Here is a 53177-nt window from a genome sequence, read left to right as displayed (position 1 = left end):
GGGACGCGGGAGTTCACGGTGGAAGGGGTGGGTGGGCATGGATCCCACTGAACGGCCCGATGGACGGCCTGATGGACGGCCTGATGGACGGCCTGATGGACGGTATGGCACGGCGCGTGACGAGACCGTGCTCGACCTGCTGCGCGATGTCGAGCCCTCGCCGGTCGGCACCGTCGACATCGGGCGGGCGATCCGCGGGGGACGGCGGCGCGTGCGCGGACGGCGGGTCGCGGCGGTGGCGGCCGCCGCCGCGGCGACCGCGCTCGTCATCGCCCTGCCGTCGCTGCCGTGGACGCGTCCGGCGCCTCCGGTCACACCGGCGTCGCAGCTCACGAACGACAGCAAGACGTTCGACGTGAACGCTCCCGCTTTCGTGGTGGGCTCGGCCGGCGGGCTGACGCCGGACACGTACGAGACCGGCCGCTACCGCCAGATCATCACCCTGCGCCCCACCGACCCCTCGAAGCGCACCACAGCGGTCATCACCATGTACGCCCCCGGCCACCAGCCGAGCCTGCCCGCCGGCGAGCCCGCCCCGCCCGTCAACGACCGCCCCGCCCGCTGGACCCCCCGTGGCCTGGCGTGGGAGTGGGCACCGGGGGCGTGGGGCACCGTGAGTCTCGCGGCCCCGGCCGAGGACAGGGAGCGGGCGCACCGTGTGGCGCAGAGTGTGCTGCCGCGCCGCGGCGCTCCCGTCTCCGTGCCTTTCACGCTCGATCCTGGGGCGCTCGGCGCCGGTCGCCGGATGATCGGCGTCGTGACCTCGTACCCGGGTGATGGGGTCGCGACCCGGGTGTCGGTCAAGTACGGCACCCATGATCTGGCCGATGACTGGATCGAGGCCGGCGTTCAGCGGCCCCGGCCGTCTGCCGCGCCCAACACCGACCTCCACGGGACCCCTGCGGTGATCTCGGGCTCGGAGGTGGTGCTGCTGCCCACGGGGCGGGATCTCGCGATCTTCGCCAGGGGCGGGGACGAGCGGGCCCGGCGAGCGCTCGCCGCTGCGGTCACTGTCTTTTCCCAATGAAGGTCAGGCTGCGAGCGACGCCCCGAACCATCGTGACAGGGCCGTGCGGAGGGTGTCGCGGTCGTCGGGGCCGGGGCGGGGCGACGCCGAGGCCCAGGCGACATAGCAGTCCGGGCGCAGGAGCAGTGCGGTGACGGACGCGGCGGAGTCATGGGGGCGCGTCGTGACCGGCTCGTGCAGGCGGGCCGTGACGACGTCCACCCGGTCGCGCCATCCCGACGCTTCCTCGGCGAGTGATCCTTGCTCGGTCAGATCCAGCAGGAGGGGGCGGGCCTCCCCGGTCAGGCCGGCGAGCCGGACGGGGGCGGCTCCGGTGTCCAGCAGCAGGTCAGGGGTCCACCGGCCGATCAAGGGGTGGGCGTCACCTGCTCCCATTTCATAGCGGATGTCGGCACCGGCCATCATGTCCGCGATGTGCTGGACGTTGCGCCGGTCGGCGAGGAGCTCGGTGAACAGCCGGCGCAGCGCCGTGATCTCGGCGCCCGGGGTGATCAGCGCCGACTGGGACTGCGTGTGCATGACCACCCGTTCGGAGGCCGGCCGCCGTTCGGTCTCGTAGCTGTCCAGCAGCCCGAGCGGGGCCCAGCCGCGGATCTCGGCGCCGAGTTTCCAGCCCAGGTTGACCGCGTCCTGCAGCCCCAGGTTGAGCCCGGGGCCGCCGATCGCGCTGTGCACGTGCGCGGCGTCGCCGACCAGTAGGATCCGGCGCTCCCGGTACCGGTCGGCGATGCGCGTGTTGCCACCGAGCAGCGTGCGCCGCAGGAATGGGCCTTCGCCGTCAGGCTCGCCGAGCGGCACATCGGCGTCGAGCACCCGGCGGACGCTGTCGCGCATCTCGTCCAGGGACAGTGGCCGCTCGTCGCCGGGTGGGTCCTGGGGCCACTCGGTGGTGGCCACCAACGGCGTCCTGCCGGGGAACGGGGCGTACACGAACAACCCGCGTTCGGTGCGGTGGTGGATGAAAGGCGGGATGTGCCCGTGGCCGGGCACGTTCAGCCCGCCCGTGGCCGGATCGAGCATCGAATCCGGCACCGTGGCGTGCACGGTGCGGGAGACCGTGCTGTCCTTGGTCACGCCGGGGAAGCCGATGCCGGCCAGCTTGCGCGTCAGGCTGCCGCCGCCGTCCGCCCCGACCAGGTAGCGGGCGTCCATCCGGTACGCGCCTGCCGGTCCCATGACCTCGACCGTGACCGCATCGTCCTGCTGTGACAGCCCGGTGATCTCGTGTCCCCGGCGGATCTCGACGCCGAGCTCGACCGCGCGCTCCTCCAGGACCTCTTCGATGCGCGGCTGCGGTACCCCCAACAGATAGAGCGGATTGTCCTCCAGCATGCTCAGGTCCAGCGGCAGCGCGCCGAACACGTAGCCCGGAGCCGGTTGCGGCGGCTCCTTGGAACCGCTCAGACGCTCGTACAGGCCGCGCCGTTCGAGCAGCCGGACCACCTGGCCGACCAGGCCGTTGGCCCGGTTCTCGCCGGTGCGTTCCGGCAGCCGCTCCAGCACCACCGGACGCACTCCGGCGAGGCTCAGCTCGCAGGCCAGCATCAGCCCGTTCGGGCCTCCTCCGGCTATGACGACATCGGCAGACATGGTGTTCCTCCTGAAAATGGGCATGACGGGGCGACCGGCGGCGTGCCGGTTGCTCAGAGTGGGGTTCGCCGGGGTTCGCGTCAGGGGACGGGCAGCCCCGCCGACACCTGCCGGAGGGCGTCGATCAGCAGGTCCGTGATGGGGGCGGGGGAGCGGGCGTGCATCCAGTGGCCCATGACCGTCCTGAGGGCGGCCCCGACGGAGGCGGCGACCAGGCGGGGATACAGGTCGCCGATGAGGTCGGTCCCGGTGCGCTCGGCGACGGCGGCGGCCAGCTCGGCCTCGGCCTGGGCGTCCGCCTTGAGTGTCTCGCCCTGCAGCGCCGGCTCGGCCAGCATCAGGCGGAGCGCGGAGGCCCACTGCTGGACGTCGGTGTCCTCCATGTGGGCTTCCTGTCCAAGCCCGAACCGTGTCAGCACCGCATGGGTGATCGCCTCCCAGAGCGGCTCGGACGCCGGGCGGGCGCGCAGCTCCTCCGTGATCTGCCGGGCGCGCTCCAGATGCCGGAAGGCGATCGCCTCGCCCTTGCTGGAGAAGTAGTTGTTGAACGTGCGAGGAGACACGCCGACCTCGGCGGCGATGTCCTCCACGCGGACGTTGTCCAGCCCCCGCTCCGCGCAGAGGCGGATGGCCGCCCAGCTCAACGCGATGCGGGTCGCCCGCTTCTTGCGCTCGCGCAGCCCTTCGCCGACGCCTTCGATGCTCACGCGACCACAGTACTCAATTTGCGCGACTCGAAAAGATGCGTGATGCGCAATTTTTTGGCTGCTCATGTATACAAACGATCGGTCGTTAATATAGTTTGGGCCCATGACACAAGACGGCCGGCGGCTGCGCGGGTTGCGCAGCCGGGAGGCGATCCTGGAGCAGGCGGTGGGCCTGGCCTCGGTCGAAGGGCTGGACGGGCTCTCCCTGGGGCGGCTGGCGGCGGCGACCGGCACCAGCAAGTCCGGCTTCTTCGCCCACTGGCGTGACAAGGAGCAGCTGCAGCTCGACGCCGTGGAGTGGGCCGCGCGCCAGTGGACCGAGCACGTGGTGGCACCGGCCATGCAGGCCCCCGCCGGCGTGCGGCGGCTGTTCGCGCTGCACGAGGCGCGGCTGAGGTTCTACGACGACGGCGTGCTGCCCGGCGGGTGCTTCTTCTTCACCGTGCAGGCCGAGTTCGACGACCGTCCAGGGGCCGTGCACGACCGCGTCGCGCGGTCCATGTGCGAATGGCAGGAGTTCCTCCGGCGGCAGGTGGAGGAGGCCGTCGCGCTGGGCGAACTGGCCGAGGGCGTGGACCCGGCGCAGCTCGCGTACGAGATCGACGCCCTCGGCGAGATGGTCATCATCCACTCCCGCCTGCACGACGGGCCGGACTCGCTCCTCCACGCCCGCCGCGCCGTCCTGCAACGCCTGCGCGCGCTCTGCCCCCACCCAGCACTTCTCCCGGAGAACTGATCATGACTGACGACGGTGTCTACGAGCCCGTGCAGGTGCATTTCGACGATCTCGACGCCATGGGCCTGCTGCACAACTCCCGGTACGCCCTGCTGGTCGAGCGGGCGATCGGCGCGTACTGGCAGCGCCTCGGCTGGGCGCCCGATCCGGCGCGGTCGGCGTTCAAGGACGTGTTCCTCGCCGTACGCGAGTTCAAGGTGACCTATCACGCGCCCATCGCCGGGGCGGGTGAGCCGCTGGTGCACTTCTGGCTCGAGCGCATGGGCCGCACCAGCGGCGTGTACGGCTTCCGCGTGCTGTCGGCCGACCAGGCGGTGGTGCACGCGGACGGCTACCGGGTCAACGTCAACCTGGACCCGGCCACGTTGCGGCCGGCGCCGTTCAGCGACGAACTGCGTACCGCCGCCGGACCTCTCCTCCGGACGGTGGCGGCATGCTGACCGACACCCTGGATCGAGCAAGCTTGTGGCAGAAAGTCGCATTTCGCCACGTCCCGTAGCCCTATGATCATCGGTACCTGGAAGCCCGGAGCCGCGAGAAGGGACAGTCCGGTGGGGGACAGCTTGGACGCATGGAAGGCCGGCATCGACACGACCAGGCCCAGCATCGCCAGGGCTTATGACGTTGTCCTGAACGGGAAGGACAACTTCGAGGTCGACCGCGCCTTCGTCGCCGAGATCGTGAAGGTCGTCCCCGAGATCTACGACGTGGCCACCTACAACCGGCAGATCCTCGGCCGGGGCGTCCGGTTCATGTGCGCCGAGGGCGTCACCCAGTTCATCGACCTCGGCTCGGGCCTGCCGACCGTGGAGAACACCCACCACGTCGCGCAGCGGGCGAACCCGGAGGCGCGGGTGGTGTACGTCGACAACGACCCGATGGTGCTGGCACACGGGCGGGCGCTGCTGGCGGAGAACGAGAACACCGCGGTCGTCACCTCCGACCTGCGCGACCCGGCGTCGATCCTCGCCGACCCGGCCGTTCGCGAGCTCGTCGACTTCGACCGGCCCGTGGGCGTGATGCTGGTCGGCATCCTGCACCACCTGCACGACGACGAGGACCCCAAGGGGATCGTCGAGGCGTACATGGCGGCGGTGCCGCCGGGCAGCCACCTGTTCATCACGCACTTCTGCGACTCCAGCCAGGAGGCCCGGGACGCGGAGAAGAAGTTCCTCGCGCTGCTCGGCACCGGCCGGTTCCGGACCCCGGAGGAGATCACCGCGTTCTTCGACGGCTTCGAACTGCTGGAGCCGGGCCTCGTCCCGCTGCCGCTGTGGCGACCGGACGAGCCGGCGCCGGCGAACCTGACCGTGGGGCAGCGGCTCATGTACGGCGGCATCGCCCGCAAGGGTTAGCGGAGCATCCGGATGGGACACCTTTGAGCAGGTCGCCCGTGCCTCAGGGTCCGACCGGTTCCGCGAGTGGTTCCGGGCGGCCCACGCCCGCCTGGGGTCGCTGGTCTCGGCCGCGTACGAGGCCGGGGTGACGGTGCTGGCCGGGACCGACAGCTACGGGACGCCAGAGCTCCCGCACGGACGGGTGGCCGGCGAGGTGCGCCACCTGGCGGCGGCCCCCATGCCCGCCGCGGCGGCGATCGGCGCGGCCTCCTGGACCGCGCGGTCCTTCCTCGGCTTCCCCGGGCTCGGCCACGACGCTCCCGCCGACCTGGTCGCCTACGACGTGGATCCGCGCTCCGACCTCGCCGTCCTGCACACCCCGGTCCGCGTCATCCACCGCGGCCGGATCGTCCGCTGAGCTCCCGTACGGCTACGCCTGGCCCTCGTCCGGCAGGCCGTTGTCGAACTGCTGCGGCTGCACGGGCTTGTGCGGCTTGCCCCGCTCGCCCTTCACCAGGGCGGCGGCGTCGGGGTAGTCGGTGACGAAGGCGTCCACGCCCAGGTCCAGGTGCGCGCGGTACTCCGCCGGCGCGTCCCCGTGGTCGATCGGGTTCTGGCCGCGGCGCAGCTGGAGGGGGAGGTACTGGTTCTCGCTGCGGAAGGTGTACACGCCGATCTTCAGCCCTGCCTTGTGCGCGTCGGACACCAGCGTCGTCGGGGTGCCCGAGCTGCCGTCCGGGTTGACCGGGATCGCCGACGACTTGTCCGGCCCGATCCACTGCGCGTACTCCGCGATCTTCGCCAGCCCTGCGGGCTTCATCATGTCCGCGTAGGTCGTCGGGTCCCCGGCCGCCGTCAGGTCGTACGGACGGCCGGTGGTGCCCAGCGCCTGCCAGAGCGGTACGCGCAGGTCCTTGGCCACCCGCTTGAGGCTGGACGGCTCGAACGACTGGACCACCACGGGGCTGTTCGGTCGGTTGAGCCCGTTGCGCTTGACGGTCTCGATCAGCGGCTCCTCCAGCGGCAGCCCGATCGACCTGAAGTAGGTCGGGTGCTTGGTCTCGGGGAAGACGCCGACCTGCCTGCCGTACTGATGCGAGAGCCGCTTGGCCAGGTCGAGCACCTCCTGGAAGGTGAGCACCTGGTAGTAGCCGTTGTACACGGTGTTGCGCTGGCGGATGGCGGGCAGCCGCTCGACCGCGCGCAGCGTCTTCAGCTCGGCCAGTGTGAAGTCCTCGGTGAACCACCCGGTCACGTTGCGCCCGTCGACGACCTTGGTGGTCTTGCGCGCGGCGAACTCGGGGTGCAGGGACACGTCGGTGGTGCCGGAGATCTCGTTCTCGTGCCTGACGACCAGCACGTGGTCCTTGGTCGGCACGAGATCGGGCTCGATCCAGTCGGCGCCCAGGGCCACGCCCAGCTCGTACGCGCCCTGCGTGTGCTCGGGGCGGTGGCCCGCCGAGCCGCGGTGGCCGATGATGACGACCTGCGACCGGTCGGGGGCGGCCTCTGCCCTGGCCGGAGCCGCGCCGGCCGCGGCCAGGGGGGTGAGGACGGCGAGGGTGGTGGCTGCGATCTTACGCACGTGGGACTCCCTGCGGTGTCCGCACCGGAGACTCTCACCGGTGATCACCGCGGCCATTATGGTAAGGACCGAAATGCCGTTATGGACCAATAATGGCGAAATTTCCGGTGACAAACTCGAGCCAACCTCGGCTAGACGGTCGAAGGCTCGGCCGCCTCGGCGGGGTGGGCCGCCTGCTTGGCAGGGATGCGCTTGCCCAGGGTGACGAACAGCAGGATCAGGCCCACGGTCAGGAGGATGTGGCCCAGTCCGGCGGCCAGCGCGATGGCTTCGTTGCTGCCGTGGCCCAGGACCGTCAGGGTCCCGTGGAGGGTCATCATGGCCACGGTCAGCGCCAGGCCCGCGTTGTAGATCCAGAAGAACCAGCCGAACAGGCGGCTGGAGGTCAACGCGAACAGCTTCTCCAGGGCGAGGACGAGGAGGAAGAAGAGCATCCCGAGCGCGAGCAGGTGCGTGTGCACGACGCTGAGCTGCGTGTCGCCGGTGAAGTCGTTCAGCTTGGTGATCTCGCGGTAGTAAAAGCCGCTGACCACACCGAGGATCATGTAGAAGTGGGCAAAGTTGAGGATCTTCCTCATGTGTGCTGACCTTCACTCTCATGCAGGGCCGGACCATGGTCCGGTCTCATCTTGAGGCAGTATCGGGATTGCGTTTCAGGGTGTCGCCGGGTCCTGGTCGCTCACGATTGAGTGGCATGGGGTCAGGCTCCGGCGTGACGGAGTGCCGCTGCGGGATATGGCCCAGCCTGTGGGCCGGAATCCGCACCGTTGGGTTGGCTGTCAGGCGACGGGTTGCGGTGACCCGGTTCGGGGACCGCTGAGCACGAGGCCGCCGGCAAGGACGACTGCCGCGGCAGTGGCGCCGTGGACGCCGAAGGCGGTTGCGGGGTCTCCGCCGGAGAGCAGCACGATGAACATGTCGCCGATCGGGGTGAGCGCCGTAGCCAGCATGACCCACCCCAGGACGCGGCGGTTGCCTGTCATCAGGACCGTGAGAATCACCAGGCCGGACGCCAGGTCCCGGGCTCCCTTGACGGCAAGGAATCCCGCACCCTCGCCGTGCGGCCAGCTCGGTAGGCCGAAGTTGGGCGCCATGGATTGGGGAGCCAGCAGGTAACTCACCCCGACATAGCCGATGAACAGGGCGCCGACGAAAGCGAGAACAGTACCGATCGTGGTACGAGATGGCAGTTTTGCGGACATCAAGCATCTCCCTCAATGCTGGTGGGGTGACGCCTGGCGGTCGCGTGTCCAGGCAGGGCTGTCGAGGAAGTGGTTGTCGTACAAGTCCTGGGAGGCCAGCAGTTCCTCAAGGGTGGCCTCGCCCCTGCGCAGGCGGTCGAGCACATGTCACGATCTCCTCGCCCGTCAGGACGCGGGCCTTGCCCTCCAAGATGTAGAACAGCTCGGTCGAGGTGGTGTGGTGGTGAGGCACGGCGCCGTCCGCGCCTTCGGCGAGCGTCATCCTGATGGTGCTCAGCGCGCCGCCGGTGTCGCTGGAGTCGAGCAGCAGTCGTCCGGTGGCTGCGGGCGAGATGATGGTCTCGGCGTCGATCTCGCGGACGATCGCCGTTTCTACGATCATTGACATGTCAGGCTCCCTTCGAGCGCGGAGGACACGAGCCGTTCTGCGTAGGCTCTGTCGACCGGCGCTCCTGTGATCAGTACTCGGTAGTAGAGAGCGCCGGACAGCTGGTCGAACAGCACCTCGGCGTCCAGGTCGGCGCGCAGCTCGCCGCGCACGCGTGCCCGCTCGATCAGGGCGATCCCGAGGGCGTTGCGCTCGGCGTACTGCTGGCGGGCCAGCTTGCCGATGTCCTCGTGCCTGGCTGCGGCCGCCACGAGCTCGCCGGCGACCCCCGCGGATGGGCCTTCGCGGCCGCCTGCCGCGCGCATGCGGTTGAGCGCGGTGGCGACCTTGTCGAGATTGTCGACGAGGTCGGCTCGGATGTCGCCGGTCTCGACGATCTCGTGGTCGGCCTGCAGCCGTGCCACCACCGCGACGGCCAAGTGGTCCTTGGTCGGCCAGCGGCGGTACAGCGTGGTCTTGGCCACGCCCGCCTGCTCGGCCACCTCATCGATGGACAGGCCTGCGTAGCCGCGCTCGAAGATCAAGGCGGCGGCGATTCGCAGCACACGCTCGTCCACCTGCGTGTCACGCGGGCGTCCGCGAGCTGCCATCATGCCCTCCTATTCCGGTACCGAGGTAGCGAAATAGAGGCTACAGCCGCCCCAGGCAATTACGCAACACAAGTTTCGTATTCGGAAAGGAAGATCCCGATGGACGTAGTCCGGGTGCCAAGGCAGGTCCGGGACGATCTCGGGGACGAACCGGCACCCCAGCTCAGCGCCACCCCGCGCGCAAGAAGCCAGCCTGCTCGCCTTGAACCGCAAGTCGGGTTAAAGATCCGATGTCGCAATTTCGGTCAGCTGATCGAGCAGGTGCCGGCGGAGGAACGACAGCTCGGCTTCGACGGCCTGCTCGTGCATCTCGACGAAAGGCGCGTAATGCCTGCCGGGCAGGCGGACCAGCTCCGCGCTGGGCGCTCGCCGCGCCGCGTCGATCGCGGGTCCCGGGGGAGCGGTCTGGTCCTGATCGCAGGTGAGGACGAGCAGTGGGCTCCGTACGCGGGACGCGTCGCGGCCGGGCTGGTAGAACGCGAGGCGGAGCGCGGAGCGGGCCGCGACCTTCTGCTGCCAGTCCGGGTGCCTGTTGTCGGGGTCGAGCGCGCCCGGGCCGTCCAGGACGTCCGGCGTGACCAGCATGGCGACAGCTCCCGGCTCGCCGGCGAGCGGCACCAGCAGCGGCCGCCGTCCGACGAGGGCGCCGACGGCGTCGGCGACGGCCCTGCCGGTGAAGCGGAGCATCGCGAGCGGTTTCTGGTGGCTCGTCACGCTGCGCATGGCGGCCGGGCCGCCGACGTTCGGCGTCTGGGCGATCACCGCCGCGAGTCGCGGATGGCGTGCCGCCACACGGATGACGTGACCGCCGGAAGCGGAGAATCCCCACAGCGCGAGCCTGCCGGGGTCCACACCAGGCAGGCTCGCGGCGAACGCGATCGCGGCCTCCCAGTCGGCCAGCTGGTTCTTGACGGGAAGAACCAGACGCGGTTGTCCGCCGCTCTCCCCGACGCCGCGGTAGTCGAAGGCGAGAACGCTGAAACCGGCATCGTGAAATCGCCTGGCGAACAGGTCGGTGGCCGGCTCCTTGGGCACCGCGAACCCGCCGGCCATGATCACACATGCGCCGTTCGTTCCGGGATAGTGCCAGGCGGCGCATTCGGTGTCGCCGCTGACGAAGCGAACCGGCTGCCGCGCGCCGGCCTCTGCTGATGTCATGGCTAAAGTGAACCATCTGGTTCGCAAATTGTCCATCAAGCCGACGCCGCGGCCTCCTCTCGCTCCAGCGCACGGACCAAGGCCTCGAACCCGGCGGCGATCCCCTCGGCATCCCGGCTGGTCCGCCACTCCACCAGGAAGCCTCGGAGCGTCCCGAGGACCATCTCGGCGACCTCGAACTTGCGCTGCTCGGACCAGCTCACCGGACAGAGCGACACCAATGAGGGCAGATAGAGCCGCGACGCCTCCCGGCCGAGCCAGCCGTAGCGGCCGGGGTCGTACATCGCCAGGCCGATGGCCTGGTCGAGCAGGCGCAGGCCCGGATCGTCCCCGCTGAGCATGGGCCACATGGCGCGTACCCGAGCGGCCAGCGTCCGGTCGGGGGGTCCCGCGGTGGCGGCGGCCATGGCGTTGACGGTGCGCCTGTCACGCAGCTTGAGTACGGCCTGCTTGAGCAGGTCGTCGACCCCGTCGAAGTGGTAGAGCAGCACCTTGTGCGTGGTGCCGGCCGCACGCGCGGCCCGCCGGAGCGAGAAGTCCACCAGCCCGTTGACCGCGAGATCGTCGGTGACCCGGTCGAGGAGTTCGCGGCGCCTGGCCTCGCCGCGCGGCGACCTCGCCGAGCGCCGGTAGCCTGCCTGTCCTGGTGAGCCGTCGTCGGCGGAGGTGTTCATCTCAGAAGCTTCCACGAACACGGATCCTCACACAGCCGGGCGGGGCCGTCCGCCGCTCGCCGACCCCTCCGTCAGTGAGTGGGGCCGGCCGGGCCGGGGACGCGGAACGGGTCGCCGGCCGGCAGCCAGGCCGTGCCGGCGTCCAGGCCGAGCGTGCCGACGTCACGGGTCAGCGCCTCGACGGTGGCCCGTACGGCCTTGCGGGTCTCACCGCGCCGGGTGACGAGGGCCCAGGTCCAGTACGGCGTCGGGTCGACCACCGGCCGTCTGCGGAGGTCGGGCGGGACCGGTACGGCCTGACCCTTCGGTGAGTTGACGACCGGGCGGCGGAGCCTGCGTACGTGGTCGAAGAAGGCCGCGCCGGTGACGCCCCCGTCGGAGATGCGCACGGCGCGGGCTCCCGTGCCACGGGAGAACTCCTCGGCATAGCGGTTCCACGAGTCCCAGGTGGCGGTGTCGTCGTCCAGCAGCACCAGCGTGTCCCTGGCCTGGACCGGGGACGCGTCCGGGCCGGTGGAGATCGCGAAGAGCGGGTCCGCGCCGATCAGCCGGGCCTCGAGGTCATGGGCGGCCAGATCGTCGGTACGCACCCAGCAGATGGCCAGGTCGATGCTGCCGTCGGCGACCCGGGCGGCCTGGGTGTGCGACGGCATGACCCAGGCGTCGACGTGCAGCTGCGCGACGCCGGACACGCGGGCGGCCAGGTCGGGCGGCCGCCAGTTGACGTAGCCGAGCCGGACCGGTTCGCTGGCGGCCATGCCGGACGCGGAGCGACGCAGCTCGTCGGCCTGGCCGAGCAGCGCCCGGACCTGGGGCAGGAGTGCCTGCCCCGAGGTGGTCAGCGTGACGGAGCGGCGGTCCCGGTCGAACAGGCGTACGCCGAGGTCCCGCTCCAGCGCCTTGATCTGCTGGGAGAGCGACGGGCCGGCGATGCGCAGCCGGGCCGCGGCCCGGCCGAAGTTCAGCTCCTCGGCCACTGCGACGAAGTAACGCAGCTGGCGTAGCTCCATCCGCCCATCGTAGTTTGGTAAGAGGATGCGCCTCCCAGCAGGGAGAATGCCGGTCGTGGCGAGATCGCCGCCGGTTGACGCACTATCTGAGTACTGAATCCCGAGAGCCGCCCCTCGCCCGCAGCCGGAGGCCGGCCATGCCATAGCAGCCGGAAGAGAAACCCATGAGCACACCCAAAGTCGCCGTGATCACCGGCGCGTCCCAAGGCATCGGCGCGGCACTGGTGGCCGCGTACCGCAAGCTCGGCTACGCGGTCGTCGCGAACGCTCGAACGATCACACCCTCCGATGACCCCATGGTCCGGACCGCCGCCGGCGACATCGCCGCCCCGTCCGTCGGCGCGGGCGTCATCGGGGAGGCACTCGACGCGTTCGGCCGCGTCGACACGTTGATCAACAACGCCGGCGTGTTCGTGTCCAAGCCGTTCACCGAGTACACCGACGAGGACTACGAGCTGGTGACGGGGGTCAACCTGCGGGGGTTCTTCGAGATCTCGCAGCAGGCCCTCGACGTGATGCTCTCCCAGGGCGGCGGACACGTGGTCAACATCACCACCACCTTGGCCGAGTACGCCGACAGCAACGTGCCGGCCGCGCTGGCGGCGCTGACCAAGGGCGGACTCAACTCGGTCACCAAATCGCTGGCCATCGAGTACGCCTCGCGAGGCATCCGGGTCAACGCGGTCGCACCCGGCGTGATCCGCACCCCGATGCACCCGGCCGAGACCCACGAGTTCCTTGCTCGCCTGCACCCGGTCGGCCGGATGGGTGAGATCCAGGACATCGTGGACGCGATCGTCTACATCGAGACGGCGTCGTTCGTCACGGGCGAGATCCTGCACGTCGACGGCGGCCAGATCGCCGGTCACTGAGTCCGCTCAGCAAGAAAGGCACACGTTGACCTCCGTAGCGGAGCACGCCACGGGAGGGGGCGCGGACGTGGTGGTGACCCCGCTCCTGCACCAGGGCTACCGTCCGGCGCTGCTCGTCGGCGCCGCCCTGGTCGCGCTGGCCGTGGCCGCCGCGGGCGCGCTGCGCCATCGCTTCCCGCACCACCTCGGCCCTCTGCCCCGCCGCGTCCATGCGGCCCGGCGTGCCGCAGCCGAGGGCTGACGCCCGTCACACCTCGCCGAACAGGAGAAAGCAGCATGGCCGACACCGAGACCCAGATTCTTCACCACGTCCTGGACCGGTGGGAGGCCGCGGTCAACGCACACGACTCCAAGCGCGTGGCCTCGTACTTCACCGACGACGCGATCTTCCAGGGCCTGCACCCGTACAGCGTCGGTCCCGGTGGTGTCGCCGAGTACTACGAGGCGCAGCCGATCGGCCTGACCGCCGCGTACTCCATCCTGGAAACGCGGCGGCCGGCCGATGACCTCGTCCTCGGCTACATGAGCGTGGACTTCGCCTTCAGGGACCGGCCGACCCTGACCGTCAACCTCTGCGTGATGGCGCGGCGGGTGGGCGACGACTGGCTCATCAGCCACTACCAGGTCTCGCGCCTTCCTTGAGGTCTCGGTCAGCGTCGCTGACCCGCAGGCCGGGCGCGGTGGCGATCTGACGGCGAGGGTTCACTGAATTGCCCGGATTCGTTCACGAACATTCCCCGACGCCGCCCGCATCCAAGAAGGGTGCAAGGTCAACAGCGACAGACAGCAGAAGGGGTAGTCGTGAAAACACCCTCAAGGGCAACATCATCTGGTACAACCGCACCGTGCAGATCGGCGCCTCGCTGAAGGCGACCGAGGACAACTGCGCCAAGGCGCGTTACAAGTTCTGGCACGGGCACAAGCTCGTCGCACAGGCCGAGCGGGTGGCCTGCTCCGGGACGAGGGGCCACGGCTTCAGCCGCCAGTTCGACCAGCGCGGCGGCATCACCGAGGTCACCGTGGATCTCCTGCAGCAGAACGGCCGCCGGGCCTGGACGTACCTCACCGGCACCAGTTGCACGCGGAGCGGCTGCCGGTGACCCCCGCCTGATCCCACGCCGGCCCTCTCGGAAAGGCGGTCCGCATACCGACAGTGACCGGCCTTGTCGTCCGCGTCGAGGTGGGCGATAGACTTTTGTGCAGAGGCTTGGGCCGGGCAGGGGGAGTAGGCCCAGGTCGGCACACAGACCGGGGGCTGGCGTGGGTAGCGGCCTGACCCAGCGCGCGGTGGCCGCGGGGATCGTGCTCGCGCTGGTCGTCGGGGCCACCTTCGTGATGCTGCTGTACTCGATGGCCGGCATGCGCCGTTCACAGCTCCGGGCCGGGCATTCCACCCAGGTCCTGGTCGTGGCCAACCGGCTGGAACGCCGGATCATGGACATGGAGACGGGCCTGCGCGGATACGCGTTCACGGGTCAGGAGCGGTTCCTTCAGCCGTGGCGGGAGGCCGTCGCCGTATATCCCAAAGAGACCGGCGAGCTGGAGAGGCTGGTCGCCGACAATCCCGCGCAGCGGGGCCGCGTGCACCGGATCGTGACCGCGGGCACCTCGTACATCGACCACTACACGAAGCCGCTCGTGCAGGCCGCCCGCCGCGGCCCCGGCGCGGTCACGGTCACGGCGGTGGCCGAGGGGGAGCGGCGCGTGGACGCGATCCGCGCCGACTTCACCGCGCTGGTGGCGGCCGAGCAGTCGCTGCTCGAGGCCCAGCAGCGAAGCTCCTACGAGGCCGCGCGCCGCGCCGGGGCCGTCGGCGCGGCGGGTCTGATCGCCTCCATCGCGCTCATCGCCGCGTACACGGCCTACCTCACGCGCGCGGTGGTCGCACCGGTACGCCGCGTGGCCGCGACCGCCGGGCGGCTGGCGGGCGGCGACCTCGCGGCGCGCGTGCCGGGCCGCGGTGTCGGTGAGATCGGCATCCTGCAGCGCAGCTTCAACACGATGGCGGCCACCCTCGCCCGCAACCGGGAGGAGCTGGCCGCCTCGCGGTCGCGTATCGTGACCGCCGCCGACCAGGCCCGCCGGCGCATCGAACGCGACCTGCACGACGGCATCCAGCAGCGGCTGGTCTCGCTCGCGCTCGAGGTCCGCACCGCCCAGACCGCGCTCACGACCGGGCCCCCGGAAGATCGGGCAGAGCTCGGCGAGCGGCTGGACCGGCTGGCCGACGGGCTGGGGGAGGCGGTGGACGAGCTGCGCGAGATCTCCCGCGGCATCCACCCGGCGATCCTGAGCCGCGCCGGCCTGGGCCCGGCGCTGAAGGTGCTCGCCCGCCGCAGTCCGGTCCCGGTCGAGCTCGATGTGAACGTGCCCGCCCGGCTGCCGGAACCGGTCGAAGTGGCCGCGTACTACGTGGTCTGCGAAGCGCTGGCGAACACCGCCAAACACGCCCGAGCGACGGTCGCGAAGGTGCGGGCGGAGGCCAGGGACGGGGTCCTGCACCTCGAGGTACACGACGACGGCGCGGGCGGCGCGGCGGCCGGCGGAGGGTCGGGCCTGGTCGGAGTGACCGACCGGGTCGAGGCGCTGGGCGGGAGCATGACCATCACCAGCCCGCCCGCCCGGGGCACGACGCTTGTCGTCGATCTCCCTGTCGCCGGCGTGTAGGCAGTTCAGCATCCGTTGAATCCTCGCAGCTCAGGCGGGCAGAGAAGGTTTGTGGACGCAAGTGCGACGCGGGTGGCGCTGGCGGACGACGACGTCCTGCTGCGTGAGGGGCTCGCGAGCCTGCTGACGAGCTCGGGGTTCGAGGTCGTCGGCCAGGCGGGGGACGCGCCCGGGCTCCTCGCTCTGGTCCGCGAGCGGAAACCGGACCTCGTCGTCGTGGACATCCGGATGCCTCCAGGACACGCGACGGAGGGCCTGGAGGCGGCCCGGGTCATCCGGGAGGAGTCGCCAGGGACGGGCATCCTGCTGCTGTCGGCGCATGTCGAGGTCGAGCAGGCGATGGAGCTGATCGCCGCGGGGCGCCGGGTGGGCTACCTGCTCAAGAGCAGGGTGATCGACGTCGGCGACTTCGTCGAGACGCTGCGGCGCATCGCCCAGGGCGGCTCGGTCGTCGACCCGAGCCTGGTCCAGGAGCTCATCGCGGCCCGCCGCAGGGACGACCCGCTGGAAACCCTCACCGAGCGGGAACGCGAGGTCCTCTCGCTGATGGCAGAGGGCCGTTCGAACGCCGGGATCGCCCACCGGCTGTGGATCACCGAGGGCACGGTCGAGAAGCATGTACGCAGCATCATGGCCAGGATGCGGCTGCCTGAGACTGAGGACGACCACAGGCGCGTGCTCGCCGTGCTCACCTTCCTCGAGTCCCGCTAGGCGACGCCGATGATCCTTTGGATGGTCCGCGCCGAGAGCTCGGACTTGGGCAGGAACGCGATCGCGGGGCTCTCGGAGATCAGGTCGGCGAAATCGCTCTCGTCGTACGCCGAGATGAGGATGACGTTCGCACGATGGCCGTTCTGTGCCTCCAGCAACCGCTGCGCCACGTCGAAACCGCTCTCTCCACCGAGGTCGATGTCGACCAGCGCGATGTCCGGGCGCAGTTCCTTGAACCGCGCCAGCGCATCGGCGCCCGTAGACGCCACACCGACGACATCGATCCCCTCATGCTCCAGGAGCTGCCTCGCCGCCTGGAGAAAGTGATCGTTGTCGTCGACGATCAGACAGCACAGACCCACACGTTCAGAATCGCAGCAGGGTACCTCTCCGCGCATTGCAGCTAGCTGGAATCTCCGAACATGACCGACTTCTAAGGGTCCGGATCGATTAGCCATACGGCGGAGCGGGAAGTCCGATTCGTGTCCCCCCGGCAGCCGTCGGAGGGAACACGTCGTGACCAAGATCGAGCCGCAGCCGGAGCCCACGATCCCCACCCCGGCCGGCCGCCGGGCCAGAACCGGGCGGTTGATCGCCTCGGTGGCGTCCACCACGGACCACAAGGTGATCGGATATCTCTACCTCTCGACCAGCTTCCTGTTCTTCCTCCTGGCCGGGGTCATGGCGATGGTGATCCGGGCCGAGCTGGTCGCCCCGGGGCTGCAGTTCGTCACGGCAGAGCAGTTCAACCAGCTCTTCACCATCCACGGCACGGTCATGCTGCTGTTGTTCGCGACCCCGCTCTTCGCCGGGTTCGCCAACTTCATCATGCCCCTGCAGATCGGCGCCCCCGACGTCGCCTTCCCCCGGCTCAACATGGTGGGCTACTGGCTGTTCCTGTTCGGCGGGCTGATCGTGGTGAGCGGCTTCTGCACGCCCGGCGGCGCCGCCCCCTTCGGCTGGTTCGCCTACACACCGCTGTCCACCGTGGACTTCAGCCCCAACGTCGGCGGCGATCTGTGGCTGATGGGGCTGGCGCTCAGCGGTCTCGGCACCATTCTCACCTCGGTGAACTTCGTCACCACCATCATCTCCATGCGGGCGCCGGGCATGACCATGTTCCGGATGCCGATCTTCACCTGGAACACCCTGCTGACCAGCATGATGGTGCTGATGGCGTTCCCGGTGCTGGCCGGGGCGCTGCTCGTGCTGGAGTCGGACCGCAAGCTCGGCACCCACGTCTTCGAGGCGGCCAGCGGCGGCGCGATGCTCTGGCAGCACCTGTTCTGGTTCTTCGGCCACCCCGAGGTGTACATCATCGCGCTGCCCTTCTTCGGCATCGTGACCGAGGTGATCCCGGTGTTCAGCCGCAAACCGCTCTTCGGCTACATCGGCATGATCGGGGCCACCATCGCCATCGCCGGGCTGTCGATGACCGTGTGGGCCCACCACATGTTCGTCACCGGACAGGTGCTGCTGCCGTTCTTCTCGTTCATGACGTTCCTCATCGCCGTCCCGACCGGGGTGAAGTTCTTCAACTGGACCGGAACGATGTGGCGCGGTCACCTGTCCTTCGAGTCGCCGATGCTCTTCGCGGTCGGCTTCCTGGTGACGTTCCTGCTGGGCGGGCTCACCGGGGTCATCCTCGCCTCGCCGCCCCTGGACTTCCACATCAGCGACACCTACTTCGTGGTGGCCCACTTCCACTACGTGGTCTTCGGCACCGTGGTCTTCGCGATGTTCTCCGGCTTCTACTTCTGGTGGCCGAAGATGACCGGCAGGATGCTCAACGACAGGCTGGGCAGGCTGCACTTCTGGCTGCTGTTCATCGGCTTCCACACGACGTTCCTCATCCAGCACTGGCTCGGCGTGCTCGGCTTCCCGCGCCGGTACGCCGACTACAGCCCGGCCGACGGGTTCACGACGCTCAACGAGATCTCCTCGGTCGGCGGGTTCCTGCTGGGGGCCTCGACCCTCGTGTTCATCTACAACGTCTACTGGACCTACCGCCACTCGCCAAAGGTGGCCGTGGACGACCCATGGGGCTTCGGCAACTCGCTGGAGTGGGCCACCTCCTGCCCACCGCCGCGGCACAACTTCACCTTTCTGCCCCGCATCCGCTCCGAACGCCCGGCCTTCGACCTGCACGTACCGCACACCGGCAGACCGCCGCTGCCCGCCGAGCCGCAGGCGGAGCTCCCGCCGTCGTAAACCTCTGCCGTCGTAGATCGCCGCATCGTCCGCCGCCATGCTGCGCCGAGGGGTCCGGCAGGCTGACTGGAAGGCGCACGATGGGAACGATCAAGGTGCACGAGTTCACCACCATCGACGGCGTGATCGACACGCCCACCTGGACCTTCGACTACGGGTTCACGCCCGCGCTGGGCGAGGCCATCGGCGCGATCACGGGCTCATGCTCGGTGGCGCTGGGCGCCGGCGCGCGGCTCTTCCCCGAGGGGCGCCGAGGACGACGCTGGCCCTCGCCGGATGCCAGGGCTTCGACAACGGAGTGGCGCATCTGACCTACACCCGGCCGACCGGCTGAAACGGGGAAGGGGCGCCGGCAAGCGCCGACGCCCCACAGAGCCGCCGGAACGCGCCGACGCCCCACAGAGCCGCCGGAACGCGCCGACGCCCCACAGAGCCGCCCTACGGGAAGACTGCGTTGAGCGCGCCGTAGTCGAGGCCGTTCGCGAGCGCCGCGTACGTGCCGCCGGCGAGCAGCTCGGCGGCCGCTCGCGCGGCCAGCCCGTAGGCGGACTGGGCGATCGCCGAGCCGACGCTCACCCGCGCGACGCCTGCCGCCGCCAGCTCGTCCACCGGCGGGGCGCCGGGCCCGGCCATCACGTTCAGCGGCAACGGCCCGCCGGCCAGGCGGGCGACGGCGTCCAGGTCCAGCAGGCCCGGCACGAACAGCCCGTCGGCGCCCGCGTCGGCGTAGACCCGCGCCCGCGACTCCACGTCGGCGAGCCGGTCCCCGGGCGCGCCCACCCCGGCCAGGTGGACGTCGGTACGGGCGTTGACGAAAAGGTCGACCCCGGCGGCCTCCGCCGCCGCCCGCGCCGTGGCGATCCGCCGGGCCTGGTCCTGCGGTGTCAGCACGGGCGCGCCGCCGGGACCGGGGGAGTCCTCGAGGTTGACGCCCACCGCGCCGGCCTCGATCACCGCCCGGACGGTGGCCGCCCGCGTCTTCGTGGTCGGCGTCATGCTAGATGCTGACCAGGAGTTCGTGGTCGATCTCGACGAACTCCACGATCAGCTCCGCGAACCGGCCGGCGATGAGCTCCTGGTAGGCGGGGGAGCCGGTGTGGGCGTCGTAGGCGGCCTGGTCGGCGAAGTGCTCCACGAAGAGCAGGTAGTCGACGTTGGCCGGGTCGCGGTAGACGCGGAACGACAGCGTGCCGTCCTCCTGCTCGGGGCCCTTCGGCGCGAACTCGCGGACGATGGCCTCCGCCTCGGCCTGCTTGCCGGGCTTGAGGTTGATGGGGAACACCTTGGCGAGCATGAGAGCTCCTTCTCGATCGGGGCGCGGCGGCACCGCACGTCAACGAGAAGAAAGGATGTTCCGTGGCGCCGGGGCGCGTCCGGCCGGATCCGGACATGTACGGCCGGTTCCGCACAGACGAGGCGGGCCTTGTAGGCGGCGCTGACCAGATGGACGCGGCTGCGGGCGTCGAGCTTGGTCAGCAGGCTGCTGACGTGGGTCTTCACCGTGCTGAGGCTGACGTACAGGGTGCGGGTGATCTCCGCGTTGGACAGGCCCCGGGCCACCAGGACGAGGACCTCACGCTCGCGCTCGGTTATGGCAAGGCCGCGGGGCGGTGGTGCCGGATCGACGAACCGCTGGATCCGCTGGATGCGCGGCCTGCTCAAGTCGCTCGCCGCCGAGGGCCGGACCGTCCTCGTGTCGAGCCATCTGATGAACGAGATGGCGGTCACGGCCGACCACCTGATCGTCATCGCGCGGGGCAGGCTGCTCGCCGACGCGAAGATCACGGAGTTGGTACGGCCCGGCCTGTCGCTGGAGGACGTGTTCATGGACGTCGTCGGGAGGAACGAGCCGTGAGCGCGGTCGCCGCAGAGTGGATCAAGCTGCGCACGCTCCGTTCGACCTGGTGGGCGCTGGGCATCGGGGTGCTGGTGTCGCTCGCGCTCACCGCGCTGGGCGCCGCCACCGTCATCTCGCGCTGGAACCACGGCCACACGCCCGACCAGGCCGCCATGGGCATCATCGTGGCCGTCTACGTGGGGGTGATCCTGGCCCAGCTGCCGCTCGGCATGCTGTGCGCGATGACGATCACCGGCGAGCACGCGTCCGGCATGATCGACACGACCCTCGTCGCCATGCCGTCCAGAGCGCGAGTGCTGCTGGCCAAGGCAGTGGTGCTGGGCGGGGCCGCGATCGCCGGCTCGCTGCTCATCGCGGTCCCGGGCTATCTCTACGGGCGGCTCGTGGCGGCGGAGTTCCACCCGTCGCTGCTGCCCGCCGGGGGCCTGGAAGGTGATCGGCGGCGGAACGCTCATGATCGTGGTGACCACGCTGCTCGGGCTGGCCCTCGGCGCGATCCTGCGCAACGGGGTCGTGGCGAGCGCGGCGCTGGTGGCCGTGGTTCTCCTGCTGCCGTTCGTCGCCACCGTGCTGCCCTGGGGCAAGGAGATCAACAGGTTCCTGCCCACGTATCCGGCGCTCCAGCTGATCGAGCAGCTGCCCGACACCATGCCGACCTGGGCGGCGTTCACCGTGCTCGCCGGGTGGGCGGTGGTCCCGCTGCTGATCGGTGTGATCGTCCAACGGCTACTGGCGAATCGGGGCGGGGCCGACTGACTGGCCCGGGACCAGAGTGCAGGGGATGAGGACGTGAGGAGGCGCGTCCTGGGCCCCTTCGAGCTGGTCGATCAGGGCGTTCACGCCGAGGCGTCCCAACTGGCCGGCCGGGGCCGCCATGACGGTGAGGGACGGCTCGATCATCTCGCCGAGCTCGGCGCTGGTCGCCGCGGAGATGACCGACAGGTCGTCCGGTACGGTGCGGCCGAGCGCTCGTGATCCCTTGATCAGCCCCGCCGAGGCGCGCTCGTTCACCAGGATGACGGCCGTCGCCTCCGGGAAGTCCTCGCTGAGCAGGCGGGCCGCCTCCCGCCCTCCGGCCGAGGAGCCCTCCACGGTGATGACGGTGGCCGGCTCGCCGAGGGCCGCCATCGCGTCGAGGTAGGCGGATTTCACCCGCGTGATCCAGCCCGGCTCGTTCCCGGCCGGGTCCTTCATGCGCAGGGTGACGAGCGCCATGCGCCGGTGGCCGAACGAGCGGAGATGCTCGACCGCCTGGTCGATCGTGGTGGCGAAGTCCATGTCGACGTACGGCAGCTCCTCGTCCTCGGTCCGCCCGATCAGCGCGAAGGGGAGCCCGGAGGCGATGAGCCGGTCGACGCGGGGGTCGCGGAGCTGGACCTCCATGAGCAGCACGCCGTCGACGAGACCGCCGGCGAGCAGGTGGGACATCTGCTCGTCGTCGTTCAGGGGCCACAGGACGAAGTCGTAGCCGCGCTCGCGAGCGCCGTTGGCGGCGCTCATGACGAACCGGTTGCCGGTGGCGTTCGGCCAGGCCTCGCGGCAGGGGTGCAGCAGCGCGAGGATGCGCGTGTGCGAGCTGGCCAGGGCGCGGGCGACGACGTTCCGCTTGTAGTCGAGCTCCTCGATGGCCGCCTCGATGCGGGCGCGCGTCTCCGGCGCGACCCGCTTGGTCCCGTTGAGGACGAAGGAGACCGTGGCGATGGAGACATTGGCGCGTTCCGCGACGTCGCGCATCGTGACCATGGATGCTGCCTCCCGGCTCGTGAGGGCGCGCGAAGAGCAGGGTAACCCTATCGTGGCTGCCTCGGTAAATCGCTTAACTAGTTATTGACATCACAGAGCGACAGGCGCACCATGCATCACGAACGAGCTCGGTTAAGCGCTTTACATCCCTATTGTCCATCCCTTGAGAGCGATGCGTCCCCCTCCATCCCGGCGGGCACCATCAACGGCGCGATCAAATGAGAAAGGAATGCGCGTGCAGCTGAACGTCACCGTATGGGGCGAGAACCGCCACGAGCAGGTCGAACCCCGTGTGGCCGAGATCTACCCGGACGGCATGCACAACGCCATCCGGCGGGGCATCGAGGGCTGGCTGGGCGAGAAGGCGACCGTCGCCACGGCCACGCTGGACGATCCCGAGCACGGCCTGACCGAGGAGGTGCTCGAGAACACCGACGTGCTCATCTGGTGGGGGCATGCCGCTCACGCGGAGGTGGCCGACGAGGTGGTCGAGCGGGTGCACCGGCACGTCCTGTCAGGCATGGGGCTGATCGTGCTGCACTCCGGCCACTGGTCGAAGATCTTCGTCAAGCTCATGGGCACCACGTGCACCCTGCGCTGGCGTAGCGAGAACGACCGCGAGCTGGTCTGGACGGTGAACCCGACCCATCCCATCGCCCGCGGCATCCCGCACCCCATCGAGATCCCCGCCCAGGAGATGTACGGCGAGCAGTTCGACATCCCGACACCCGACGAGCTGATCTTCATCAGCTCCTTCACCGGCGGCGAGGTCTTCCGCAGCGGCTGCACCTTCCGGCGCGGCAACGGCAGGATCTTCTACTTCAGCCCCGGCGACCAGGACTACCCGGTGTACCACCACCCGGACGTCCTGCACGTCATCGCCAACGGCGTCGAGTGGGCGGCCGGTGACCGGTCACAGCGGGAGCTGCCCATCCTGCTCCGCTACGACATGGGCGACTTCTTCAACGGTCACGGTTACCGCGGCGCCATGAACAACAAGGAGCGCGCCGAGTGAGTGCCTTCGCCCGTGCCGCCGACCCGGCGCGCCCGCTCCGTGTCGTCCAGGTCGGGGCCGGCTCGATGGGGCGCGCCTGGATACGGACCCTGACCGACTCCGACGACGTCGAGCTCGTCGGGGTGGTCGACCTCGACACGGAGCTGGCACAGGAGGCCGTACGGGCCGTCGGCGGCGACGCCAAGGTGGGCGCATCACTCGGCGAGATCCTCGCGCCCACCGCGCCGGACGCGGTCGTAAACGTCACCGTTCCGGCCGCGCACGGCGCGGTCAACACCGAGGCGTTGTTCGCCGGGCTGCCGGTCCTGTGCGAGAAACCGGCGGCCCCGACGCTCGCGGAGGCGCTCGTCCAGGCCGCGGCCGCCGAGGCGTCCGGGCAGCTGCTGATGATCAGCCAGTCGCGCCGGTACTTCGCCGCCCTGGCGGAGTACCGGAGCCGGGTCGCCGAGCTCGGCACGGTCGGGCTGCTCACCACCGATTTCTTCCGCGGACCGAGGTTCGGCGGCTTCCGCGACGAGATGGAGCAGCCGCTGCTGGTCGACATGGCCATCCACGCCTTCGACGCCGCCCGGTACCTGCTCGGCGCGGAGCCGGTCTCCGTCGTCTGCGAGAGCTGGAACCCGGCCTGGAGCTGGTATCGGGGCGACGCGGCGGCGACGGCGAACTTCCGTTTCGACGACGGCGCCCGCTACGTGTTCACCGGGAGCTGGTGCGCGGACGGTCTGGAGACGTCCTGGAACGGCGAGTGGCGAGCCTCCGGCTCCGAGGGCACGGCCACCTGGGACGGCGAGGACCAGGTCGCCTCCAGCGTCAGCGGCGCGGTCGCCGTGCCGCCGGGCCGCAACGAGCAGATCGCCGGAGCGCTCGTGGAATTCGTCGCGGCGCTGCGTACGGGCGTGGAGCCGTCAGGGACGATCGCCGGCAACATCCGCAGTCTCGCCATGGTGGCGGCGGCCGTCCGCTCCGCGGAGTCGGGCAGGCGCGTCGAGATCGACGCGCTGCTGGACGAGGCCTATCGCGACGCGCTGACCCACGCCGTGCCCGAGGAGATCCGTACGAGACTCGAGTTCTGGGGGACGCCGACGGCCGCGCTCACGGAGGAACGCGCCGGCAGGGGTTAGGGGTTCAGCAGGCCGCGCACGATCGCCCGTACGCCCTTCTCGTAGGTGTCGCGGGCGGTCAGCTCCTCCCAGCGTTCGCCCAGCGCGGCCAGGCGCGGCAGCTCGGCCGCGTCGAGGTCGGCGAACAGCCGGCCGCGGTACGTCGGCCTGCCGCCCTCGCGCCGGCGGCCGGCGGCCGCCCGCGCGGTGATCTCGCCCGCGGTGTAGTGCCAGATGATCCGGTAGAGGTCCACGGCCGCCTCCGGGGTGAGCCCGGCGCGTACGGCCGCGTCGATGATGCTCTCCGGATACCACAGCGCGTGGACGGACATCAGGTCGTCGGCCCTGAGCACCTCGACGGTCCACGGCACGCCGGTCAGCGCCTGCCGCATGGCGACGGCGGCGGCCACGATGCGCTCGTCCTCAGGCTCGTCGGGCAGCTCCGGCCGGGGCATGCCGCTCGCGTAGTCGTCGAGGAGGAGCAGGAGCAGCTCGTCCTTGTCCTGGACGTGGTGGTAGAGCGCCATCGGCGTGGTGCCCACCTCGCGGGCGAGCCTGCGCATGGTCAGGCCCGGTACGCCCTCCTCGCCGATGATGCGGTGGGCCGCGGACACGATGTCCGCTCTGGAGATCTTGGGGGGCCGCCCCGTACGCGCCGGCATCCTGTCATGTTACTTTCTATACATGTATAAAAAGTCCCCCTGGGCGGCTGTCGGCGTGCTCGCGTTCGCCGTGGCCGTGGGAACCCTGCAGATGACCGCGGTGGTGCCCCTGCTTCCCCTGCTGCAACGTCAGCTCGACGTGCCGCTCACCTCCGCTTCCTGGATCGTGAGCTCCGCGCTGCTGTCCGGAGCGGTCTCCATCCCGCTGCTGTCGCGCCTCGGCGACCTGTACGGCAGGCGGCGCGTGGCCATGGCCGCCCTCGGCCTGCTGATCATCGGGGCGCTGGTGAGCGCCGTGGCCACCACGCTCGCCCTCGTCATCGCCGGACGGGTGCTGCAAGGCGTGGTCGCGCCCCTGCTGCCGCTGGCCATGGGCATGGCCAGGCAGCAGGTGGCCCGCGACCGGCTCCCCACGGCCATCGGCGTGCTGAGCGCCATGATGGGGGTCGGCAGCGGCGCGGGCATGATCCTCGCGGGCCTGGTCGGCGGCACGTACCAGGCGCTGTTCTGGATCCTGGCGGGGCTCGGCGCCGCGGGGTTGGTGCTCGTCGCCCTCTTCGTCCCCGAACCGCCCCCGCCCGCGCCCGACGGGCGTCCCGATCTCGCGGGCGCCGCGCTGGTGGCCGCCTGGCTGGTCTGCCTGCTGCTGGCCATCACGAAGGGCGCGGCCTGGGGCTGGACGTCCCCGCCCACCTTGGGGCTGCTCGGAGCGGCCGTGGCGGTGTTCGCCCTGTGGATCGCGGCGGCCCGGCGGACCGCGTCGCCGCTGATCGAGATCCCCATGCTGACGCACCGGGGGACGGTGGGCGCGACGGTGGCGTCGCTGCTGCTCGGGTTCGCGCTGTTCGGGGCCATCACCACGCTGTCGTCCGTGGCGCAGACGGCGCTGGGCGCCTCGGTGCTCCAGGTCGGCCTGTACCTGCTGCCGGCGGCTCTGCTGATGCTGGTGGTCTCGCTGTTCGCGGGCCGTCTCATGCGGCGCTTCCCGGCCTCGTCGCTGGTCGGCAGCGGCTCCTCGCTGGTGGCCGTGGCCACCCTGTGGCTGAGCCTGGCCCACCACCGGCCGTTCGACCTCTACGGGGCGGCGACAGTCCTCGGCGTGGGCCTCGGCCTCGGGTACGCGGCGCTCGGCACGATGGCCGTCGAGCACGTCGAACCCGCCAAGACCGCGGCGGCCGGAGGCGTGAACGCCCTGGTGAGGCTCGTCGGAAGCAGCCTGGCCGGCGCGGTGACCGCGGCCGTGATGTCCGGCTCAGGAGCGGGATGGAGCTTCGGCGCCTCGGCGCTCGCGGCCCTGGTCTCCGCGATCTTCGGTTACGCGCATGGTGCTCTGGCCCGGGTTCCGGGCCTGGCGAAGGGGGAATGGGCATGACCCACGACGGCAGCGCCGCCGAGCAGCGACTGATCGCATGGGGTGACGAACTGGTGAAGCTGCACGACGGTTTCCGCCGCGACCTCGCGGAACTGCGGCGTACGGCCGGCTGGAGCCCTGGCATCCGAGAGCACTGCCTGACCTTCTGCCAGGCCCTGCACGCCCACCATGCCGGCGAGGACGACGTCCTCTTCCCGCACCTGGACGGCCTGCACCCAGAACTGGCCGCGGTGCTGACCCGGCTGCGCGGCGAGCACCAGGTGGTGGCGCGCATCCTGGCCCAGATCCGGACCCTGCTTGACACCGGCGATCCCGCCGAACTTGCGACCGAGCTCGACCGGCTCGGCGCGGAGCTGGAGGCGCACCTGGATTACGAGGAAGAGCAGCTCGTGCCGCTGCTCAACAAGATGATCGACGTTCCCGAGGACCTGTAGGTCCAGGCCCGGCGGCGGCTGTCAGCTTGCTTCGAACCACACGGCCTTGCCTGTGTGAGTGAGATCGACTCCCCAGCGCTTGGCCAGCAGATGGACCATGAAGAGCCCACGCCCGCCCTCGTCGTTGGGGCCGTGCCGCCGGGTGCACGGGAGCCGCGGGTCCTCGTCCCAGACCTCGCAGCGAAGAGTGTCGCCGCGGGACGAGAGGGTGAGGACCGGGTCCCCACGGGCATGTTCCACGGCGTTGGTGAGCAGCTCGCTGGCGAGCAGCTGCATGGTGTCCATGATCTCACTGCGCCGGTGGATCCCCCATTCGCTGAGCTTGTTGCTGATGAGGTGACGCCCGGCCGGGATCGAGGCCGGATCCTGTGGCAGCTCCCACGACGCGTGGCGGTCCTCGAGAACCGCTCTCGCCCTGCGCACGAGGCCTTGCAGCCGGCGGGCTGTGGCTTCCAGGCCACGCGGGCGGTCCCCATTCGGGCTCGGGATGAGTTGTCTGTTATGGCCGAGCGTGTCGGTGTTGCTCGGCGGGCGTGGCCCGGAACAGCGCAAGACGGCACGACCCATGATCGACAGATCGTGGATGTCGATGGTCATCGCCTCCCTTCGTCGGCTGCGAACGTTGCTCGTACTCCCTTACGATTCCGGCTGCCGTGGGTCGCCGTCTTCACCACCAGCACCCATCTTCGATCCCGGGAAACGGCACTTCGGCGTGCTAGCTAGCTGGAATGAGGGCTCACCTGGCCGCTAGTTTGGGGCATCAGGTGATCACGAACGGAGGCCGTGTCATGACGGAGCAGGGCGGTGGCGTGTCGGCGGCGATCGACGTCACCAGGCCGAGCGTCGCCCGGATGTACGACTACTACCTGGGGGGAAAGGACAACTTCGAGATCGACCGCGACGCCGTGCGGCGGGTGGAGAAGGCGATGCCCGAGGTCCGCCGGCTGGCTCAGGAGAACCGCGCCTTCCTGCGCCGCGCCGTGCGGCACATGGCCCGGCAGGGGATCCGGCAGTTCATCGACATCGGCTCCGGCCTGCCCACCGCGGGCAACACGCACGAGATCGCCCAGCAGATCGTCCCGGACGCCCGCGTGGTCTACGTCGACAACGACCCGGTCGTGCTGCAGCACGGCCGCGCGCTCCTGGCGACCGACGAGCACACCGCCGTGGCCTCCGCCGACATGCGGCAGCCGGCCGCGGTTATCGGACATCCGGAAACGGCCAAGCTGATCGACTTCAGCGAGCCGGTCGGCGTCCTGATGATCGCCATGGTCCACTTCCTCACCATGGACGAGCAGAGCCGGATCATGGGCGAGCTGCGTGACGTCCTGTCGTCCGGGAGCCACTTCGCGGCCACCCACGTCACCCGTGACGGCCACTCGGCGGACTCGGTCGCCCAGATCGAGGCCGTGTACGCGGCCACCCCGACGCCCATCTACTTCCGTGAGCACGCGGAGGTCGCCCGCTTCTTCGACGGGTTCGATCTGGTCGATCCCGGTCTGGTCACCATCGACATGTGGCATCCCGACCCGGACGACCCGGCCCCCGAGGCGACGAGGTGGCTGTACGGAGGCGTCGGCCGCAAGCCCTGAGCGTCACCCGCGCGGCCTCCCGGTCTGACCGGCCGTAATTCCGAGTCCGATTCTGGTAACTCAGCGTGAGATGCCAACTGTTACGGTCACGAACCGTGTGCTGACAAAGAGTCAACCCGCCATTCGTGTTGATTCTTCGCATCTGTACCTTGAAGTACTTCTGCCCCATCGGCATAGTGGACGGACCACAATGCCAGTCGTGGCAGAGGTTCTCGGGGGCGGTGCCGGTTCACGACTGCCCAGAAGCGCATCGCCATGCGCGGAATTGGACATGAAGGATGAGTTCGCCCCCGCCGATCCGTACCAAGCTGCTCAGGATCCTCCTGCTTCCGCTGGTCTCCATGATCGCCTTGTGGGGCTTCATCGCCTACTCGAGCGTGGACGAGATCGTCACGGTCTCCCAGGCACAGGACCGCTGGGAGGCCATCGGTTCGCCGGTGCACCAGCTGATCGTGGAGTTACAGAGGGAGCGGCAGCTCTCGGCCGAGGCGCCACGCGGCACGGCGAGGTACGCGCCGCTGAGCGCGCAGCGGCGGGCCACCGATGCCAAGGCCGAACGCCTGCGCCAGATCGTCGGATCCGTTGACGGGCAGGCGGGTGGAACCCCGGCCCAGGTGCACGCGCTGCTGCAGGCGCTCGACGGACTGCAGGCGCTGCGCGAGTCCGCCGACGGCGGCGTGCTCGCTCCGCCGGTGACGATGATCGACGCGTACAACAACCTGATCAGCGTCGCCAACAAGCAGTTCAACGACCGCGACGCGCTGAGCGACGTCTCGTCCTTCCGGTCGGTGCGCGGCATGGCGGCCTACAGCGCCACGGCCGAGTACCTGGGCCGCGAGCACGCCGTGCTCACCGCCACGTTGGTGCACCGGAGGATGACGCCGACCGACCGGGCTGCGTTCGTCGCCGCGTTCACCAGCCGCAGGCTCATCTTCGCCAACGCCGAGCGCGACATCGGCCCCGAACTGCGGGTGAACTACGACAAGCTGGTTGACGGCGGCCCATACCGGAGGCTGCTGGAGACAGAGGACCTGCTGTTCACGTGGGACACCAGCGGTGGCGCGCCGCCGGTGAACCCCTCCCAGTGGCGGAGCGACATCGACTCCCTCCTCGGTGCGATCAACCGCGACACCGAGACGGAGCTGGCCCGCACCACGGCGGAGTCCGACGCGCTGAAGACGGGCGCGTACTGGCGGATCGGGCTCGTCCTCGTCCTGGGCCTGGTGGCGGTGCTGGCGTCGGTGGCGCTGTCGTACCGGTTCGGCCGCTCGCTGATCGCCGAGCTCAGCCGTCTGCAGGGATCGGCGGTGGAACTGGCCGAGAAGCGGCTGCCCTGGCTGGTCGAGCGGCTGCGCCGCGGCGAGGACGTGGACCCGGCCACCGAGGCCCCCGACCTCGACTCCGCCGACACGGCCGAGGTCGACCGGGTGGTGCACGCGTTCTCCGCCGTACGCCGCACGGCGGTCGAGGCCGCGGTCGGCCAGGCGACCCTGCGCAAGGGCGTCGGCCAGGTCTTCCTCAACCTGGCCCGGCGCAACCAGGCGCTGCTCCACCGCCAGCTCGCGATGCTCGACACCATGGAGCGCCGGGTCGACGAGCCGGAGGTCCTGGAGGACCTGTTCAAGCTCGACCACCTGACCACCCGCATGCGGCGGCACGCCGAGAACCTGATCATCCTGTCCGGCTCCGTCCCCGCCCGCCGCTGGCGCGACCCGGTGCCGCTGTTCGACGTCGTACGCGCGGCAGTGCTGGAGGTCGAGGACTACACCCGCGTCACGGTCGTGCCGATGCCGAACGCCCCGCTCCTCGTCGGCGGCGCCGTCACCGACGTGATCCACCTGGTGGCCGAGCTGGTGGAGAACGCCACCGCCTTCTCCCCGCCCGACACGACCGTGCACGTCCGCAGCATGACGGCGGCCAACGGCTTCGCACTCGAGGTGGAGGACCGCGGCCTCGGCCTGACCCACGCCACCCTCCACGAGATCAACGCCAGGCTGGCCGACCCGCCGGAGTTCGACCTGGCCGACAGCGACCGGCTCGGCCTCTTCGTGGTGTCCAGGCTCGCGGCCCGGCACGGGATCAAGGTCTCGCTGCGCCCCTCGCCGTACGACGGGACCACCGCGATCGTGCTGCTGCCCGCCTCCCTGCTGGCCAACGTCCAGCCCTCGGCCGTGGCCCCGGCGGAGCACGTCGTCACCCGCACGAGCAGGCCCATGCGCGCGCTCGGCACGGCACCCGCCGAGGCCCGGGCCAACGGGACGGCCGTCACCGATTTCGAGCGCGGGACCTGGTTCGAGGCCCCCGCGCAGAGAACGGAGCCCATGACCGAGACCGCACCCCAGCCCGAGCCCGCTCACGAATCGGGGGGCGCCCCTGCGAACGGGTCGGGACATGGCCCTGCGAACGGGTGCGGCCCTGCGAACGGGTCGGGGTACGGCCCTGCGAACGGGTCAGGACATGGCCTTGCGAACGGGTCGGGGCCCGGGCCGGCGGCCGAGCCCGGCACCGGGCCGATCCCGACGCCGATGCCCGGCTCCGCCACGCCTTCCGACCAGCCAGGGGAGTGGAGCATCACGGACCTGGCACCGGCGGCGGACGAGGACCTCGACGGGCTGCCGATGCGGGTGCCGCAGACCAACATGGCTCCCCAGCTCCGTGCCGCCGCAAGGCGCGCGGACCAGCGCGCCACCTCGGCGCGCTCACCGGAGGAGCTCGCCCAGATCATGTCGTCCATGCAACGCGGCTGGCAGCAAGGTCGCCGCCAGGCCGAGCAGGGACGAGATTTGCGGAACCGAAAGGACGACCATCCCGATGCCTGACTCCAGAAGTGAACTGAGCTGGCTGCTCGACGACCTCACCCAGCGTGTTCCCGGTATCAGGCACGCCATCGTGCTGTCCGCGGACGGGCTGGCCATGGGCGGCTCCCGGGGCCTGACCAGGGAGGACGCCGAGCACCTGTCCGCCATCTCCGCCGGCAGCCACAGCCTCGCCATGGGCGCCGGACGGCATTTCGCCCTGGGCGGCGTGCGGCAGACGATCATCGAGATGGAGGGGGGCTTCCTGTTCGTCACCGCGGCCGGACAGGGCGCCCGGCTGGCCGTGCTCGCGTCGGGCGACGCCGAGCTGGGCATGGTCACGTACGAGATGGCCCTCCTGGTCAAGCGGGTCGGCGAGCACCTTTCCTCGCAGCCGAGGGGAGCGGCGCCGGCACCCGCCTGGAACGGCGCGAGACTGTGACCGGAGAGGATCCAGGGCCGCTGATCCGGCTCTTCGGGCTGACCGGGGGCCGGGCGCGTCCGCAGGGAGAGACGTTCGACCTGGTGGCCATCGTCTCGACAGTCGCCGGCGCCTACGAGCCCGCGGAACTGATCCCCGAGCACCGCGCCGTGCTGTCGGTGTGCCAGAAGCCCACACCCGTCGCGGATGTCGCGGCGCACCTCGGGCTGCCGCTCAACATCACCCGGGTGATCCTGGGCGATCTGCGGCGGGAGGGGCTTGTCACCATCGATCGTCCGCGCCCCGTGGCGCAGACGATCGACGAACGGATTTACAGGGAAGTTCTGCATGGACTACGCAGCCTCTGAGCCGGGGGCGACGGCGGTCGCCTCCGCCTTGGCCATCAAGATCCTCATCGCCGGTGGCTTCGGTGTCGGCAAGACGACCATGGTCGGCACGATCAGCGAGATCCGGCCCCTGCACACCGAGGAGTTGCTGAGCGAGCGGGGCATCGGGGTGGACGACACCTCAGGAGTGGAGTCCAAGACCACGACCACCGTCGCGCTGGACTTCGGCCGCATCACCATCCGCGAGGGGCTGTGGCTGTACCTGTTCGGCACCCCCGGGCAGGACCGCTTCTGGTTCATGTGGGACGAACTGGCCCTGGGCGCGCTCGGCGCCGTCGTGCTCGCCGACACCCGCCGCCTGGAGGACTGCTTCCCCGCGGTGGACTACTTCGAGCAGCGCGGCGTCCCGTTCGTGGTGGGCGTGAACTGCTTCGAGGGCGCCCGCCGCTACGACCCGGCCAAGGTGCGCCGGGCGCTCGCGCTCAACGAGCACATCCCGATCGTGCTGTGCGACGTGCGCGAGCGCGAGTCGGTCAAGGAAGTGCTCACGACGCTGGTCACGTACGCGGTGAAGGGCGTCTGACCGGGTCGCCGGTATTGCAAGAGGGGTCCAAGTGACTCCAAGACGTGCCGTGAAGCATGGTCCCCGCTCGATGAAGAGAAAGGGACCCCCGATCGGGGATGCCGGGCGTGGACCCCTGGCTTCAGCCATGGGGGTAAGCCCGGTGCGGGAGTGCCCGTCAGGGCGCGAGCGTGCATTGACGGGAACAGGCTGCGGCGGCCCATCCAGTGTGGGTATGGTGGGTCGTGGTCGAACACGCGTGTGATAACCAAGCTCGCGAGGGAGGCCAAGGCAGGATCTACTCACCGCCGGGAGGGCGGAGTCCGCGCAGCCCAGGCCGGGTGTGCGGGCTGGGGCGTGGAAACCCGTGCATGCGGGGCCGGAAGGTGAATCGTCAAGCAACAGCGTCGCGACCATGCGCGTAGCCGCACGGTTGGGACGGCTGGAATCCCCCGGATTCTTCCGTGGGGAGCGCTTCAAGAGAAGGACAGCTCTGCTGCTGGGCGCCGCGCTGCTCGGCAGCCTGCTGGCCGCCCCTCCTGCGCTCGCCGCTCCCGCCGCTCCCCGCCAAGCAGTCCGGCGCCTGCCCGGCGACGGTGACGTTCACGGGCACTATCCAGGTGTCGCGCACGCCCGCCAGGGTCGACTACCAGTGGATCGACAGCGGCGCGGGGGAGGGGCGGCCCGAGTCGCTCTTCTTCGCGGCGGGCGGGCCCCGCAGTCGGCAGGTCACGCTGCCGCTGGCCGTGGGCAGCTCCGGCGGCGGCTGGAAGGCCATCCGCATCCTCAACGCCGGCGGCCACGACTCGAGACGTGCCGCATACCAGGTGACCTGCGGGACCGAGCCGCAGCCCACCCCCACCCGCACGCCCACGCCCACTCCCACGCCGACGACGAGCCCGACGACGGAGCCGCCCGCGCAGAAGCCGGTGCCGCAGATCGTCGACGTCATCCCGGGCGACTACGAGGGCGCCTGCACGGAGCCCATCGCGTACCAGGCGACCGGTCGCATCTCGCTTCCGGCCGGTCCGGCGCGGAAGGTCACGTACTGGTGGATCCTCGACGGGTCCAAGTGGAAGGAGCAGGCCGTCGACTTCCCCGCCGGCGACCAGCCCCGCACGCGTGAGGTCTCCGCCGCCTGGAGCCTCGACTCCAGCAGGAACGGCACCCACACCCTCGGTCTCATGGCCGGAGGGGGCCCCGCCGAGCCGGCGGAGCGCACGTTCACCCTCGCCTGCGCCGACGAGGGCGGCGACGCCAAGCTGACCGTCGAGTACATGCTGACGTCCCACTTCCACGGCCGGTGCGACGGCCCGTTCAGCCTGCGGGCCGACGCGATGGTCACGACGGATCGCGAGGCGGAGGTCAAGTACCGGCTCGTCGTCGACGGCAAGCCGGGCACGCTCAGGACCGCCCAGCTCAAGCCGGGTGTCCGGAGCAGGATCGGCGATTTCTGGTACAGCAACGCCAAGTCGGGTGGCACCGGCGTGGTCCGCCTGGAGATCCTGAACCAGAACAGGCCCGCCAAGCAGGAGCCCTACAGCTGGGCGTGCGTGCCGGCCGAGCCCTCCCCGGGCACGGTGCAGATCACCCAGATCGAGCCCATGGGTTACTACGGGGACTGCGTGGCCGACCCGTACATGACCGCCTTCGGGGAGTTCAGGGCGGCGCCGGGGACGGAGGTCACCTACAAGTGGGTGATCGACGGCCAGGATCGGGAGACCTTCACCCACAAGATCCCGGAGAGCGGCGTCCTCGGCATCCAGGCGTGGAGCTGGAGCCGGTCGGCCAGGACCGACGGGACGGTCAGGATCGAGGTCCTGAACCACAACAAGCCCACGGCCCAGGCCGGCTATCCGGTGCGCTGCGAGCGCTGACCGGCCGCCCTGGGAGCGCTTCAGCCGGTACGCCAGCCGCCCGAGTCGAGCGCGCCGGCGGCCTGCGGCCCCATCAGCCCCAGGCCGCCGTCGACGAACACGGTCGTCCCGGTGACATAGGACGAGGACGGGCTCGCGAGGAAGGCCACGACCGCGGCCACCTCGCGGGCGTCCCCGGGCCGGGGGACGGGATAGCCGGGCCTGGTGCCGGGCTGCGGCGGCAGGTCCTCCTGCCCGGTCATCGGGGTGGCGATCTCGCCGGGCGCCACGGAGTTCACGGTGATGCCGTGCTCCGCCAGCTCCAGCGCCAGGACCCGGCTGAGCATGCGCAGTCCGCCCTTGGCCGCGCAGTACGGCCCCGCCCCCACCCTCGGGTACTCCTCGTGCACGCTGGTGACGTTGACGATGCGGCCGCCCCTGCCCGACGCGACCATGCGCCTGGCGGCCCGCTGCGCGCACAGGAACGCCCCGTCGAGGTCCACCGCCAGGACGGAGCGCCAGCGTTCGTAGCCCATCTCCAGCAGCGGCTCGCTTGTGCCGGTGCCGGCGTTGTTGACCAGCACGCCGACCCCGCCCAGCTCCTCGGCCAGCTCGTCGACGACCGCCGACGCCCGTTCGGGATCGGTCAGGTCGTGCCTGCGCACCGCCGGCACCTGGCCGAGACCGCGTACCTGGGCCGCCGTGTCCTCCGCGCCCTCGCGATCCCTGTGGTACGTGATGCCGACGTCGAAGCCCTGCTCGGCGAGGGCCACGGCGGTGGCCTTGCCGATGCCGGAGTCCGCCCCGGTGACGATCGCCACCTGGTCGTACGCGTCACTCATGATCTTCCCTCCGGGAAGGCCGATCCGGCGAAACCATGCCATTCGGTCACCACCACGGTGGCGTCGTCGTACAGCTTGCCGTCGTGGTAGTCGAGGATGCTCTTGACCAGCCGGCGCAGCGTCTCGGGGACGGGCAGGCTGGAGGTGCTGTGGCGGATGATGAAGTCCACGAACCGCGCGAGCCCGAACTCGTGACCCTGGGCGGCGCCGGCCTCGACGATGCCGTCGGTGTACAGCAGCAGCCGATCGCCCGGCTCCAGCTGCTCCTGGCAGACGGTGACGGGGAGGCCGAGGTCCAGGCCGAGAGGGTGGGCGGGCGGGCACGTCAACGTGGTGATCCAGCGGCCGCCGCGGATCAGCACCGGCAGCGGGTGGCCGCGGTTGATCCAGGTGAGCAGGCCGGTGCGCAGGTTCAGGTCGGCCATGACGGCGGTCACGAAACGGGTGCCGCGGCCGAACTCGCTGATCAGCACGCGTTCGATGGCGTGGCTGTTTTCGGTGAGGTCCATGTCCTGGCGGCGGTGGTTGCGGCTGGCGGCCATGGCCAGGTTGGCCGTCAGGCCCGCCGATACGTCGTGGCCCATCGCGTCGAAGACGGCGAGATGAAGGGTGTCGCCGTACAGGGCGTAGTCGAACACGTCGCCGCCCACCTCGTAGGCGGGCTCGATCACGGCGCCCAGGGTCACTTCCGGGGTGGCGAAGGTCAGTGCCGGAAGCAGTTGCCACTGCATCTCCGCGGCCACGTTCATGGGCCGCGAACGCACCAGGCGTTGGTACTCGTCGCTCTGCGAGCGCTGGCTGACGACCAGAAGCGCGACCAGACTGGCCAGGTGGACGGCGGCCGGTGGGACGTCGTCCGCGTCGCTGCGGACCCGCAGCAGTCCCAGCCGTTCGGTGCCGTCCAGCAGCGGGACCCACCAGTGGCGCTCGCCGTGCTCCCCGCTCTGCGGCAGGAAGCGTACCTCCTGGAAGGCCCGTCCCCCCAGGCTGCCGTCCACGCGCAGCTCCTCGGCGGGCTGGTCACGCGCGTCGGGGGAGCGCAGCCGGCGTAGCGTCATCTGCTGCAGGTCGGCGAGATAGATCGCCACCTCGCCGAGGCCGGCGTACGCACCGTACTCGGCGGCCAGCGCAGGCAGGCGCTCCAGCGTGCTCGTGTGGCTGGCCTCTAGCAGGGCGACCAGCATGCGCTCCGTTCCGCTGGATTCGGTCATTTCTGTCGAGCGATCTGCGGGTCAGGAGCGTCCCCGGCCGGTGATGGCGTCGCGGATGCGGTCCACGAGCCCGGTTCCCGGCGCCAGCAGCTTGTCGGCGGGCGGGGTGTCGGGCGCCAGGGGGTGCGGGCGGGTCGGCGCCAGCTTCTTGGCCGCCTCGACCTTGCCGCCCAGCTCGGTCAGCTGCTCAGGCGGGCAGGCCTGGCGCAGCCGGGGGAACAGGTCGTTCTCCTCCTCCCGGACGTGGTTCCTGATCTGGCTCATCAGGAGCTCCATGGTGGGCCAGAACTCCCTTTCGCCGGGCTCCAGCCCTTCCAGCCGCTTCATCGTCCGCTCGGCGTCGGCGTGCTCGGAGATCTCCTGGTCGGCCAGTTTGTCACCGCCGGGCACGTGCTCGCGCACGGCTGGATACAGGTACTGCTCCTCGGCGATCGAGTGCCTGACCAGCTCGATGACCACCTTTTCCGCCAGGGTCTTGGCCTGCTCGCCGATGCTGCCGATCATCTGCTCGAGTTCGCCGAACAACTGCTCGACCTCGCGATGATCGGTGACCAGGACCTCGATCACGTCCTCTTGCGTGGCCATGGCGGGCTCCCTCCGTCGGGCGGCCGTGCCGGTGTACGCCGGCGGGCCTCTCCTGCCCCGTGCCCGGTGACGGCCGCCGAAACGTGCTGGAGGGACGGTGCGCGCCAACTTCCCGTCAAGCCGTGGCCACCCATGGCAGGTCGCGGACCGACGGGTGCTGGCGGGTGGCCGGGCCGGACGCGCCGGCCTCGGCGGGCTCCCGGGGGCCGCGCTCACGGGACGGGTGGCGGTGGCCGTTGGCGCTCAGGAGCTGTTGCAGGTCCTCGTGCTGGACCGGGTGAACGGTGACGAGCAGATCGGCCAGGGCCGCGTTGACGTAGGCGATGGCCTGCGTCAGTTCCTCACGTTCGGCCGCGACCGCCGGGGCGTGGCCGAGCCGTCGGGTCAGCGTCCGCAGCCGCGTGCCGAACCGCGTGCACTCGCCGATGACGTACGTGGTCACTTCGGCGATGTCAGCCCTGTCCGGTGTCTCCATCCAGTCACGTTAGGCGGATCCCTGCGACGGGCTCACAAGGCGCGCAGGGCGGCGGTGAGAACTTGACCATCAGCCGTAAATCGTTTGAAACCGGGCGGGCAGCCCGCCACGATCAAGTATGACGGTGACACGGGAACTGCACGCCTACTACGAGCAGGACAGAGAGCACGCCCGGCTTCGCGAAGGGCGCAACCGGCTGGAGTTCTGGCGCACGCAGGACGTGCTGCGCCGCACGCTGCCGCCGCCACCCGCCCGGGTGCTGGACGTGGGCGGCGGCCCCGGTGCACACGCCGAGTGGCTGAGCGCCGACGGCTACGAGGTCGAGTTGCTGGACCCGATCCCGCTCCACGTGGCGCGCGCCGGGGAGCTGACCGGGGTGAGCGCGCGGCTGGGCGACGCGCGGCGGCTGCCGGTGCCAGACGCGAGCGTGGACGCGGTCCTGCTGCTCGGCCCGCTCTACCATCTGCAGGAGCGGGCCGACCGGGTGCGGGCCCTGGCGGAGGCCCGTCGTGCCGTACGGCCCGGCGGCCTGGTGGCGGCCGCGACCATCAGCCGCTACGCGGCCGTGCACGACACGATCTACACGGGTGCTTACCTGGACGAACGGCAGCGGCAGGCCGCACAGGCGTCCATGGCGGACGGCATCATGCTCTCTCCCGCGCGGGGTTTCACCGGCTACTTCCACGACCCGGAGGAGGTTCCCGGGGAGTTCGCCGACGCCGGATTCGCCGAGGTCGAGCGGTACGGGCTGCAGGGGGCGTTCGGGCTGTACGGCGACGTCGACGACTGGCTCGACGACCCGGAACGCCGGGCGCTCCTGCTCGAGGCCCAGCGCTCGATGGAATCCGTGCCGTCGCTTCTCGGAGTCAGCAACCACATGCTCACCGTCTCGCGGCGGGACCGGTGACCAGGGGCCTGCCTCGTCAGTCGACGGAGCCGTACGAGGGCTTGCCGGCCCACTCGTAGGTGACTTGACGTGCTCCTCCACATGGATGTGGAGGGTTCCTGCGCTGCTTATGCAGCAGCTCGCAGCGCGGGTGCGGGCGAGACTGTGGGACAGGATGCTTGACGCTTCACAGGCCCCGGTATCCCGGAGTCTCCACGTCCTGTGACCGCCCGTCCGGCGGCAGAGTTGTACCGATGAAGCTGGTTTCGGGCGGCGTTGGTATCGGCGTTGCCGGTCCATCCGCACGCCAGGTTCTTGCACGCGAACCGGGACTGCGTTTCGCGTGATCCTGCAGTGGTGGTGTGGCAGCGGTGGCACTCTTGGCTGGTGCCGTACGGGCTGACCTTGGCGACCAGACCGCCACGGTCAGCGCTCTTGTAGGTCAGGAACTCGACCGTTCGGCCCCACGCCTCGCTCGCGATCGAGCGGTTCAGGCCCCGTTTCTGGGCGACGTTGACGCCCGGCTCCTGCACGGTCCCGCACGCCGAGGCCGTCATGGCGGTGATGTTCAGGTCTTCGACCACGATCGCGCTGAATCGCCGCGCGAGATCGGTCGTGCTCTGATGCTGCCAGTCGACGGCTCGGCGCTTGGCTGTCGCGCGGAGCCGGGCGATCTGGTCGTTGGTGCGGCGTTCCCGGTTGGATCCCGGGTCGCCCTTCTTACGGGTGGCACGCTGACGGGCGCTTTTGCGCTCCAGACGCAACAGCCGCTCATTCTCCCCGCTGGTGAGCCACGGACCGTGCCGAAGGTGTTGACCGTTGGACAGGGCCAGGGGGACTGTGATGCCCCGGTCCATGCCGACCTTCGGCCCGGTGTGCGGGACGGGGGCGGATACGAGCAGCTCGGTACGGAAGACGATGTGCCACCCGTAGGCGTCTTTCACCAGGCGAGCACCGGTGACCCTCCCGGAGGGTCCGCCTTTGGTGAGGCCGGGCAGGTCTTTTGTCCAACGAAACTTCACCCGCCCGACCTTGGGCAGGTTCACCGCGCCCCACCTGCGGTTGATTCGGCTGATCTGCAAGTCGCGGGCCTGAGGGATGTCCACGGCCATCCGGGACCGCAGGCGTGCCTTGAACGTCGGGCGCCCGGCGGGGTGGTCGGGGTTGAAGAAGTTCGCCCACGCCTGCCGGTAGGTCTTCAGTACGGCCTGCGCGGCCTGGGCGGGCAGCTGCCCCATCCAGTCGATCTCGCGGCGGGCTTGGCGAATCGCCGCGTCGCATTCCTTCAGTGACGGCAACCGGCCCTGGTGGAAGGTCGTGAACTCGTGGAGCAGGTTCCACAAGGCGCGCGCGGTGTGGGCTTGACCGTCCACAACGGCCGCCTGGGCCGGACTGAGGTCGAGTCGCGCCGTGTGCGCACGAGTTCGCTTCACCTTCTCCACGCACGGATCATATCGTTTGGTTTATGTCACCGCGTTGTAATTCGAACCCTCGATGCGAAAGGTAATGATATGTCGTCTATATCCGTCATGCCCATTTGGTGTTTGTGACAAAGTACCGGCGTGGAGCGTTCACCGACGAAATGCTGATCCGCTGCGAAGAACTGCGCGGTATGCGCCGACTTCGAGGTCGAACTGCGCGAGTTCAAGGGCGAGCACGACCACGTCCGCCTGCTGGTTCACTACCCGCCCAAGGTCGCCCTGTCCAAACTCGTCAGCTCGCTGAAGGGAGTCTCGGCCCGTATGCTGCGCAAGGAATACAGCGCACGCGTCGGCACATTCCTGTGGGGCGGACATTTCTGGTCTGGTTCCTACTTCGCGGGTTCGTGGGCGGGGCCCCACTCACCGTGCTCAGTCGGCCCGCCCTCGCGCCATGCGGCACGAGGGCGGATCCATACCCTGAGCGACCGTCACTTCTTGAAGGCGCCCTTGACCTTCTTGCCGGCGTCCTTGATCTTCTCGCCGGCCTGCTTCATGCTGCCCTTGGTCTGCTCGGCGCGCCCCCTGGACTGCATCCGTTCGTCGTCGGTGGCGTCCCCGACGTTCTTCTTCGCCCGACCCTTGAGCTCCTCCGCCTTGTGGCGGAGCTTGTCCTTGGCGCTCATGTCCATGCCTTTCTGGTCGTATCCCCCCGGAAGCTCCGGACGCACTCCCACTTTCCGAACAGAAGGGACAGAAACCCCGCTTCACGAGGGACGCCGTCATCGCCGGGCGTGCAGGGCGTCCAGGAGAAGTTCGGTCATCCGGCCCGCCGGGCGGTCGCTGTCGCGGGCGTGGCGCTCCATGGCGAGCGCGCCCGACAGCAGGGCCCGCAGATCGGAGAGGCCGATGTCGGTGCGGACGGTGCCGTCGCGCTGGGCGGCGGCCAGGAGAGTGCCGAAGGCGGCCCAGATGTCCTGCCGGCTGCTTTCGTCGGGCGGCTTGACGGGCGACCCCGCGGCCTCCAGCGCGTCGCACAGCGCCTTGTTGAGCATGGCCTGATCGACCAGGCGGGTCAGGAACGCGGTGAACGCCTCTCCGGGTCGCTCGGCCGCCGACAGCGCGCGGGCCTCCTCGGCGAACTGCTCGATCCGCTCGTGGATCACGGCCTCGAACAGCGCCTCCTTCGTGGGGAAGTGCCGGTAGACCGTTCCGGCGCCGACGCCCGCGCGCCGGGCGATCTCGTCCAGCGGCACCGCCATGCCCTCGGCCGAGAACACGGCCTCGGCGGCTTGCAGCACGCGGGCGCGGTTGCGGCGGGCGTCCGCGCGCAGCGGTCTGTCCGGCGTCATCGGGGGAGTCCTCCATTCAGGTAGACAAGCGGGGCGTGCGTTCCGTATTGTCGGCCACACAACCGGGGCGCTCGTTCCGATTCTATTCCGGTTCCTTTCTCAGAGGAGATTCGCCTTGTCCGAGAACCTCCATGCCGTTATCGAGCATCTGCGTCAAGCCCTGGCGCGAAGGGACGCCGACGCCTTCGCCGCCGTGTTCGCCGACGACGCCGTCTACGAGCTGCGGTTCGGCATGCCCGGGCAGCCGCGCCGGTTCGAAGGCGCGCAGGTCATCCGTGAGCACATGAAGCAGGGTGCCTCCCGTGGCATCGCGCAGATGCTGCGTTTCGACGACGTCCGTGCCACCGTCTACGAGAGCACCGACCCGGAGGTGGCCGTCGTCGAGTTCGAGCCCACCGGGAGCGTGCGCGACAGCGGCGCGCCGTTCCGGTTCGTCTCCTCCCTCGGGGTGATCCGCGTCCGCGACGGCGCCGTGGTCTCCTACCTCGACTATCCCAACGCCGTGGGCGCCGCAGAAGCCGTCGGCCTGCTGCCCGAACTGGCGGCGATGCTCGCCGCCGGCGCTCCCGCCGCTTCCGTCCCTTCCGGGGCGCCCACCGCCAAGGAGGTCGTCGCGCGGCTGATCGAGGCCTCGGTGGCCAACGACCACGCCGCGCTGGTGGCCCTGTACGCGCCGGACGTCGTCATCGAGATCCCGTTCGCGCCGCCCGGCGTGCCTACCCGCTCGGCAGGCAGCGATCGCCTGCGCGACAGGCTCGAGGCGGTGGCCGGTCTCCGGCGCTTCGAGCGCGCGGAAGCGGTCAACCTGCTGGAGACCGCCGACCCGGACGTGGTGGTGGCCGAGTACACCCTGCACGGGTCCATCACTGCCACGGGCAAGCCGTTCTCCAGCACGTACGTCATGATCATCACAGTCCGGGACGGGCTCATCGTGCACTCGCGCGACTACGGCAACCCCTTGTCGTCCCTCAGTTCACCGGCGTGAGCGGGGCGCCCCCGGTGAGCACGGCGGCCGCGTTGGCCACCGACAGGCCGCACATGCGCTCGCGCGTCGCCGTCCCCGCGCTGCCGATGTGCGGCGTGAGCACGGTGTTGGGGAGCTTGGCCAGCTCGGGATCGACCCGCGGCTCGCCCTCGAACACGTCCAGCCCGGCTGCGGCGAGCGCCCCCGACCGCAGCGCCTCGATCAGGGCCTGCTCGTCGACGATGCCGCCCCTCGCGGTGTTGACCAGGACCGCGGTGGGCTTCATGCGGCGCAGCGCGGCCGCGTCGATGAGGTGGCGGGTCTCGGGCGTCAGCGGGCAGTGCAGGGTCACCACGTCGCTGCGCTCGAGGAGCTCCGGCAGCGCGACGAACTCGACGCCGCGGCGGTCCTCGTCCGTGAGCGGCGAGGACGTGGGCGTGGCCAGCACGGACATGTCGAACGCCCGCGCGCGACGGGCCACCGCCCGCCCGATCCGGCCGTACCCGACCACGCCGAGGGTCGCGCCCGCGCTGAGGTCGGTGCCGAGCATCATCCGCGGCCCCCAGATCCAGGGAGTCCCTTCGCGGATCAGCCGGTCGCCGTCGAGCACGCGGCGGGAGGCGGCGAGGATCAGCGCGAAGGTCAGGTCGGCCGTCGCGCCGTCCAGGACCCCGGGGGTGTTGGTCACCCGGACGCCCCGCGCGGTGGCCGCGGCCACGTCGATGTTGTCGTAGCCGACGGCCGTGTTGGCGACGACGCGCAGGCCGGGCCCCGCGGCGTCGAGCACCTCCGCGTCGATCCGCTCGGTCAGCGTGCACACCACCGCTCCCGCGCCTGCCACGTCGCGCAGCAGCGTGGCCCGGTCGGGCGGCTCCTCCCCGCCGACGACCACGGGACGGTTGAGCTCGCGGACCTTCGCCATGGCGGCGTCGGTCAGCGTGCGGGTGACGTAGATGTGGTTGTCCATCTGCCCTTCTCCGTCGATGGGATGCCGCCGGCCCCCACTACTATGCCGCGACCGTCCGCGGCGGGAGGCGGCGGGATCGGGTCGGAGCCCCGTCTCACCGGGCCGGCACCCGCTCCTGATCGTCCGTGACGCCGTAGGCGGTCGCGCGGAACAGGAAGGAGGCCCAGGAGCGGTAGGGCCGCCAGGCGTCGGCCAGCTTCCGGTACGCGGCCGGGGGCGCGTCCTCGGGCAGGCCGTACGCCTCGCGCAGGATGGCGAACAGCCGCGGTTCGTCGCCGGGGAACGCGTCAGGGGCGCCCGCGCCGCGGATCAGGATCAGGCCCGCGGAGAACGGCCCGACGCCCGGCAGGGCGCGCAGCTCGGCGAGGGCGTCCTGCGGGTCGAGCGCGCGCAGGTGCTCGGAGGTGAGCACGCCGTCGAGCGCGGCCTGGGCGAGACCCCGCAGCCACTCCTCCTTCTGCGCGGGCAGGCCGAGGCCGCCGGCCTCCAGCAGCGTCACGGGCGGGGGGAAGGCCGCGTACGTCCGCCCGTCCAGGGTGACCTGCGCGCCGTAGCGGTCGGCGATGCGCTGCTTGATCCGGGAGGCGATGAGCATCGAGGAGCGCTGCACGATCACGGCCCAGCACGCGGCCTCCCACGGGCTCCAGAAGCAGACCGGGCGCAGGCCGGGGGAGCGCCGCTGCACGTCGCCGAGGACCGGGTCGGTCTCGCCGAGCGCGGCGAAGCCCGTGCCGTCGACGTCGAGGGAGAGGATGCGTGCCACCTCACCCCGAATGCCCGGACCGGCCGGACGGGTGGTGGCGACGTCCACGCCACCCGGCGCGGCGCTCACCCGCGCGCCGATCGGCAGCCAGTCGGACTCGGCGCAGTAGGCGAAGCGCAGCGCCCGCCCGTCGGACGGCAGCGCGCTGGTGGCCGGCCAGTCCTCGACGAAGCGGAGCGAGGCGCCGAAGTCGAACGGGCCCTCGGCGGTGAGAGTGAAGCCGTGCGTGGTCATGCGCGGCATGCTACGGGGCCGCGCCGACAGATCGCCTCCGCCGCTGCCGTGGTGAATGTGCTGGATGCGGGGGTAGGGGGCGAACGATCGCACTCGGGAAGACCGGAAGGAAGGGGAAGACCATGAGCCGCATCGGGGAGTGGCTGAAGAAGGCCGAGAACCTGGCCAGAGGACACTCCAAGCAGGCGGACCAGCTGCTCGACCGGGCCGAGCAGATCGCCAAGGAGCGCACCGGCCACAAGTACGACGAGCAGATCTCGAAGGGCGCCGACGCGGTGCAGCGCCGCTACGGCGGCGGCCAGGGCGAGAGCGGCGGCCAGGGCGAGAGCGGCGTCCGTGGCGAGCATGGCGTTCGTGGCGAGAGCGGCGGTCAGGAAGGGGGGAGGCGCGAGGGCGGGTACTGAGCCCCGCTCACCTGCCCTCGGCGAAGGTCAGGTAGCGCTCGGCCGAGCGGCGGACGGCCTCCGTGCCGTCCGTGTACACGACGCGCTTCCACCAGCCCCCGTAAACCCTCTCGAACTCGTACGGCTCCAGCAGGTCCAGGGCACGGCGCACGACGTGCGGACGTTCGGGGATGAAGTTGGGGTAGCTGTACATGAAGCTCACCCAGCGCCGGTCCTGGACGACCGTGAGGATGTCTCCCGAGAACAGCGCGTTCTTGGCCGACGAGTGCAGCACCTGGCCGCCCTCGAAGTGCACACCCGCGTTGATCAAGGTGAGGTCCTCGGACAGCCGGTGCGTGTCGCCCTCCCAGAAGACCACCGCGTCGTCCGGCCTGGCCACCCACTGCCTGTCGGAGGCATGGATGTACACGGGGGCGTCGAAGGCCCGGGCCCACTCGATCATGGAGCCGTAGAAGTGCGGGTGGCTGATGGCGATGGCTGTCAGCCCGCCCAGCTCCTTGACCTGCGCGACCAGGTCGTCGTCCACGTACGAGACCATGTCCCAGAGCACGTTGCCCTCGGGTGTGCGGACGAGCAGGGCACGCTGGCCGATCGCCGTGGGCGGGGAGGTGCCGATGCCGATCACGTCCGGGCCCTCCTCCTCGACCCGGCCCCGATGACCCTCGGCTGCCAGGCCCGCCATGGTGGTCCACTGCTGGCCGTCCCAGCCGACGTACTGGCGTTCGTCCTCGCAGATCGGGCAGTCGGGGCGCGGCTCACCGTACTGGACGCCGCAGGTGCGGCAGATGGGCAGATCCGAGGCGGGCATGCGGGCAGCATATGACCTTGAACGCTCCGATACGGTGATCGCATGGTCAGAGGCGGGTTGCTGGTCGCGGGGACCACGTCCGACGCGGGCAAGAGTGTGGTGACCGCCGGCATCTGCCGGTGGCTGGCCCGCAGGGGTGTGCGCGTCGCGCCCTTCAAGGCCCAGAACATGTCGCTCAACTCGTACGTCACCGCGGAGGGCGCCGAGATCGGCCGCGCGCAGGCGATGCAGGCGCAGGCCGCCTACCTGGAGCCGGCGGCCGACATGAACCCCGTCCTCCTCAAACCGGGCAGCGACCGCCGCAGCCAGGTCGTCCTCATGGGCAGCCCGGTGGCGGACGTGGACGCGATGGAGTACGGCGCGCTCAAGGACCTCCTCCGCACCACCGCCCTGGAGGCGCTGGAGCGGCTCAGGAAGCGGTACGACGTGGTGGTCTGCGAGGGCGCGGGCAGCCCCGCCGAGATCAACCTGCGTCGCGGCGACCTCGCCAACATGGGCCTGGCCAGGGCCGCGAACCTGCCCGTGATCGTGGTCGGCGACATCGACAGGGGAGGGGTGTTCGCCGCGTTCTACGGCACGGTGGGTCTGCTGGACGCCGATGACCAATCCCACATTTCCGGATTTGTCGTCAACAAGTTCCGCGGTGCCCGCGAGCTCCTCGAGCCCGGGCTCGACATGCTCAGGCGGCTGACGGGCCGCGAGGTCTACGGTGTCCTGCCCTGGCTCGACGGGCTCTGGCTGGACGTCGAGGACTCGCTGGCCCTGGACGGGCGCAGGGTCGCGGTGCGCGAGCCGTACGGCAGGCAGACCCTCCGGGTGGCGGTCGTGCGGCTGCCGCGGATCTCGAACTTCACCGACGTGGACGCCCTGGCCGCCGAGCCGGGGGTCGTGGTGCGCTTCGTGACCGACCCGGTCGAGCTGGACGACGCCGACCTGGTGGTGCTGCCGGGCTCCCGGGCCACGGTCAGCGACCTGGCGTGGCTGCGCGAGCGGGGCCTGGCGGCGGCGATCACGGCCCGTGTGGGGCCCGTGCTGGGGATCTGCGGCGGGTTCCAGATGCTCGGGCGGGAGATCGTGGACGAGGTGGAGTCGGGGGAGGGGAAGGTCGAGGGGCTGGGCAGGCTGCCGGTACGCGTCGAGTTCGCGAAGGAGAAGCGGCTCGGGCGGCCGGAAGGCACGGCATACGGGGAGCCGGTGCGCGCGTACGAGATCCACCACGGGGTGGCCTCGGTGGACGGGGGCGAGCCGTTCCTCGACGGCTGCCGTGACGGGAACGTCTGGGGCACCACCTGGCACGGCGCCCTGGAGAACGACGGCTTCCGCCGGGCCTTCCTGGCCGACGTGGCCGCGCGGGCCGGGCGCGACTTCGTGCCGGCTCCGGACACGGACTTCGCGGGGCTCAGGGAGGAGCGGCTCGACGCGCTCGGCGACCTGGTGGAGCGGCACCTCGACACGGACGCGCTGCTCCGCCTCATCGAGCACGGCCCGCAGGACGTCCCGTTCCTGCCCCCGGGAGCGCGGGCCGCTTTGGACGCCTGACAAAGTGATCGCCGAAGGCACGGCATTCCGCCGGCGGTGTCGCTGACCGGCGGGAACCGTGACGACGTCACCCAGCTCATACCTCTGATCGAGGCCATCCCGACGGTACGTGGCTCGTTCCCCCTCCAAGGGGCCCTCACCGACGAGCGGAGCGCACCGGGTCGCTAGCCCGGGCCGGGTGCCGGGTGGTCGGCAGGGGCGCGGGCCCGGCGCTGGGCGTCGATCCAGGCGTCGATCTGCTCCCAGTGGTCGTACAGCCACCGCACCCGCTCATCCCGCTCACGCGGCACCTCGGCAGCCGGCACCCGCCACCATTTGGCGGTGATGTGAGCGCTGACGGGCAGCTTGCGCCAGACGTCCCCCAACGTGATGAGGTCGTCGAGCCCGGTGTGCGCGACGAAGATGACGTCCGCCGTCGGGCACGCCTCGAGGGCCGTGATGGCGCCCTTCGGCCGGGGCGGCAGCAGGTGGTCCATGCCGCGCGCCCGCTCCGCCTCCTCGGCCAGCCCCTTCTCCTCCAGACGCCGGATGGCCAGCCGGCGGCGGCGCGGGGTGAAGTTGCCGCCCTCGGGGAAGATCACCAGGGCGTCCTGGTCTCCCATCGTGGCGGCGAGGCGGCGGATCTCCTCGACGACCCGCTGCTGTCCTGACTCGCGGGGGACGAACGCGTTCGGCAGCCGGTTGATCACCACGTCCAGCGAGGGGTCGTACTGGAGTGCGGCCTTCATGACGATGCGCGGCCGCCGCCCATAGATCGCTAGAAGGTGATAAATCAGCAAAAAAGAGTCGCCGGGCCCCGCGTGCCGCGCCAGCACGATCACCGGCCGAGTCAGCCGGGCGGCCCGCTCCTCGGCGGTCGGCTCGGGCTCCTGGATCTCCAGGGTCAGCTGGAAGATCCGCACCGCCGCCGCGTACACCTCGGACAGGAACCACCTGATCAGCGCGTAGTGCCGCTCCTGGCGCCGGGCCCCGCCCGCCACCCACAGCCACAGGCAGGCGATCAGCACGGCCGACTCCAGCGTCAGCCACGCCGTGCCGAACCAGACGAACCTCAGCCCCCTGCGCTGCGGCGGCGGCAGGCGCAGCGAGGCGGCCGCCGTGACGACGAGCCAGAACGGCAGCGTCACCAGCATGAACACGGTCATGACGATGACGAGAGGTGCCAGCACGAGCCGGCGCAGGATACGCGGTGGGAGCACTGTGGCCTCCCCGGAACGGTCTACCCTTCATCCTCCTCTGTTCCGCAGATAGTGCGAAGAGGCGAGGTAGGCCCGCTCGATGCAGGCGGAGATCTGCGAGACGTCGCGGTAGCGCAGCGTGGACAGCGGCTCGGTCACGCCGGCGGGGAGCACGTGCACCTCCACCCCCGGCGGCAGGCTGGACATGTCCTCGGCGAACCGGTGCCTGCGCGCGATCTCGAACGCCACCATGCCCACCTCCCAGAACCGTCTGGGCGGCGCCAGCGGCCGTTCGATCCGGCCGACGTGCAGGACGAAGACGCGCTTGGCTCCGAGGCGTACGGCCCGCCCGACGGGGATGCTGTGCACCAGCCCTCCGTCGTAGAAGTGCTCGCCGCCGATCACGACGGGCGGCAGCAGCCCGGGCACCGCGCACGACGCCAGCACCGCGTCCACCAGCGGCCCCTCCGCGAACCAGTGGGCCGCGGCCCGCTCGACCGAGGCCGCCACGCACTGGAAGGGCACCTCCAGCTCCTCGATCCGGGAAACCGGCACGGTCTCGCTCAGGACCTCGCGCAACGGCCCGATCGAGTGCAGATGGGTGCCGGTCTTGGCCAGCGTGGACAGCCGGGCCACCCAGGAGCCGGTGAACGCCGTACGTACGACGTCGGAGCGCCACAGCGACACCAGCCGGGCGACCGCCTCGGAAGGGGCGGCGGCGATGACCGCCCCGTTCAGCGCGCCGACCGAGGTGCCCACCACGAGGTCGGGGCCGATGCCGGCCTCGTCGAGGGCCTGCAGCATGCCCACCTCGTGCGCGCCGAGCACACCCCCGCCACCGAGCACGTACGCCGTCTCCACGCACTCCACCCTCTCGTTGCCGCGTCCCGGAAGCAAAGCCATCCGCACGCCGCCTTTCACCGGAGAGCGGCGTGGGACCGGCGGGGCTTCAGTCCGGAACGGCGGGCTTCAGTCCGGCACGGCGGGCTTCAGTCCGTCCGGGCTTCAGTCCGTCACGGCGAGGCGGATGCCGAAGCCGACGATGACCACGCCGGTCAGGCGGTCGAGGACGCGCCGCACGGTGGGCGTGCGCAGGAAGCCGCTCATCAACGACGCGAACCCGATCAGCACCGCGCTCCACAGCAGCCCCTCGGCCACGTGCACGCCGGCCAGCAGCAGCCCCATGGCCGCGTGCGGCGCCCCCTCCGGGATGAACTGCGGCAGCACGGCCACGTAGAACGCCCCGACCTTGGGGTTGAGCAGGTTCGTGACCAGCCCCCGGGTGAACCCGCCCATGAACCGCACCGCCTGCTCCGGCTCGTCGTGCGCCGCCTGCCTGGCCAGGATCATGCGCAGGCCCATCCACACCAGGTACGCCACCCCGGCCCAGCGCAGGATCTCATAGCCGAGCCGGGAGGCGGACAGGAGCGCCGACAGCCCCGCCGCGGTGACCACGCCCCAGGTGAGCGTGCCGACCTGGATGCCCAGTGTCACGCCCCAGGCCGGCCGCCTGCCCGCCAGCACCGACGTACGCAGGATGAGCGCCGTGTCGAGGCCGGGGGTGAGCGTGAGCAGGGCCACTACGGCGGCGAACGACCAGACTGATCCTGCGATGTCCATGCGGTCAGGGTATGAGGAGGAGTTTCCCGGTCGTACGGCGGGCTGCCAGGTCCTCGTGCGCCTGCCGCGCCTCGGCCAGCGGGTAGCGGTGGGAGACGTTGATGGTGAGCCGGCCGGCCGCGATCCACCCGAACAGGTCGGAGGCGCGCTGGAGCAGCTCGGCGCGCTCGACTATGTAGTGGACGAGCGAGGGCCTGGTGAGGAAGACCGAGCCGTGCTTGTTGAGGAGCTGGGGATCGAACGGGGGTACGGGGCCGCTCGCGGCGCCGTACAGGGCCATGAGGCCGCGCGGCCGCAGCGCCTCCAGCCCGCCTTCGAACGTGGCCTTCCCGACGCCGTCGTACACGACGTCGATCGTGTTGCGCAGCGTCGCCGCGAAGTCGTCGTACCGCAGCACCTCGTCGGCCCCGGCCTCCCGGGCCAGCTTCTCCTTCTCGGCGGTGGAGACGGTGGTGTAGACCTTGGCGCCCTTGAGCTTGGCGAGCTGGATGAGCAGCTGCCCCATGCCGCCGGCTCCGGCGTGGACGAGCACATTCTCCCCGGCCCGCACCTCGTGGGTGGAGTGGGTGAGGTAGTGGGCCGTCATCCCCTGGAGCATCGCCGCCGCCGCCACGTCCGCCGGGACGCCGTCGGGCACGGGCACCGCCCGATCGGCGGGGATGACGGCCTTCTCGGCGTAGCTGCCCAGGATGTTGACCCAGGCCACGGTGTCGCCCACGGCCACCCCTTCCACCCCGGGGCCGACCGCGGAGACCGTGCCCGCGCCTTCGGAGCCGATAGGAGTGGGCACATCGAGCGGGTACGTGCCGGAGCGGTGGTAGATGTCGATGAAGTTGACACCGCTGGCCGCGACGTCGACCACGATTTCCCCTGCGCCGGGGACCGGGTCCGGCCGCTCGACGTATTCGAGAACCTCTGGGCCGCCCTGGGCGGAGACGATGATGGCATGCATACCTTTAGTCAACTCCCCGCCCCCCGGTTCATTCCCACCCCGGGTAACCTCGCCTCGCATCACCCGTGCCGGGCCAGGGCGCCCGCCTCCAGGGCGACCCAGATCGCCCCGTCGGGCCCGATCGTCAGCCCATGAGGCTCGGCCTTCCTTTCTTCCCCGAGCTCGGCCGGCAGAGGCTGGAGCGGGTGCTCTTCGATGGCGCCGTCGGTGGTGATGCGGCCGAGGCGGTCGACGGCCCATTCGGTGAACCAGAGGGCGCCGTCGGGGCCGGTGATGATCGCGTGCGGTCGCGCGGCCCGGTCGGGAAGCGGGTATTCGGTGATTTTTCCGGAAACGTCGATCCGGCCCACCTGGCCCGCGCCGATCTCCACGAACCAGAGCGCCCCGTCCGGCCCCAGCGTGATCCCCACCGGGGCGGCGCCCTCTGTCGGGAGCGGATGAACGGTGACCTGCCCCGTCAGGGAGACGCGCCCGATGGCGTTGCCCTGGTTGATCGTGAACCAGAGCGCGTCGTCCGGCCCGGCGGTGATGAAGGCGGGCATCCCGCCCTCCACCGGCACCTCGAACTCCGCCCGCTCCCCACCGGGCCCGATGCGCCCGATCCTGCCGCTCTGCATCTGGGTGAACCACATGGCCCCGTCCGGCCCCGCGGCGATGCCGTACGGCGAGTCGGCCTCGTAGGAGGTCACCTCCCCGTCGGCGGTGATCCGGCAGACCCGGCCGCCCTTCCCCTCCGTGAACCACATCGCCCCGTCGGCTCCCGGCGTGATCACGCTCGGCTGCCCGTCCGCCGGATCGAGCTGATGGATCACGGGCTCCTGGCCGGGCGACACCCTGCCGACACGCCCCTCGTGGGCGAGCGTGAACCAGAGCGCCCCGTCCGGGCCGGCGGCGATGCCGTACGGCGAGCCCCCGTCGATCAGGGTGAACCTGTGCGGCCCTTCGCCGGCCGGTCTGGTGCGACTCATATCATGGACCTCCAATCGCAACTGTTGTAGCTTTAGCCTCCCACGGGGATGGACGTTAACGCAACTGGAGTAGTTTTTGGAATCGAACAAGCGACCTGGAGGACGGAGCGCGCGGGTGCGCGACGCCGTGCGCCAGGCCACGCTCGCCGAGCTGGCCGAGCACGGATACCGGGGCCTGACCGTGGAGAACGTGGCCGAGCGCTCAGGCGTGCACAAGACGACCGTCTACCGGCGCTGGGGCAGCGTCGCGGGGCTGATCTCCGACGCGCTCGAGCTGGCCAGGGACGAGCCGTGGCCCGTTCCCGACACCGGCTCGATCGAGGGCGACCTGCGGGGCATCGTCCAGCTCGTACGGAGCGGGTTCGACGATCCGGAGCTGGGGCCGGTCTCGTCGGCGTTCGTGTCGGCGGCCGTGCAGGACCCCGACGCGGCACGGGCGCTGCACGACTTCTTCGTGGCCCGCCACGAGCAGTCGGCCGAGGTCGTGCGGCGCGCGATCGGGCGCGGCGAGCTCCCCGACATCGTCGACGTCAGGGAGGTGATCAGGGTCGCGGTCGCACCCGTCTACTACCGGTTGTTCGTGGCGCACGAGCCGGTGACCGAGCGCGACGCCGACCGCGCCGCGGACGCGGCCCTGGCCGCCGCCCGTGCGGGGGTCCTCTAGGGCTCCTTCCGGCCGCGCAGCTCGAAGTCGTCGAACGCCGTCTTCAGCATGGAGGTCCCGTCCTTGGGCGTACGGGCGAACAGCCCCACGTACCCGTTGCCGAGCCCGTTCGGGTCGTCCACCTGGTGGACCCGCCGGTCGTTCACCCACATCGTCAGCCGCACGGCGGACCCGGCCTGCTCGCACGACGCCACCAGCCTGGCCTTGCCGGGCAGCCCGTCGACCTGCACGGGCTGGGCCAGCGTGCCGCCCGCCCCGTCCACGATCCGCCGGATCCTGGCCTTCCCCGTCGTGTCGAGGGCGAACTCGTAGTACGTGTCGTCATCGTCGGCGTTGTGGCAGTACACGCCGTACTCGCCGGTGCCGGCGTGCTTCTTGACCTCGGCGGTGACGGCGACGACGACGGATGAGGGCAGCATCGGCGTGGGCGTGGCCGAGGGGTCGGGCGTGCCGGTCGGCTTGGCGATGAGGAATGGTATGGGGGCCTTCGCCCACCGCTCCTCGGAGCCATCCTCCACATCCAGCCCGTACGTCCCGTCCGTCCGGTATCCGTAGCTGGAGGACGCGTCAGGGTCGTAGGTGCCGTTCCAGCCGCCGGAGGTCTGCGTGAAGTCCTCGCGGTAGAGCACGCCCAGGTCGTCGGGCGGCCCGCCGGGCGCGAACACCGCCCACGCGGCCACGGACCCGGCCACGAGCACCGCCGCGGCCGCCGCGAGCCCGGCGATCAGCTTGGCGCGGCCGCCCTTGGACGGCTGCTGGACGGACGTGTACGCCGCCGTGGCCTGCTGCCAGGTCACCTGCGCGGTCTGCGCCGCCTGCTCGGGCGCGGCCGACCGCCCGACGAGGTGGTCGAGCAGCTGCTGCGCGGTGGGCCGCATGGCCGGGTCCTTGCGCAGCGCCGCCCTGACCAGCTCGCGCAGGCCTGGCTCGACCTCGTCGAGGGTCGGCTCGGTGTTGAGCACCTGGTAGACGATCGCGGGCAGCGTGTCGCCGCCGAACGGCGCCCGCCCGCTCGCGGCGAACGCGACCAGGCATCCCCACGAGAACACGTCGCAGGCCGGGGAGACCGGCTCGCCCCGCAGCACCTCGGGAGCCATGTAGCGGGGCGTTCCGACCAGCTCGCCG

Annotated in this window: 62 protein-coding genes and 5 pseudogenes (2 of these 67 cut by a window edge); 34 read left to right on the top strand and 33 right to left on the bottom strand. The window is 70.6% G+C overall.

Going from position 1 to position 53177, the window contains the following annotated elements:
- Both ABD830_RS21520 and ABD830_RS21515 read left to right on the top strand, forming a co-directional pair.
- Positions 1-51, top strand: the 3' portion of a protein-coding gene (locus ABD830_RS21520) for a SigE family RNA polymerase sigma factor (RefSeq protein WP_344990024.1). 474 nt of this gene lie to the left of the window's left edge; the window shows 51 of its 525 coding nt (coding positions 475-525); the start codon falls outside the window, past its left edge; it ends in the stop codon at positions 49-51.
- 76 nt (positions 52-127) lie between these two features.
- Complete coding sequence (locus ABD830_RS21515; protein ID WP_344990021.1) at positions 128-1027, top strand: hypothetical protein; 900 nt, start codon at positions 128-130, stop codon at positions 1025-1027.
- A 3-nt stretch (positions 1028-1030) separates the two neighbouring features.
- Here ABD830_RS21515 and ABD830_RS21510 read toward each other — a convergent pair whose 3' ends face one another.
- Positions 1031-2617 carry an FAD-dependent monooxygenase gene (locus tag ABD830_RS21510; protein ID WP_344990019.1) on the bottom strand — a complete coding sequence of 529 codons (1587 nt, stop codon included), beginning with the start codon at positions 2615-2617 and terminating at the stop codon, positions 1031-1033.
- A gap of 80 nt (positions 2618-2697) precedes the next feature.
- Complete coding sequence (locus tag ABD830_RS21505) at positions 2698-3324, bottom strand: TetR/AcrR family transcriptional regulator (protein ID WP_344990016.1); 627 nt, start codon at positions 3322-3324, stop codon at positions 2698-2700.
- A 103-nt stretch (positions 3325-3427) separates the two neighbouring features.
- Here ABD830_RS21505 and ABD830_RS21500 point away from each other — a divergent pair, with 103 nt between their 5' ends.
- The 4 genes from ABD830_RS21500 (at position 3428) to ABD830_RS21485 (ending at position 5815) form a co-directional block, all read left to right on the top strand.
- Entirely contained in the window at positions 3428-4060 is a 633-nt protein-coding gene (locus ABD830_RS21500) for a TetR/AcrR family transcriptional regulator (RefSeq protein ID WP_344990013.1), read from the top strand.
- Positions 4061-4062: 2 nt separating this feature from the next.
- Positions 4063-4500 (top strand): acyl-CoA thioesterase, encoded by a 438-nt coding sequence (locus tag ABD830_RS21495; RefSeq protein WP_344990011.1) that lies wholly within the window; start codon positions 4063-4065, stop codon positions 4498-4500.
- A gap of 123 nt (positions 4501-4623) precedes the next feature.
- Complete coding sequence (locus ABD830_RS21490; protein WP_344990008.1) at positions 4624-5415, top strand: SAM-dependent methyltransferase; 792 nt, start codon at positions 4624-4626, stop codon at positions 5413-5415.
- Positions 5416-5542: 127 nt separating this feature from the next.
- Positions 5543-5815, top strand: coding sequence for an amidohydrolase family protein (locus tag ABD830_RS21485; RefSeq protein WP_344990005.1), 273 nt, complete (start codon positions 5543-5545; stop codon positions 5813-5815).
- Positions 5816-5827: 12 nt separating this feature from the next.
- On the opposite strand, the gene ABD830_RS21480 is transcribed toward ABD830_RS21485, so the two are convergent.
- The 8 genes from ABD830_RS21480 to ABD830_RS21445 all read right to left on the bottom strand — a co-directional run bounded on the left by ABD830_RS21480 (position 5828) and on the right by ABD830_RS21445 (position 12004).
- On the bottom strand, positions 5828-6982 hold the full coding sequence (locus ABD830_RS21480; protein ID WP_344990002.1) for a glycerophosphodiester phosphodiesterase: 1155 nt from the start codon (positions 6980-6982) through the stop codon (positions 5828-5830).
- A 131-nt stretch (positions 6983-7113) separates the two neighbouring features.
- Entirely contained in the window at positions 7114-7560 is a 447-nt protein-coding gene (locus ABD830_RS21475; RefSeq protein ID WP_344989999.1) for a DUF2871 domain-containing protein, read from the bottom strand.
- Positions 7561-7761: 201 nt separating this feature from the next.
- On the bottom strand, positions 7762-8184 hold the full coding sequence (locus tag ABD830_RS21470; protein ID WP_344989996.1) for a DUF4267 domain-containing protein: 423 nt from the start codon (positions 8182-8184) through the stop codon (positions 7762-7764).
- A 106-nt stretch (positions 8185-8290) separates the two neighbouring features.
- Positions 8291-8572 carry a hypothetical protein gene (locus tag ABD830_RS21465; protein WP_344989993.1) on the bottom strand — a complete coding sequence of 94 codons (282 nt, stop codon included), beginning with the start codon at positions 8570-8572 and terminating at the stop codon, positions 8291-8293.
- Complete coding sequence (locus tag ABD830_RS21460) at positions 8563-9165, bottom strand: TetR/AcrR family transcriptional regulator (RefSeq protein WP_344989990.1); 603 nt, start codon at positions 9163-9165, stop codon at positions 8563-8565. Before ABD830_RS21460 ends, ABD830_RS21465 begins: the two co-directional genes overlap by 10 nt.
- Before the next feature lie 216 nt (positions 9166-9381).
- Positions 9382-10320 (bottom strand): alpha/beta hydrolase, encoded by a 939-nt coding sequence (locus ABD830_RS21455; protein WP_344989987.1) that lies wholly within the window; start codon positions 10318-10320, stop codon positions 9382-9384.
- Between the two features lie 35 nt (positions 10321-10355).
- Positions 10356-11009, bottom strand: coding sequence for a TetR/AcrR family transcriptional regulator (locus ABD830_RS21450; RefSeq protein WP_344989984.1), 654 nt, complete (start codon positions 11007-11009; stop codon positions 10356-10358).
- Between the two features lie 56 nt (positions 11010-11065).
- Positions 11066-12004, bottom strand: a complete 939-nt coding sequence (locus ABD830_RS21445; protein ID WP_344989981.1) for a LysR family transcriptional regulator — start codon at positions 12002-12004, stop codon at positions 11066-11068.
- 164 nt (positions 12005-12168) lie between these two features.
- Between ABD830_RS21445 and ABD830_RS21440 the strand changes: the two genes are divergently transcribed.
- From ABD830_RS21440 to ABD830_RS21415, 6 genes are all read left to right on the top strand, one after another.
- The gene (locus ABD830_RS21440) at positions 12169-12876 is read left to right on the top strand and encodes an SDR family NAD(P)-dependent oxidoreductase (RefSeq protein WP_344989978.1); all 708 of its coding nucleotides are present in this window, start codon (positions 12169-12171) and stop codon (positions 12874-12876) included.
- Positions 12877-12901: 25 nt separating this feature from the next.
- A complete protein-coding gene (locus ABD830_RS21435) occupies positions 12902-13117 on the top strand; it encodes a hypothetical protein (protein ID WP_344989975.1) in 216 nt (71 codons plus the stop codon).
- Positions 13118-13152: 35 nt separating this feature from the next.
- A complete protein-coding gene (locus tag ABD830_RS21430) occupies positions 13153-13518 on the top strand; it encodes a YybH family protein (RefSeq protein WP_344989972.1) in 366 nt (121 codons plus the stop codon).
- Between the two features lie 203 nt (positions 13519-13721).
- On the top strand, positions 13722-13976 hold the full coding sequence (locus ABD830_RS21425) for a hypothetical protein (protein WP_344989970.1): 255 nt from the start codon (positions 13722-13724) through the stop codon (positions 13974-13976).
- A 160-nt stretch (positions 13977-14136) separates the two neighbouring features.
- Positions 14137-15543: a CHASE3 domain-containing protein gene (locus ABD830_RS21420; RefSeq protein WP_344989967.1), complete on the top strand. Its 1407-nt coding sequence runs from the start codon at positions 14137-14139 to the stop codon at positions 15541-15543.
- A gap of 51 nt (positions 15544-15594) precedes the next feature.
- Complete coding sequence (locus ABD830_RS21415) at positions 15595-16254, top strand: response regulator (protein WP_344989965.1); 660 nt, start codon at positions 15595-15597, stop codon at positions 16252-16254.
- On the opposite strand, the gene ABD830_RS21410 is transcribed toward ABD830_RS21415, so the two are convergent.
- Positions 16251-16652, bottom strand: a complete 402-nt coding sequence (locus ABD830_RS21410) for a response regulator transcription factor (RefSeq protein ID WP_344989962.1) — start codon at positions 16650-16652, stop codon at positions 16251-16253. The genes ABD830_RS21415 and ABD830_RS21410 overlap by 4 nt on opposite strands.
- A 151-nt stretch (positions 16653-16803) precedes the next feature.
- On the opposite strand from ABD830_RS21410, the gene ctaD reads away from it, so the two are divergent.
- Positions 16804-18465: an aa3-type cytochrome oxidase subunit I gene (gene ctaD, locus ABD830_RS21405; protein ID WP_378521038.1), complete on the top strand. Its 1662-nt coding sequence runs from the start codon at positions 16804-16806 to the stop codon at positions 18463-18465.
- Between the two features lie 80 nt (positions 18466-18545).
- Positions 18546-18776 carry a hypothetical protein gene (locus ABD830_RS21400; RefSeq protein WP_344989959.1) on the top strand — a complete coding sequence of 77 codons (231 nt, stop codon included), beginning with the start codon at positions 18546-18548 and terminating at the stop codon, positions 18774-18776.
- A gap of 127 nt (positions 18777-18903) precedes the next feature.
- On the opposite strand, the gene ABD830_RS21395 is transcribed toward ABD830_RS21400, so the two are convergent.
- The 3 genes and pseudogenes from ABD830_RS21395 to ABD830_RS21385 all read right to left on the bottom strand — a co-directional run.
- Positions 18904-19461, bottom strand: a complete 558-nt coding sequence (locus ABD830_RS21395; protein ID WP_344989957.1) for an isocitrate lyase/phosphoenolpyruvate mutase family protein — start codon at positions 19459-19461, stop codon at positions 18904-18906.
- Between the two features lies 1 nt (position 19462).
- Complete coding sequence (locus ABD830_RS21390; protein ID WP_344989954.1) at positions 19463-19759, bottom strand: putative quinol monooxygenase; 297 nt, start codon at positions 19757-19759, stop codon at positions 19463-19465.
- Positions 19760-19956: 197 nt separating this feature from the next.
- Positions 19957-20025, bottom strand: a pseudogene (locus ABD830_RS21385) (DNA-binding response regulator); the annotation flags it as partial.
- Between the two features lie 76 nt (positions 20026-20101).
- Between ABD830_RS21385 and ABD830_RS54290 the strand changes: the two are divergent.
- The 3 genes and pseudogenes from ABD830_RS54290 to ABD830_RS21370 all read left to right on the top strand — a co-directional run.
- A pseudogene (locus ABD830_RS54290) lies at positions 20102-20260 on the top strand (ABC transporter ATP-binding protein); the annotation flags it as partial.
- Positions 20261-20316: 56 nt separating this feature from the next.
- Positions 20317-20631, top strand: a pseudogene (locus ABD830_RS54285) (ABC transporter permease); the annotation flags it as partial.
- A gap of 145 nt (positions 20632-20776) precedes the next feature.
- Positions 20777-21079 carry a hypothetical protein gene (locus tag ABD830_RS21370; RefSeq protein WP_344989947.1) on the top strand — a complete coding sequence of 101 codons (303 nt, stop codon included), beginning with the start codon at positions 20777-20779 and terminating at the stop codon, positions 21077-21079.
- On the opposite strand, the gene ABD830_RS21365 is transcribed toward ABD830_RS21370, so the two are convergent.
- Entirely contained in the window at positions 21050-22066 is a 1017-nt protein-coding gene (locus ABD830_RS21365) for a LacI family DNA-binding transcriptional regulator (RefSeq protein WP_344989944.1), read from the bottom strand. The two genes, ABD830_RS21370 and ABD830_RS21365, sit on opposite strands and share 30 nt — an antisense overlap.
- 229 nt (positions 22067-22295) lie before the next feature.
- Here ABD830_RS21365 and ABD830_RS21360 point away from each other — a divergent pair, with 229 nt between their 5' ends.
- Both ABD830_RS21360 and ABD830_RS21355 read left to right on the top strand, forming a co-directional pair.
- Positions 22296-23081, top strand: coding sequence for a ThuA domain-containing protein (locus tag ABD830_RS21360; RefSeq protein ID WP_344989942.1), 786 nt, complete (start codon positions 22296-22298; stop codon positions 23079-23081).
- On the top strand, positions 23078-24202 hold the full coding sequence (locus tag ABD830_RS21355; RefSeq protein WP_344989939.1) for a Gfo/Idh/MocA family protein: 1125 nt from the start codon (positions 23078-23080) through the stop codon (positions 24200-24202). The genes ABD830_RS21360 and ABD830_RS21355 overlap by 4 nt, the downstream gene beginning before the upstream one ends.
- On the opposite strand, the gene ABD830_RS21350 is transcribed toward ABD830_RS21355, so the two are convergent.
- Positions 24199-24843, bottom strand: a complete 645-nt coding sequence (locus tag ABD830_RS21350; protein ID WP_344989936.1) for a TetR/AcrR family transcriptional regulator — start codon at positions 24841-24843, stop codon at positions 24199-24201. The two genes, ABD830_RS21355 and ABD830_RS21350, sit on opposite strands and share 4 nt — an antisense overlap.
- A gap of 22 nt (positions 24844-24865) precedes the next feature.
- Here ABD830_RS21350 and ABD830_RS21345 point away from each other — a divergent pair, with 22 nt between their 5' ends.
- Both ABD830_RS21345 and ABD830_RS21340 read left to right on the top strand, forming a co-directional pair.
- The gene (locus tag ABD830_RS21345; RefSeq protein ID WP_344989934.1) at positions 24866-26215 is read left to right on the top strand and encodes an MFS transporter; all 1350 of its coding nucleotides are present in this window, start codon (positions 24866-24868) and stop codon (positions 26213-26215) included.
- Positions 26212-26649 carry a hemerythrin domain-containing protein gene (locus tag ABD830_RS21340; protein ID WP_344989932.1) on the top strand — a complete coding sequence of 146 codons (438 nt, stop codon included), beginning with the start codon at positions 26212-26214 and terminating at the stop codon, positions 26647-26649. The genes ABD830_RS21345 and ABD830_RS21340 overlap by 4 nt, the downstream gene beginning before the upstream one ends.
- A gap of 21 nt (positions 26650-26670) precedes the next feature.
- Here ABD830_RS21340 and ABD830_RS21335 read toward each other — a convergent pair whose 3' ends face one another.
- A complete protein-coding gene (locus ABD830_RS21335; protein WP_344989930.1) occupies positions 26671-27246 on the bottom strand; it encodes an ATP-binding protein in 576 nt (191 codons plus the stop codon).
- A 191-nt stretch (positions 27247-27437) separates the two neighbouring features.
- Between ABD830_RS21335 and ABD830_RS21330 the strand changes: the two genes are divergently transcribed.
- The 6 genes from ABD830_RS21330 (at position 27438) to ABD830_RS21305 (ending at position 34243) form a co-directional block, all read left to right on the top strand.
- Positions 27438-28241 (top strand): SAM-dependent methyltransferase, encoded by an 804-nt coding sequence (locus ABD830_RS21330; protein ID WP_344989927.1) that lies wholly within the window; start codon positions 27438-27440, stop codon positions 28239-28241.
- A 278-nt stretch (positions 28242-28519) separates the two neighbouring features.
- Positions 28520-31060 carry a sensor histidine kinase gene (locus ABD830_RS21325; protein WP_344989925.1) on the top strand — a complete coding sequence of 847 codons (2541 nt, stop codon included), beginning with the start codon at positions 28520-28522 and terminating at the stop codon, positions 31058-31060.
- Positions 31053-31478: a roadblock/LC7 domain-containing protein gene (locus ABD830_RS21320; protein ID WP_344989923.1), complete on the top strand. Its 426-nt coding sequence runs from the start codon at positions 31053-31055 to the stop codon at positions 31476-31478. Before ABD830_RS21325 ends, ABD830_RS21320 begins: the two co-directional genes overlap by 8 nt.
- Positions 31475-31825, top strand: coding sequence for a DUF742 domain-containing protein (locus tag ABD830_RS21315; RefSeq protein WP_344989920.1), 351 nt, complete (start codon positions 31475-31477; stop codon positions 31823-31825). The genes ABD830_RS21320 and ABD830_RS21315 overlap by 4 nt, the downstream gene beginning before the upstream one ends.
- Positions 31806-32387 carry a GTP-binding protein gene (locus ABD830_RS21310; protein WP_344989918.1) on the top strand — a complete coding sequence of 194 codons (582 nt, stop codon included), beginning with the start codon at positions 31806-31808 and terminating at the stop codon, positions 32385-32387. Before ABD830_RS21315 ends, ABD830_RS21310 begins: the two co-directional genes overlap by 20 nt.
- A 443-nt stretch (positions 32388-32830) precedes the next feature.
- On the top strand, positions 32831-34243 hold the full coding sequence (locus ABD830_RS21305) for a hypothetical protein (protein ID WP_344989915.1): 1413 nt from the start codon (positions 32831-32833) through the stop codon (positions 34241-34243).
- A 20-nt stretch (positions 34244-34263) separates the two neighbouring features.
- Here the strand turns inward: ABD830_RS21305 and ABD830_RS21300 are convergent, their stop codons facing one another.
- The 4 genes from ABD830_RS21300 to ABD830_RS21285 all read right to left on the bottom strand — a co-directional run bounded on the left by ABD830_RS21300 (position 34264) and on the right by ABD830_RS21285 (position 37335).
- On the bottom strand, positions 34264-35064 hold the full coding sequence (locus ABD830_RS21300; protein ID WP_344989913.1) for an SDR family oxidoreductase: 801 nt from the start codon (positions 35062-35064) through the stop codon (positions 34264-34266).
- Positions 35061-36275 (bottom strand): PP2C family protein-serine/threonine phosphatase, encoded by a 1215-nt coding sequence (locus ABD830_RS21295; protein ID WP_344989910.1) that lies wholly within the window; start codon positions 36273-36275, stop codon positions 35061-35063. Before ABD830_RS21295 ends, ABD830_RS21300 begins: the two co-directional genes overlap by 4 nt.
- Before the next feature lie 21 nt (positions 36276-36296).
- Positions 36297-36860 carry a hemerythrin domain-containing protein gene (locus ABD830_RS21290; RefSeq protein ID WP_344989908.1) on the bottom strand — a complete coding sequence of 188 codons (564 nt, stop codon included), beginning with the start codon at positions 36858-36860 and terminating at the stop codon, positions 36297-36299.
- A gap of 115 nt (positions 36861-36975) precedes the next feature.
- The gene (locus ABD830_RS21285) at positions 36976-37335 is read right to left on the bottom strand and encodes a hypothetical protein (RefSeq protein ID WP_344989905.1); all 360 of its coding nucleotides are present in this window, start codon (positions 37333-37335) and stop codon (positions 36976-36978) included.
- 118 nt (positions 37336-37453) lie between these two features.
- Here ABD830_RS21285 and ABD830_RS21280 point away from each other — a divergent pair, with 118 nt between their 5' ends.
- Positions 37454-38242: a class I SAM-dependent methyltransferase gene (locus ABD830_RS21280; RefSeq protein ID WP_344989900.1), complete on the top strand. Its 789-nt coding sequence runs from the start codon at positions 37454-37456 to the stop codon at positions 38240-38242.
- A gap of 107 nt (positions 38243-38349) precedes the next feature.
- On the opposite strand, the gene ABD830_RS21275 is transcribed toward ABD830_RS21280, so the two are convergent.
- Positions 38350-39663 (bottom strand): RNA-guided endonuclease InsQ/TnpB family protein, encoded by a 1314-nt coding sequence (locus ABD830_RS21275; protein WP_344989897.1) that lies wholly within the window; start codon positions 39661-39663, stop codon positions 38350-38352.
- 80 nt (positions 39664-39743) lie between these two features.
- Between ABD830_RS21275 and tnpA the strand changes: the two are divergent.
- Positions 39744-40047 (top strand): annotated as a pseudogene (gene tnpA, locus ABD830_RS21270) (IS200/IS605 family transposase); the annotation flags it as partial.
- Positions 40048-40130: 83 nt separating this feature from the next.
- Here the strand turns inward: tnpA and ABD830_RS21265 are convergent.
- Complete coding sequence (locus ABD830_RS21265; RefSeq protein WP_344989896.1) at positions 40131-40325, bottom strand: CsbD family protein; 195 nt, start codon at positions 40323-40325, stop codon at positions 40131-40133.
- A 96-nt stretch (positions 40326-40421) separates the two neighbouring features.
- Positions 40422-40991: a TetR/AcrR family transcriptional regulator gene (locus ABD830_RS21260; protein ID WP_344989893.1), complete on the bottom strand. Its 570-nt coding sequence runs from the start codon at positions 40989-40991 to the stop codon at positions 40422-40424.
- Positions 40992-41106: 115 nt separating this feature from the next.
- On the opposite strand from ABD830_RS21260, the gene ABD830_RS21255 reads away from it, so the two are divergent.
- Positions 41107-41976, top strand: a complete 870-nt coding sequence (locus ABD830_RS21255) for a nuclear transport factor 2 family protein (protein WP_344989891.1) — start codon at positions 41107-41109, stop codon at positions 41974-41976.
- Here the strand turns inward: ABD830_RS21255 and ABD830_RS21250 are convergent.
- Positions 41960-42922: a 2-hydroxyacid dehydrogenase gene (locus tag ABD830_RS21250; RefSeq protein ID WP_344989888.1), complete on the bottom strand. Its 963-nt coding sequence runs from the start codon at positions 42920-42922 to the stop codon at positions 41960-41962. The genes ABD830_RS21255 and ABD830_RS21250 overlap by 17 nt on opposite strands.
- 94 nt (positions 42923-43016) lie before the next feature.
- On the bottom strand, positions 43017-43919 hold the full coding sequence (locus ABD830_RS21245; RefSeq protein ID WP_344989886.1) for a DNA-3-methyladenine glycosylase family protein: 903 nt from the start codon (positions 43917-43919) through the stop codon (positions 43017-43019).
- A gap of 122 nt (positions 43920-44041) precedes the next feature.
- Here ABD830_RS21245 and ABD830_RS21240 point away from each other — a divergent pair, with 122 nt between their 5' ends.
- Entirely contained in the window at positions 44042-44323 is a 282-nt protein-coding gene (locus tag ABD830_RS21240) for an antitoxin (protein WP_344989883.1), read from the top strand.
- Positions 44324-44330: 7 nt separating this feature from the next.
- Here the strand turns inward: ABD830_RS21240 and ABD830_RS21235 are convergent, their stop codons facing one another.
- Entirely contained in the window at positions 44331-45131 is an 801-nt protein-coding gene (locus ABD830_RS21235; RefSeq protein ID WP_344989880.1) for an MBL fold metallo-hydrolase, read from the bottom strand.
- 42 nt (positions 45132-45173) lie between these two features.
- On the opposite strand from ABD830_RS21235, the gene ABD830_RS21230 reads away from it, so the two are divergent.
- Together ABD830_RS21230 and ABD830_RS21225 are read left to right on the top strand one after the other, a co-directional pair.
- Positions 45174-46670: a cobyric acid synthase gene (locus ABD830_RS21230; protein ID WP_344989878.1), complete on the top strand. Its 1497-nt coding sequence runs from the start codon at positions 45174-45176 to the stop codon at positions 46668-46670.
- 21 nt (positions 46671-46691) lie between these two features.
- Positions 46692-46784: pseudogene (locus ABD830_RS21225) on the top strand (IS5/IS1182 family transposase); the annotation flags it as partial.
- Between the two features lie 50 nt (positions 46785-46834).
- On the opposite strand, the gene ABD830_RS21220 reads toward ABD830_RS21225, so the two are convergent.
- From ABD830_RS21220 to ABD830_RS21200, 5 genes are all read right to left on the bottom strand, one after another.
- Positions 46835-47869 carry a 1-acyl-sn-glycerol-3-phosphate acyltransferase gene (locus tag ABD830_RS21220; RefSeq protein WP_344989875.1) on the bottom strand — a complete coding sequence of 345 codons (1035 nt, stop codon included), beginning with the start codon at positions 47867-47869 and terminating at the stop codon, positions 46835-46837.
- Positions 47870-47896: 27 nt separating this feature from the next.
- Complete coding sequence (locus ABD830_RS21215; protein ID WP_344989872.1) at positions 47897-48751, bottom strand: patatin-like phospholipase family protein; 855 nt, start codon at positions 48749-48751, stop codon at positions 47897-47899.
- Between the two features lie 102 nt (positions 48752-48853).
- Positions 48854-49468: a LysE family translocator gene (locus ABD830_RS21210; RefSeq protein ID WP_344989869.1), complete on the bottom strand. Its 615-nt coding sequence runs from the start codon at positions 49466-49468 to the stop codon at positions 48854-48856.
- Between the two features lie 4 nt (positions 49469-49472).
- On the bottom strand, positions 49473-50420 hold the full coding sequence (locus tag ABD830_RS21205; protein ID WP_344989866.1) for a quinone oxidoreductase family protein: 948 nt from the start codon (positions 50418-50420) through the stop codon (positions 49473-49475).
- Between the two features lie 59 nt (positions 50421-50479).
- On the bottom strand, positions 50480-51388 hold the full coding sequence (locus tag ABD830_RS21200; RefSeq protein ID WP_344989864.1) for a Vgb family protein: 909 nt from the start codon (positions 51386-51388) through the stop codon (positions 50480-50482).
- Between the two features lie 115 nt (positions 51389-51503).
- Here ABD830_RS21200 and ABD830_RS21195 point away from each other — a divergent pair, with 115 nt between their 5' ends.
- Positions 51504-52052 carry a TetR/AcrR family transcriptional regulator gene (locus ABD830_RS21195; RefSeq protein WP_344989861.1) on the top strand — a complete coding sequence of 183 codons (549 nt, stop codon included), beginning with the start codon at positions 51504-51506 and terminating at the stop codon, positions 52050-52052.
- On the opposite strand, the gene ABD830_RS21190 is transcribed toward ABD830_RS21195, so the two are convergent.
- Positions 52049-53177, bottom strand: the 3' portion of a protein-coding gene (locus ABD830_RS21190; RefSeq protein ID WP_344989858.1) for a serine/threonine-protein kinase. The gene runs 497 nt beyond the window's last position; the window shows 1129 of its 1626 coding nt (coding positions 498-1626); the start codon falls outside the window, past its right edge; its stop codon occupies positions 52049-52051. The genes ABD830_RS21195 and ABD830_RS21190 overlap by 4 nt on opposite strands.

Origin of the sequence: Nonomuraea helvata (assembly GCF_039535785.1) — a bacterium.
GTDB classification, from domain to species: domain Bacteria; phylum Actinomycetota; class Actinomycetes; order Streptosporangiales; family Streptosporangiaceae; genus Nonomuraea; species Nonomuraea helvata.
The sequence above is the reverse complement of the archived record's forward strand: the minus strand, read 5'-3'. Positions and strand labels throughout refer to the sequence as shown.

What these genes read in the sequence shown, in the direction of transcription:
- ABD830_RS21510 (WP_344990019.1), bottom strand. Translation starts at nt 2,617, where the DNA reads ATGTCTGCCGATGTCGTCATAGCCGGAGGAGGCCCGAACGGGCTGATG.
- ABD830_RS21500 (WP_344990013.1), top strand. Translation starts at nt 3,428, where the DNA reads ATGACACAAGACGGCCGGCGGCTGCGCGGGTTGCGCAGCCGGGAGGCG.
- ABD830_RS21495 (WP_344990011.1), top strand. Translation starts at nt 4,063, where the DNA reads ATGACTGACGACGGTGTCTACGAGCCCGTGCAGGTGCATTTCGACGAT.
- ABD830_RS21475 (WP_344989999.1), bottom strand. Translation starts at nt 7,560, where the DNA reads ATGAGGAAGATCCTCAACTTTGCCCACTTCTACATGATCCTCGGTGTG.
- ABD830_RS21470 (WP_344989996.1), bottom strand. Translation starts at nt 8,184, where the DNA reads ATGTCCGCAAAACTGCCATCTCGTACCACGATCGGTACTGTTCTCGCT.
- ABD830_RS21465 (WP_344989993.1), bottom strand. Translation starts at nt 8,572, where the DNA reads ATGTCAATGATCGTAGAAACGGCGATCGTCCGCGAGATCGACGCCGAG.
- ABD830_RS21460 (WP_344989990.1), bottom strand. Translation starts at nt 9,165, where the DNA reads ATGATGGCAGCTCGCGGACGCCCGCGTGACACGCAGGTGGACGAGCGT.
- ABD830_RS21455 (WP_344989987.1), bottom strand. Translation starts at nt 10,320, where the DNA reads ATGACATCAGCAGAGGCCGGCGCGCGGCAGCCGGTTCGCTTCGTCAGC.
- ABD830_RS21445 (WP_344989981.1), bottom strand. Translation starts at nt 12,004, where the DNA reads ATGGAGCTACGCCAGCTGCGTTACTTCGTCGCAGTGGCCGAGGAGCTG.
- ABD830_RS21440 (WP_344989978.1), top strand. Translation starts at nt 12,169, where the DNA reads ATGAGCACACCCAAAGTCGCCGTGATCACCGGCGCGTCCCAAGGCATC.
- ABD830_RS21430 (WP_344989972.1), top strand. Translation starts at nt 13,153, where the DNA reads ATGGCCGACACCGAGACCCAGATTCTTCACCACGTCCTGGACCGGTGG.
- ABD830_RS21410 (WP_344989962.1), bottom strand. Translation starts at nt 16,652, where the DNA reads ATGCGCGGAGAGGTACCCTGCTGCGATTCTGAACGTGTGGGTCTGTGC.
- ABD830_RS21400 (WP_344989959.1), top strand. Translation starts at nt 18,546, where the DNA reads ATGGGAACGATCAAGGTGCACGAGTTCACCACCATCGACGGCGTGATC.
- ABD830_RS21395 (WP_344989957.1), bottom strand. Translation starts at nt 19,461, where the DNA reads ATGACGCCGACCACGAAGACGCGGGCGGCCACCGTCCGGGCGGTGATC.
- ABD830_RS21390 (WP_344989954.1), bottom strand. Translation starts at nt 19,759, where the DNA reads ATGCTCGCCAAGGTGTTCCCCATCAACCTCAAGCCCGGCAAGCAGGCC.
- ABD830_RS21370 (WP_344989947.1), top strand. Translation starts at nt 20,777, where the DNA reads ATGATCGTGGTGACCACGCTGCTCGGGCTGGCCCTCGGCGCGATCCTG.
- ABD830_RS21365 (WP_344989944.1), bottom strand. Translation starts at nt 22,066, where the DNA reads ATGGTCACGATGCGCGACGTCGCGGAACGCGCCAATGTCTCCATCGCC.
- ABD830_RS21360 (WP_344989942.1), top strand. Translation starts at nt 22,296, where the DNA reads ATGCGCGTGCAGCTGAACGTCACCGTATGGGGCGAGAACCGCCACGAG.
- ABD830_RS21350 (WP_344989936.1), bottom strand. Translation starts at nt 24,843, where the DNA reads ATGCCGGCGCGTACGGGGCGGCCCCCCAAGATCTCCAGAGCGGACATC.
- ABD830_RS21345 (WP_344989934.1), top strand. Translation starts at nt 24,866, where the DNA reads ATGTATAAAAAGTCCCCCTGGGCGGCTGTCGGCGTGCTCGCGTTCGCC.
- ABD830_RS21340 (WP_344989932.1), top strand. Translation starts at nt 26,212, where the DNA reads ATGACCCACGACGGCAGCGCCGCCGAGCAGCGACTGATCGCATGGGGT.
- ABD830_RS21335 (WP_344989930.1), bottom strand. Translation starts at nt 27,246, where the DNA reads ATGACCATCGACATCCACGATCTGTCGATCATGGGTCGTGCCGTCTTG.
- ABD830_RS21330 (WP_344989927.1), top strand. Translation starts at nt 27,438, where the DNA reads ATGACGGAGCAGGGCGGTGGCGTGTCGGCGGCGATCGACGTCACCAGG.
- ABD830_RS21325 (WP_344989925.1), top strand. Translation starts at nt 28,520, where the DNA reads ATGAGTTCGCCCCCGCCGATCCGTACCAAGCTGCTCAGGATCCTCCTG.
- ABD830_RS21320 (WP_344989923.1), top strand. Translation starts at nt 31,053, where the DNA reads ATGCCTGACTCCAGAAGTGAACTGAGCTGGCTGCTCGACGACCTCACC.
- ABD830_RS21310 (WP_344989918.1), top strand. Translation starts at nt 31,806, where the DNA reads ATGGACTACGCAGCCTCTGAGCCGGGGGCGACGGCGGTCGCCTCCGCC.
- ABD830_RS21300 (WP_344989913.1), bottom strand. Translation starts at nt 35,064, where the DNA reads ATGAGTGACGCGTACGACCAGGTGGCGATCGTCACCGGGGCGGACTCC.
- ABD830_RS21295 (WP_344989910.1), bottom strand. Translation starts at nt 36,275, where the DNA reads ATGACCGAATCCAGCGGAACGGAGCGCATGCTGGTCGCCCTGCTAGAG.
- ABD830_RS21290 (WP_344989908.1), bottom strand. Translation starts at nt 36,860, where the DNA reads ATGGCCACGCAAGAGGACGTGATCGAGGTCCTGGTCACCGATCATCGC.
- ABD830_RS21285 (WP_344989905.1), bottom strand. Translation starts at nt 37,335, where the DNA reads ATGGAGACACCGGACAGGGCTGACATCGCCGAAGTGACCACGTACGTC.
- ABD830_RS21280 (WP_344989900.1), top strand. Translation starts at nt 37,454, where the DNA reads ATGACGGTGACACGGGAACTGCACGCCTACTACGAGCAGGACAGAGAG.
- ABD830_RS21265 (WP_344989896.1), bottom strand. Translation starts at nt 40,325, where the DNA reads ATGAGCGCCAAGGACAAGCTCCGCCACAAGGCGGAGGAGCTCAAGGGT.
- ABD830_RS21260 (WP_344989893.1), bottom strand. Translation starts at nt 40,991, where the DNA reads ATGACGCCGGACAGACCGCTGCGCGCGGACGCCCGCCGCAACCGCGCC.
- ABD830_RS21250 (WP_344989888.1), bottom strand. Translation starts at nt 42,922, where the DNA reads ATGGACAACCACATCTACGTCACCCGCACGCTGACCGACGCCGCCATG.
- ABD830_RS21245 (WP_344989886.1), bottom strand. Translation starts at nt 43,919, where the DNA reads ATGACCACGCACGGCTTCACTCTCACCGCCGAGGGCCCGTTCGACTTC.
- ABD830_RS21240 (WP_344989883.1), top strand. Translation starts at nt 44,042, where the DNA reads ATGAGCCGCATCGGGGAGTGGCTGAAGAAGGCCGAGAACCTGGCCAGA.
- ABD830_RS21235 (WP_344989880.1), bottom strand. Translation starts at nt 45,131, where the DNA reads ATGCCCGCCTCGGATCTGCCCATCTGCCGCACCTGCGGCGTCCAGTAC.
- ABD830_RS21230 (WP_344989878.1), top strand. Translation starts at nt 45,174, where the DNA reads ATGGTCAGAGGCGGGTTGCTGGTCGCGGGGACCACGTCCGACGCGGGC.
- ABD830_RS21215 (WP_344989872.1), bottom strand. Translation starts at nt 48,751, where the DNA reads ATGGCTTTGCTTCCGGGACGCGGCAACGAGAGGGTGGAGTGCGTGGAG.
- ABD830_RS21210 (WP_344989869.1), bottom strand. Translation starts at nt 49,468, where the DNA reads ATGGACATCGCAGGATCAGTCTGGTCGTTCGCCGCCGTAGTGGCCCTG.
- ABD830_RS21205 (WP_344989866.1), bottom strand. Translation starts at nt 50,420, where the DNA reads ATGCATGCCATCATCGTCTCCGCCCAGGGCGGCCCAGAGGTTCTCGAA.
- ABD830_RS21200 (WP_344989864.1), bottom strand. Translation starts at nt 51,388, where the DNA reads ATGAGTCGCACCAGACCGGCCGGCGAAGGGCCGCACAGGTTCACCCTG.